This is a genomic window from Pseudonocardia nigra (genome assembly GCF_019396355.1).
Lineage (GTDB): Bacteria > Actinomycetota > Actinomycetes > Mycobacteriales > Pseudonocardiaceae > Pseudonocardia > Pseudonocardia nigra.
The window spans coordinates 1-57,671 of the sequence record NZ_JAHKRK010000023.1 but is presented as its reverse complement, the minus strand read 5'-3'; the positions used below and the strand labels follow the sequence as shown (position 1 = coordinate 57,671).

Below are 57,671 nucleotides of genomic sequence, written 5' to 3'. Positions count from 1 at the left end.
GTGATCGGGCTGCCGGACAGGTTGGCGAGCACGGTCGCCCCCGCCAGCGCGGCCTCGGCGCTGGGCGGCACGGGCACCCACATGTCCTCGCACACCTCGACGTGCAGCACGAAGCCGGGCACGTCGTCGGCGGCGAACAGCAGATCCGGTCCGAACGGGACGTCAGCCTCCCCGATGCGGATCGTCGCGCGCACGTCGTCGCCGGGGGCGAGCTGGCGGCGCTCGTAGAACTCCCGGTAGGTCGGCAGGTACGACTTCGGCGCCACGCCGAGCACGCGGCCGCGGTGGATCACCACCGCCGTGTTGTAGATGCGGTGCCGGTAGTGCAGCGGCGCACCGACCACCAGCACCGGCAGCAGGTCGGCCGAGGCGGCGACGACCTCGGCCAGCGCGTCCTGGACGGCGTCGAGCAACGTGTCCTGCAGGAGGATGTCCTCGATCGAGTAGCCCGTGAGCGTCAGCTCCGGGAACACCGCCAGTCCCACGTCGTCGTCGTGGCACTCGCGCGCCGCACTGACGACGGCGGCGGCGTTGGCGGCGGGCTCGGCGATCGTGGTTCGGATCGTGCACGCGGCGGCCCGCAGGAAGCCGTGGCGGTACGGGGAGCGGAAGTCCATGGGCGGGCTGCGGGGCCTTTCTCCTCGGGACGGGGTGACGGGCCGCAGTCTGCCCGATCACGCAGCCCTTGTCCTGCGGCGGCGGAAGGCGCGACGGCCTGCGTCAGGAAAGCCACGTTCCGGACGTTGAACGGCAGGAACGTGGCTTTCCTGAACGCCCTTGAGCATTGACAAGATGAGTCTTTACGTACAAAAATCTCCTCGCATGAAGGATGTGCTGTATCTCGACCGGATCGAGCAGGCGGAGGCGTTGCTCAAGCCGCAGCGGGTCGAGGTGTTGCGCCGGCTGGCGGATCCGCGGTCGTGCACGGAGGTCGCGGCCGATCTCGGCCAGACGCCGCAGTGGGTCTACTACCACGTGAAGCGCCTGGTCACGGCCGGTCTCGTCAGGCAGGTGGACGAGCGCCGGGTGCGTGGGATCCGGGAGGGCGTCTACCAGGCCACGGCCCACTCCTACTGGCTCTCCCCGGGCGTCGTCGGACGCATCGGCGCGCGCCGCACCCGCGACGACCTGAGCCTTGGCCACCTCCTGGACCTCATGGAGGAGGTCCAGGGCGACGTCGCCGCGCTCGACGCCACCGCGGGCACGGTGGCCGCCCCGGAGCTGCCCTCGATCGGCGTCTCCGGTGAGATCCGCGTCCGGCCGGAGCAGCGCCCGCAGTTCCTCGCCGACTTGCAGGGCGCGTTGCAGGACCTGTTCACCCGCTACGGGGGCGCCGAGGGCGACGCGTTCAAGCTCGCCGTCGCCTGCTACCCGACGTACCCGAAGGAGACGACGCCATGAGCGAGGTCGTGCGGCTCCGCGCCCGCGCAGGCGCCCCGGTCGCCGACGTCCACCGCGCCCTCACCGACGCCGCACAGCTGCGCGTGTGGCTGGCTGAGCACGCCGAGGTCGACCTGCCGGACCGGTACGCGTTCTGGGGCCGGTACACCCCCGAGGGCGATGTGCCGCGCCAGCGCCCGCTGCACGTCGACGACCGCACGGTGCGGTTCGCCTGGCGGATCGGCGGCGAGGACACGACCGCCGAGTTCCGGCTGGAGGAGGAGGGCGCGGCCGCGACGATCGTGTCGCTGGCACAGACCCACGTCCCGCCGTGGAGCGAGGCAGCGGCCGAGGCGGGTCCGCGCGCCGTGCTGTTCACGTTCTGGTCGCTGGCGATCGCGAACCTCGTCGACCACCTGGAGGGCCGCGAGCTCACCCCGAAGGTCGACTTCACCTCGCCGGTGATGCGCGAGCAGGTGGTCGTCGCCGCGCCGCCGGACGCGGTGTGGCGCTCGCTGGTCACGCCCGCCGAGCTCCGCCGGTGGTTCGGCGTGACCGTCGACATCGAGCCGCACGTCGGCGGCCGGCTGGCGATGGGTGGTTTCGACGCGGTGGCGGAGCCCGCCCGGATCGTCGACCTCGAGCCCGGTCGCAGCCTCACCGTCGACTGGGGCTCGATGGTGTCCACCTGGGAGCTGGAGGGCACCGAGGGCCGCACCCGCCTCACGTTCGTGCAGAGCGGCTTCGACGAGCAGCACCCGCCCTATGCCGGGTGGCTCGGCGGTGTGGCCGGGCTCGGCCGCTACCACGAGCTCGCCGACTGGCAGCCCATCTGGCTCGACCTGGAGCCGGGCGTCCCGTCCGGCGTCATCGCCACCGACTGACCCGGAGGTACCGCGATGTTGCTCGAAGGCAGGAACGCCGTCGTCTACGGAGGCGGCGGCTCGATCGGCGGCGCGGTCGCGCGGGCGTTCGCCCGCGAGGGCGCGACGGTCTTCCTGGCCGGCCGCACCCTCGCCACGCTCGAGGCGGTGGCCGCGGACATCCGCGCCGCGGGCGGGTCCGCCGAGACGGCGCAGGTCGACGCGCTCGACGAGGCTGCCGTCGACGCGCACGCCGACACCGTGGCGGTGCAGGCCGGGAGCCTCGACATCTCGCTCAACGTCATCCAGCACGGCGACGTGCAGGGCACGCCGATGGTGCAGATGCAGGTCGCGGACTACCTGCGGCCGGTCGCGACGGCCGTGACGACCACGTTCCTCACCGCGCGGGCCGCCGTGCGCCACATGGTCCGGCAGGGCTCCGGCGTGATCCTGATGTTCGGCGGCTCGGGCGACCCGATGCGCGGGTACCACCTCGGCGGCCTGCAGACCGCGTTCGAGGCGCTCGAGTCGATGCGCCGCCAGCTCGCGTCCGAGCTCGGCGCGTCCGGGGTGCGGGTGCTGACCCTGCGCACCGGCGGCGTGCCCGAGTCGATCTCCCCGGACGTCGACGGCCGGGACGCGATAGCCGCCGAGATCGAGAAGCAGACCATGCTCGGACGCGCCGCGACGCTCGCCGACGTGGGGAACGCCGCCGCCTTCGCCGCGTCCGACCGGGCGCGGTCGATGACGGCGGCGACGATGAACATCAGCTGCGGGGCGCTGATCGACCACTGCTAGGAAGGGGCGAATGGACCGGAACATCCGCACGGTGGACGACGTCCTGAGGCTCCTGGACGGCCTGTTCACGCCGGAGGCCGACCGCTGGACGAACGACGCCGCCTCCTGGTGGGACGGCTTCTACGCGGACCGGTCCAGACCGGTCCCGTTCTTCGCGGCCGAGCCGGACGAGAACCTCGTGTCGTACCTCGACCGCGGCCTGATCACCGCCGGTCGCGCACTCGACCTGGGGTGCGGGGCGGGACGCAACGCCCTCCACCTGGCTTCGCGCGGCGTCGAGGTGGACGCGGTCGACCTGTCTCCGGCGGCCATCGCCTGGGCCGAGGAGCGTGCCCGCGGGGCCGGCGTCGAGGTCCGGTTCCACTGCGGGGACGCCTTCGCCCTGGCCGGCACCGAGCTCGCCGGGCCGTACGACCTGATCTACGACTCCGGCTGCTTCCACCACCTGCCGCCGCACCGCCGCATCAGCTACCTCGCCCTGCTCGACCGGCTCCTCGCCCCGGGCGGCCTGTTCGCCCTCACCTGCTTCGCCGCGGGTGCGATGGGCTCCGAGATCCCCGACGCGGACCTCTACCGCCGGTCCCGCCTCGACGGCGGCCTCGCCTACACGCCGGAGTCCCTGCGCTGGATCTTCTCCGACCTCACGGAGGTCGAGCTGCGCCGCATGCACGACGAGCCGCCGGAAGCGGCGTCCTTCGGGGAACCGTTCCTCTGGACGGCGCTGTTCCGGCGGTAGCGGCTAGCCGCGGCGGAAGAACGCGTTCGCCCGCGGCCGGAACATCAGGACGAGCGCGGCGAGCACGGCCACGACGTGGAACAGCCGCAGCCCGGCGGCCAGCAGGGTCGGCCCGTCGGCCGCCCCGAGGAACGCCGGGACCGAACCGCCCGCCGTCCACCACGACAGGGGTTCCACGACCAGGGAGAGGGTGCCGACCCCGCCGAGCAGCACCGCCACGACCCAGCGGACGGCGTCGCGGCCGGTGCGCAGCGCCAGCACCAGTGCGGTGAGGGTCGCGTAGATCGTGAAACGGACGGCCAGGTCCGCCGGGGCCGGCGGATCGGGCATGGCGAACCGGACCAGGGTCTCGGCCACCCCGGCGCCGATGGCGGCGAGCCACAACAGGATCGAACGGCGGACCGGGACGGGAACGAGTTGCCCGCGGCTGGGCGCGGAGGACGTGGTCATGGTGCAGAGTGTTCGCCTGCGGATCGGCGGTTTCAGGCCGGTGAGCCCCCGGAGCGGACCGGAGGAGAACCCGAACCCGTCGCGGCACCGGCGAGCCGACTGCCGATCGGGAAGGGTCGACGCGAGGAGGCGCCGTGGACGTCGTCGTCGTGGGGGCCGGCCCGGCCGGTGCGACCCTGGCCCTGCTGCTGGCCCGGCACGGGGTCCGCGTGCGGCTGCTGGAGCGGGAGGCGTCCGTCGGCGGGGCATTCCGCGGCGAAGGGCTGATGCCGCTGGGACTGGATGCGCTGCAGCAGATGGGGCTGGGCCCGGTGCTGCGGGAAGTGCCCGGGCGGCCCGTCGAACGGTGGCGGATCGTCATCGACGGTGCCGAGGTGTTCACGATCCCGGAGCCCGTTGCCGAGCTGGGGGACCGGGCGTTCCGCATCGCGTCCCCCGGCGCGCTGCTGGAGGGGGTCCTCGCCGTGGCCGCGACCCATCCGGTCTTCGCCTTCCACCCGGACACCCGGTTCGCCGACGTCCTGCGCGCGTCGGACGGCCGCGTCGTCGGGGTCCGGGCGGTCACCGGAGGCAGCGAGCTGGAGTGGCCCGCCGACCTCGTCGTCGGCTGTGACGGCCGCGGTTCGTCCGTGCGCACCCGTTCCGGGCTGTCCCTGGAGCAGGCGCGGGAGAGCTACGACGTGCTCTGGTTCGCAGCACCGGCGCCCGCAGCGCTGCGCGACCGCTGCGAGTTCCTGATCATGGTGCGGGCGGGGTGTCATCCCCTCGTCGCCTACCCGTCCTGGGACGGCCGGCTGCGGTGCGGGCTGATCATGCCCAAGGGCGGGCTCGCGGAGTTCCGCCGCGACGACTGGCTGCCCGCCGCCCTCGCGTCCGCCCCGGGATGGCTGGCCGGCGACGTCCTCGCCCGCCGCGCTGACGTCTCGGCCCCGGTCCGGTTGAACGTGCTCGTCGGCCGAGCGCGAACCCGAGGTGCTGCGCGCACAGCAGCTGCAGCGCCGGGAGGCGCGGGGGCAGGGCGACGCGCGCGCATCGAGCCGCCGCTATGCGCTCGCGAAGCGTGGGGCGGGCCTGCTCGGCAGGTACCGGTGGGCGCAACGGGCGTGGCTGCGGCGCCAGCACGAGCTGCGCTTCGGCTCCACCCCGGTCGCCCTGCGGCTGCCGTCGCCCTGACCGGGCTCAGGCGCTCTCGCGCAGGACGAGCTCCGACCCGAACACGGTCGCCTCGGGGACGGGAGCGCTGTCGATCACGGCGGTGGCCGCGGCCGCGGCGATCTGCTCGACGGGGTGCGTGGCGGTGGTCAGGGCGGGCCCGCTCAGCGCAGCGACCGGGACGTCGTCGAAGCCCGCGACGGCGATGTCGCCCGGGACGTCCACGCCGCGGGCGCGCAGCGCGGCGATCGCGCCGAGCGCGGTGGCGTCGCACGCGGCGTAGATCGCATCGGTGTCGGGCCACCGGCTCAGCACTTCCAGGGCGCCCGCGTGGCCGCTCGCGGCGGTGAAGTCGCCGGCCACGATGCGCACCGGCAGCCCGGCGGCGAGGAGCGTGGCGCGGTAGGCCGCGGCGGGCCGTCGGGTGCAAGGCAGCCAGTCCGGGCCCGTGATCATCGCGATGCGCCTGCGGCCCGAGGTGTACAGGTGCCGCACGATGTGCCCGGCGCCGCCGCTGCCGTCGACGTCGAACATCGGGACGGCGGCAGAACCGGTGCCGACGGACACGATCCGCCCGTGCAGCGCGGTGGGGACCGCGTCGATGAGCGGCTCGGTCGGGTTGATCAGGACGACGCCGCGGACGCTGCGGTCGGCCGCGAGCCGGTCCAGCAGGCGGGCCCCGTCGAACGGCAGCCACTGCAGTGAGACACCGACGCCGTGCGGGTCCCCGACGAGCGCCGCCGAGCTGACGACGCGGGAGACGTACGCGTCGCGGAGCACCTCCGGGGTCGGCCCGGCGACGGCGACGACCAGCCGACTGCCCGCGCCGCCGGCCAGGGCGCGGGCGAGAGGGTCGGGCGAGTAGCCGAGCTGTTCGGCAACGGCGCGGACCCGCTGCCGGGCGGGGGTGACCGGCCCTGCCCCGATGAGTGCGCGGGACGCGGTCGCGCGCGAGACGCCGGCCGCGCGCGCGACGTCCTCGAGGGTGACCGCGGCACGGGATCGCCTGCCCATGCTCGGCACACTACCCAGGCAGCTCCCGTCCGCCGCCGGCCTCGTGCCGTGTCGGCGAATCAGCGGACGGCTGCCCGCAGCTCCGAGTACCGGGACTTGAGAGCGACGTCCTTGTTGAGCGGGTCGTGCGCCTCGTCCGGCTCTGGTTGCGCGGCGATCCCCACGGCGTTGAGCACGCCGAACATGCGCACCAGGTGGGCGATGCGGGCCTCGTCGCCGTCCATCGGGCGCTGTGCCCCGGTCGCCATCGCGAGGGTGCGGTCGACCCACAGCACCTCGCGGTGCAGGCCCGCCTCCTGCAACAGGTCGCGCAGCCGGTCACGCAGCTCGACGGGGGAGAGCTCGCGCCAGTCGGCGAGGGTCTGCGCGTCGATCGGGAACAGGACGTCCCGTTCGTGGAGGTGGACCAGCTCGAGGGCGTAGGCGTGACCGTAGGTGCAGTAGCGGCACCCGTTGTGCAGCGAGACGGTGACCGCGACGAGGTGGGTGCGCAGCGGGCCGAGCACCCGCAGCGTGCGCTCGTAGCGCGGCATGTTCGCGGCGAACCAGACGATCGCCCGGAACGGACCGAGCTGCTCGACCATGGGGGCCATCAACCGCGGCGGAAATCCCCAGAGGCTGCGGCCTAGCGACTCGAGCAGACCGACGGCGACACCGTCCCACCTGCCAGCCGCCATGGTCCGACCCCTCCGACTCACGGTGATCTCGGAATACCTCGCAGAACGCCCGGATAGAGGATGCCCACTGAGCGTGCTGTTGCACGTGCATTCGGTGATTTAGAGCTGATCGGACTCCAATATTAGGCCGAACGCCGCACCTATCGACGATTGGCGATCCGCCGTCCGTACTCACGGGTGCGGCGCGCGAGCGACGGCGCCAGGGGTGCGATGAGGGCGTCCAGCACCCTGCCCACCGGCGGGACACGCGTCAGTCGGGCAAGGCCGAGCAGGTGGGGCACGGCCGCACTGCGCGAGTGGTATGCGGTGAGGCACTTCTCGATCTGGACGGCCACCCACTCCGGCGGCACCCCGAACGAGAGCTTCCGCTCGCTGTCGTCCTCGTCGGGTCGTGCGCCGAAGGCGCGCGCCAGCCACTCGGTCCGCACCGGCCCGGGATTCACGCTGTGGATGCGGACATCGCGGGGAACCTCGCGGCGCAAGGCCGTGACGAGCCCGTCCACACCCGCCTTGGTCGCCGAGTACAGCGCCAGCGGCGGGATGGGCGCCCATGCCGCCGCCGAGGACAACATCACGATGTCGCCGCCCGCCCGCCGCAGGTGGGGCAGCGCGAGGCGGGTCAAGTCGGCGACTGCGGTCAGGTTGACCGTCACCATCTGCTCGATCGACGCGGCGTCGAGGTCCATGAGCGGGCCGACCCGGCCCACGCCGGCATTGTTGACCAGCGCGTCGAGGCGGCCGTGTCGGTCGATCACGGTCTGCACCAGCTGTTCCCGGTCGTCCGCGTCGACGAGGTCGCACGCCACGCCGTGCACCTCGCCGGGCAGCCCGGCGACCACCGTGCGCAGGCGCTCGGCGTCGCGGGCGCACGTCACCACGCACGCGCCCCGCCGGGCCAGCCGCGCCGTCGCCACGCGCCCGATCCCCGACGTACCGCCGGTCAGCAGAACGACGCGGCCGCGCAGCTCACGTGCCATGACCTCGCAGTACCCGGTTCCGCCACCCGCGAACGTGATCAGGCCGGTACGGGGCCGGTGGCCCCTGACAGGTGAAAGCCGGACGGTGCCTACTCCGATCGCGACCGCCGGGAGGTCGGTAGCGCCAGGAGGGCGTACACCACGAACCCGATCACCAACCCGACGGCCCAGCTGTAGTCGTAGAGCGGTTTGAGCACCGGGATCAGGCCGTCCGCGGGGAACGGGCCGCTGCCCTCCGCCGAATAGGCGCCACCGACGGCAGCCACCGCGCCGAGCACCGTGGCCACCAGTGCCCGCATGTTCCATCCACCGGTGAACCAGTACCGGCCGCCGGGACGGTAGAGGTCCACCAGGTCGAGGTGCGTGCGGGCCACCAGCCAGTACCCGGCGACGAGCACGCCGGCCACCGACGCGAGCACGCCGCCGTAGAACCCGAGCCAGGTGAAGATGTAGATCTGCGGGTCCGACACCAGCCGCCAGGGCTGGATGAGGATGCCGATCACGCCGGTGAGCAGCCCGGCCGTGCGGAAGTTCAGCAGGCGGGGCAGGGCGTTGGAGAAGTCGTAGGACGGGCTGACGACGTTGGCGGCGACGTTCGCCGAGATCGTGGCGAGCACCGCCATCAGCAGGCCGATGACCACCACGACGGGGCTGGAGAACCGGCTCGCGACCTCCACCGGGTCCCAGATCGCCTCGCCGTAGAGCACGACCGTGCCCGAGGTGACGACGATCGAGACCATCGAGATGAACGACATGGTGGTCGGCAGCCCGTACACCTGCCCGAGCATCTGCTTGCGCTGGCTCCCGCCGAAGCGGGTGAAGTCGGGCATGTTCAGCGAGAGGGTGGCCCAGAACGCGATCATGCCCATCAGCGCGGGTGCGAAGACCGCCCAGAACTCCGGGCCCCAGCCCAGCTCGGAGGGCTGCGCGAAGATCGGACCCAGCCCGCCGACCTCGACGACGACCCAGATCAGCAGCGCCAGGAACGCCACCGTGACCAGCGGCGCCGCCCAGTTCTCGAACCGCCGCAGCGCCTCGATGCCGCGCCAGATGATCGCCATCTGGATCAGCCAGAACACCGCGAAGGACAGCCAGACCGTCCACGGGTACCCGCCGAACCCGGGAGCGTCCGTCCACCCGGAGCCGATGAGCTGGCCGACGACCACGAAGATCGCCTGACCGCCCACCCAGGTCTGGACGCCGAACCAGCCACAGCCGATGAACGCCCGCAGCAACGCCGCGAGGTTGGCCCCGCGCAGCCCGTAGAAGGCGCGGGCGAACACCGGGAACGGGATGCCGTACTTCGTGCCGGCATGGCTGTTGAGCAGCAGCGGGACCAGCACGATCAGGTTGGCCAGCGTGATGGTGAGAAACGCCTGCAGCCAATTCATCCCGAGCGCGATCAGCCCGGACGCGAGCAGGTAGCTGGGGATGTTGTGCGCCATTCCCATCCACAGCGCGGCGTAGTTGTAGGTCGTCCAGGTCCGCTTCGGCAGTGGGGTGGGCAGCAGTTCCTCGTTGACGAACCGGCTCTCGCCGATCACCGAGCGGTCCGTCAGGTCGACTCTGCCGAGCGCGTCACTGTCCTGCGAGGCGCGGGGGGCTACGGTCGTCATGGTTCACCCTCAACTCATCGCCGGAACGACGTGCCGGCCGTAGGCCTCGATCGTGGCGTCCTGCGCGTCGTGCATGTCGTACACCGCGAACTGGTGCACCCCGAGCTCCCGCAGTTGCCGGAGCTTCTCCACATGTGCCTCGACGGGCCCGAGCAGGCAGAACCGGTCGACGATCGCGTCGGGTACGAAGTCCGTGCTGGGGTTCCCGCTCCGCCCGTGGTGGCGGTAGTCGTAGCCGTCGCGGCCCTTGATGTACTCGGTGAGCTCCAGCGGCACCATGTCCGAGCCCTCGCCGTAGCGGCTCACGAGGTCGGCCACGTGGTTGCCGACCATCCCGCCGAACCAGCGGCACTGGTTGCGGGCGTGCTCGACGTCGTCACCGACGTAGGCTGGCGCGGCCACGCAGATCGTGACGGAGTCGGGGTCGCGCCCGGCCCGGGAGGCGGCGTCGCGGACGTGCTTGACCATCCACTCCGTCAGGTAGAGGTCGGCGAGCTGCAGGATGAAGCCGTCCGCCTGCCGCCCGACCATCTCGAGCGCCTTCGGCCCGTACGCCGCCATCCACACCGGGAGGCGGCCGTCGCGCACCCACGGCAGCCGCACCGGCGTGCCGTCCACGTCCACCTCGCGGCCCTCGGCGAGCTCTTTGATCACGTGCATGGACCGGCCCAGGTTCGCGAGCGTGTTGGGCTTGCCCCCGGTCACGCGCACCGCCGAGTCGCCGCGGCCGATGCCGCACACCGTGCGGTTGCCGAACATCTCGTTCAGGGTGGCGAACGTGGACGCGGTGACCGTCCAGTCCCGGGTGGACGGGTTGGTCACCATCGGCCCGACCACCAGGTGCTCGGTGCGGGCCAGGATCTGCGAGTGGATGACGAACGGCTCCTGCCAGAGCACGCAGGAGTCGAACGTCCAGCCGTAGCGGAAGCCGGCCTGCTCCGCCCGGCGCATGCGCTCGACCACGGCGGAGGCGGGTGGGTCCGTCTGCAGTACGAGACCGAAGTCCATCCCGAGCGGAGCTTGCGGAGCGAGCATCGATGCAGCCCTCCTCAGGATCCGGAACTCGACGGAAAGGCGAGGTCGAGGCCGCGGACGGCCGGCGCGGGCCACCGGGTGGTGACGACCTTCCCGCGCGTGTGGAAGTGCACGCTGTCGGTGCCGTAGACGTGGCTGTCGCCGAACAGCGACGCCTTCCAGCCGCCGAAGGAGTGGTAGGCCACCGGCACCGGGATCGGCACGTTGATCCCCACCATCCCGGCCTGCACCTCCTGCTCGAACAGCCGCGCCGCGGCGCCGTCGGAGGTGAACACGGCCGCGCCGTTGCCCCACGGGCTCGCGTTGACCAGCCGCATCGCGTCGGCGAACGTGTCGGCGCGCACCACCGACAGCACCGGGCCGAAGATCTCGTCGCGGTAGGCGTCCATCTCCGGGGTCACGTGGTCGAGCAGGCTGACCCCGACGAAGTGCCCGTCGCCCGCAGTGCCCTCCACGACGACCTCGGCGCCCTGCGCACGGGCCTGCGGGACGTAGGCGGCCACGCGGTCGCGGTGCTCGGCCGTGATCAGCGGGCCCATCTCCGACGACGGGTCCTCGCCCGGCCCGACGCGCAGCGACCGCGCCCGCTCGGCGATCTTCGTGACCAGCTCGTCGCCGATCCCGCCCACCGCGACCACCACCGACACCGCCATGCAGCGCTCCCCGGCCGAGCCGTAGCCCGCCGAGACCGCGCTGTCGGCGGCGAGGTCGAGGTCGGCGTCGGGCAGCACCACCATGTGGTTCTTCGCGCCGCCGAGCGCCTGGACCCGCTTCCCGTTGCGGGTGCCGGTGTCGTAGACGTATCGCGCGATCGGCGTGGAGCCCACGAAGCTCACACCGGCGACGTCCGGGTGTTCGAGCAGCCGGTCGACGGCCACCTTGTCGCCGTGGACCACGTTGAGCACGCCCGGCGGCAGCCCCGCCTCGGCCATCAGCTCGGCCACCCGCAGCGCCGCGGACGGGTCCTTCTCGCTCGGCTTGAGGACGAACGTGTTGCCGCACGCGATCGCGATCGGGAACATCCACAGCGGCACCATCGCCGGGAAGTTGAACGGCGTGATGCCGGCGACCACGCCGAGCGGCTGCCGGATCTCCCGAACGTCCACGTCGGTCGACACCTCGTGCGACGCCCCGCCCTTGAGCAGCTGCGGGATCCCGCAGGCGAACTCGACGACCTCGATCCCGCGGGCCACCTCGCCCAGCGCGTCGGCGTGCACCTTGCCGTGCTCGGCCGTGACCAGCCGCGCGATCTCGTCGCGGTGGCGGTCGAGCAGTTCTCGGTAGGCGAAGAGCACCCGGGTGCGGGTGGCGAGCGACGAGCGCGACCACTCGACGGCGGCCTCGGTCGCGGCCGCCACGGCGAGGTCGACGTCCTCGCCGCCCGCGAGCAGCACGTCGGCGGTGTGCTCGCCGGTGGCGGGGTCGGTGACCGGTGCGGTCCGCCCGGACCTCGCGTCGACGATCTTCCCGCCGATCAGATGTCCAACGGTCTTCATGCGGAGCCCCTCAGAGGTAGTCGCAGGTGGAGCGGCGCAGGTAGTGCCCACGGCCGGGCCGGCCGAAGTACCGGCCGTCGTCGACGATCACCTCGCCGCGGGAGAGCACGGTGTGCACGCGGCCGGTGACGCGCTTGCCCTCGTAGGCGGAGTAGTCGACGTTCATGTGGTGGGTCTCGGCGGAGATCACCTGCTCGGCGTGCGGGTCGTAGACCACGATGTCGGCGTCCGCGCCGGGCGCGAGCGTGCCCTTCCGCGGGTGCAGCCCGAACATCCGGGCCGGCGCGGTGCTGGCCAGCTCCACCCAGCGGCGGCGGGTGATGTGCCCGTCCACCACGGCCTGGTGCAGCAGGTCCACCCGGTTCTCCACGCCCGGCATCCCGTTGGGGATCTTCGAGAAGTCGTCGCGGCCCATCTCCTTCTGCCCCTTGAAGCAGAACGGGCAGTGGTCGGTGGAGACCACCGACAGGTCGTCGGTGCGCAGTGCCCGCCACAGCGCGGCCTGGTTCTCCCGCGGGCGCAGCGGCGTGGAGCACACGTACTTGGCGCCCTCGAAGTCCGGCTTCGCGAGGTCGTCGGTGGACAGGAACAGGTACTGCGGGCAGGTCTCGGCGAACACCGGCAGCCCGGCGTCGCGGGCCGCGGCGAGCTCCGCCACCGCCTCCTGCGCCGAGACGTGCACGACGTAGAGCGGTGAACCCGCCACCCGCGCCAGCTGGATCGCGCGGTGGGTGGCCTCGGCCTCGAGCAGCGCGTGCCGGACGTCGCCGTGCACGCGCGGATCCGTCCGGCCGGCGGCGAGCGCCTGCTGCACCAGCAGGTCGATCGCGATGCCGTTCTCGGCGTGCATCATCGTGAGCGCGCCGTTGGCGGTGCCCTGCTGCATCGCGCGCAGGATCTTGCCGTCGTCGGAGTAGAACACCCCCGGATAGGCCATGAACATCTTGAAGCTGGTGACGCCCTCGCCGACGAGGATGTCCATCTCCTTCATGGACTGCTCGTGCACGTCGGAGAGGATCATGTGGAAGGCGTAGTCGACGGCGCACCTGCCCTCGGCCTTCGCGTGCCACGCGTCCAGCCCCTCGCGCAGCGAACTCCCGACCGTCTGGATCGCGAAGTCGACGATCGTGGTGGTGCCGCCCCAGGCCGCGGCCGCGGTGCCGGTCTCGAACGTGTCGCTCGCGTAGGTGCCGCCGAAGGGCATCTCCATGTGCGTGTGCGGGTCGACGCCGCCGGGGATCACGTACTTCCCGCTCGCGTCGATCACGCGGTCGGCGCTCCCGGCGAGCCCGGAGTCGGGGGCGAGCAGCCCGACCACCCGCTCGCCGTCGACGAGCACGTCGGCCGTGACCTCGTCGGTAGCGGAGATCACCAGGCCGTTCCGGATCAGCGTCGTACTCATGCGATCACCCGCCCCGCCTCCTGGAAGGCGGCGACCAGCACTGCCGCGCCTTCCGTCGCCTCGTCCTCGGTGATCGACAGCGGCGGCGCGATCCGCAGCACGTTCCCGTGCAGGCCCCCCTTGCCGATCAGCACGCCACCCCGCCGCGCGGCCTCCAGGGCCTCGGTGGCCGCGGCGGGCGACGGGCGGCCGTGCGCGTCGACCAGCTCGACGCCGAGCATCAGCCCGCGCCCGCGGACGTCGCCGACCACGGGCAACCGGGCGGCCGCGTCGTCCAGGCGGGCCCGCAGGACCGCTCCGACGCGGCGGGCGTTGCCCTGCAGGTCGTGGTCCAGCGCGTAGCGCAGGTTTGCGAGCGCGCCGGCGGTGGTGACCGGGCTGCCGCCGAAGGTGGAGATGGAGTTGGCCGGGACGCTGTCCATGATCTCGGCGCGAGCGACCACCCCGCCGATCGACAGCCCGTTGCCCAGCCCCTTCGCGAACGTGATCATGTCGGGCTTCGCGCCGTCCTGGGCGTGCGCCTGCCAGCCCCAGAAGTGGTCACCGGTGCGGCCCCACCCGGTCTGCACCTCGTCGGAGATCCAGAGGATGCCGTGCCGGTCGAGCACCTTCTTGAACTCGCCGAGCAGTCCGTCGGGCGGCATCGAGAAGCCGCCGACGCCCTGGATCGGCTCCGCGATCAGGCAGGCGACGTTGTCCCGTACCTGGCCCAGCACGTCCTCCAGGTCGGCCACGCACGCGGCGATCAGGTCCGCGTCGGACAGCTCGGCGAGCGGCTGGCCGGGGCGGCGGGTGCCGTGCACGTAGAACGTCTGCACCGGGGAGAGGCTGGTAGGGGACCAGCCGGAGTTGCCCGTGATCGCGACCGAGGAGAACGACCGGCCGTGGTAGCTGTTGCGCAGGGCCAGCACCTGGTTGGACGCGCGGTAGCCGGTGGCGAGCAGCAGCGCGGTGTCGGTGGCCTCGGTGCCGCTGGAGGTGAAGAAGACCTTCGGGTCGTCGATGCCCGACAGCTCCGCCACCTGCTCGGCCAGCTCGATCATCGGCCGGTTCAGGTAGAGCGTGGAGCTGTGCAGGATCTTGCCCGCCTGCTCCGACACTGCCGCCGTGACCTCCGGCAGCGCGTGCGCCGTCATCGTGGTGAGGATGCCGCCGAAGAAGTCCAGGTAGCGGTTGCCCTCGGCGTCCCAGACGTGGCGGCCCTCGCCGTGGTCGATCTCGATCGGCTCGGCGTAGTAGGTGGACAGCCAGGACGGCAGCACGGCCTGGCGGCGCTTGTGCAGGTCGGCGTGGGTCCCGTTCATCTCCTCGCTCCTCACGCCTCGGTCAGCGGGCCGTAGGCGTCGGGACGGCGGTCGCGGTAGAACGCCCACTGCTGGCGGACCTCGTCGATGAGGTCGAGGTCGAGGTCACGGACGACCAGTTCCTCCTCGTCACCGCTGGCGACGTCGCCGACGAACTGCCCGCGCGGGTCGACGAAGTAGCTGGTGCCGTAGAAGTCGTTGTCGCCGTACTCCTCCACCCCGACGCGGTTGATCGCCGCGACGAAGTACTCGTTGGCGACGGCGGCGGCCGGCTGCTCGAGCTTCCACAGATACGACGAGAGCGAGCGGCTCGTGGCGCTCGGGTTGAACACGATCTGTGCGCCCGCGAGCCCGAGTGCCCGCCAGCCCTCGGGGAAGTGCCGGTCGTAGCAGATGTAGACGCCGACCCTGCCCACCGCGGTGTCCCACACGGGCCAGCCGAGGTTGCCGGGACGGAAGTAGAACTTCTCCCAGAAGCCCTTCACCTGCGGGATGTGGTGCTTGCGGTACTTGCCGAGGTAGTTGCCGTCGGCGTCGATCACCGCTGCGGTGTTGTAGTAGAAGCCCGAGGCCTCGACCTCGTACACGGGCACCACCAGCACCATGCCCAGCTCCTTGGCGAGCGCGCACATCCGCTGCACGGTGGGCCCGTCGGGCACCGGCTCGGCCCAGCGGTAGTGCTCGGCCTCCTGCACCTGGCAGAAGTACGGGGCGTTGAACACCTCTTGGAAGCCCATGATCTTCGCGCCCTGGGCCGCGGCGGCGCGAGCGTGCTGCTCGTGCGCGTCGACCATCGAGGCGGTGTCGCCGGTCCACTTGGCTTGCACCAGTGCGGCGCGGACGAGGTTCGGCATGCCAACTCCCCAGCGAGTGTGCGACTGTGACCGGGACCATATTGTTCGGTCGAAGGTGTGGCAATATCCCTTTTGTTACCGAACAAAAGTGGAGGACGCGGGGATGGACGGGCAGACCTCGCCCGCCGCGCTCATCGCGGCGAGCGCGGAGAGCCGTTCGGCGGCGGGGATCGCGGCCGCCGTCAACCGGCTGATCAAGTCCGGGGAGCTGTCACCGGGCACCCGGCTGCCCACCGTGCGGGTGCTGGCCAAGGCCCTCGGCACCAGCCCCACCACCGTGAACGAGGCGTGGCGCTCGCTCGTCCGGGTCGGGTCGGTGCGCACCAACGGACGCAACGGCTCCTTCGTGGCCGACGGGCACCGCGGCGGCTGGCCGAGCCGGTTCTGGCGGATCGCGGGCGCGGCGGGCGACTTCCCGCTGGACCTCTCCGCGGGTGTGCCCGATCCCGCGCTGCTCCCGCCGTTGCACGAGGTGCTGCGCCGGACGCGCGGCGAGCCGCAGCTCTCGGGCTACCTCGACGCCCCGGTGCTCCCGGAGCTGGAGCGCGCGATCCGGGCCGGCTGGCGCGGTGTCGGGGAGCCGGAGATCGTCACGGTCGTCGACGGGTCGCTGGACGCCGCCGACCGGGTGCTCACCGGGCTGCTACGGCTCGGCGACCGCGTGCTGGTGGAGAACCCGACCTTCCCGCCGTTCCTGGATCTGCTGGAGCTGATCGGGGCGCAGCCGGTCCCGGTCGGGATCGACGGCGAGGGCATGCGCCCGGACGCGCTGCGGGCGGCGCTGGACCAGGGCGACGCCGCGGTGCTGCTGCTGCAGCCGCGGGCGCACAACCCGACGGGCGCGAGCATGAGCCGGGCGCGCGCGGCCGAGCTCGCCGCGGTGCTGAACGCGGCACCGTCCTGTGTGGTGGTGGAGGACGACCACGCCGGGGACGTCGCCGTCGCGGAGCCGGTGAGCCTGGCGACCCACCTGCCCGACCGGACCGTGCTGATCCGCAGCTTCTCGAAGTCCTACGGCCCGGACCTGCGGCTGGCGGCCGTGGGCGGTCCCGCCGAACTGCTCGAACCGATGATCGCCCGCCGCAACCTCGGCCCCGCATGGTCGTCGCGGCTGCTCCAGCAGCTGCTGGCCGACATGCTCGCCGACGCCCGGTGCGTCGCCGCCGTGGCCCGAGCCCGGGAGGTGTACGCGCAGCGGCGCCATGCGCTGGTCGATGCGCTCGCGCAGCGGGGTGTGCCGGTGCTCGCCCGCGACGGGTTCAACCTGTGGGTCCCCGTGGCGCACGAGCGGGACGCGCTGGTGCTGCTCGCCACGCAGGGGATCGGCGCCGCACCCGGCCAGCCGTTCCTGGTCGCGCCGGTGGGCGGGGACCACCTGCGGGTCACCGCGGCCGTGCTGGAGGTGGAGCACGCCGGCGAGGTGGCGGACGTGCTGGCCGACGCGGCCGTTCCGCGGAACGGGCCCTGGCGCCGGTAGCAGGCGCGATCATGGGCAGCGGGTCGTCAGTGGATCTTTGGAGCGAGCCTCAGGCCATGATCAGCGCTGATCCGTGCGGGCTTCCCCCGAGCGCTCGCAGAATGCGTTCCGAGTGGTGCGCAGGATTCTTCGGGCAGACCCAGCTCGCCCGGCCGTCGAGCCAGGTGGCGTGTGGAACGTGTCGGGAGGCACGAAGTGGCCGAACCGTTGTGCTGCTCGGCGCGGCGGTGTGTGTGCCGTGCCGGTCCTGGCGCCGCAGGACTCAGACGCCGGGGCCGAGGGCGTAGCCGAGTTTCCGCATGGCCGTTCGCACCTTGTCCTCGCCGCCCGGGGCGAGCAGCAGGTGCCGGTCGCCGATCCGGGTGCAGTGCGCCCGCAGCGCCCGGTCCTGCGCGAGCAGGGTGGCCACTGCGACGTCGGCGCACTCGATGATGCGGCGCATGCCCAGGTCGCGGACCTGGCGGGTGCGAGCCGCCACATCGTCGAGGAGGGTGCGGACGGTCGCGGGGACGTCGTGCACGGCGCGCTCGGTCAGGAACGACCGGAGGTCCTCGATGCTCCGGCCCGTGTCGGCCGCGGCGAGCAGGCTCACCGCCGACAGCGCCCAGACCCGGTCGGACGTGCGGCCGGCGTAGGCGTCGAGGACGATCGCGTCGGCGACGGGCAGGTCCGCCGTGGCGACGACGTCGAAGTTCGCGAGCACCTGGATCCCGCGCTCCGGTGTGGCCCGGGCGGGGGGCTCGTAGGAGGCCGCCAGCCCCGCGGCGTAGGCCCCGAGCGGGTTCAGCCGGACCGCCAGCAGCCCGTCGTAGCGGCTGAGCGCGTCGAGCCAGTCGGCGCCCCACAGGTGCCGGAAATCGTCGCGGGCGCGGGCCGCCGCGGTGTACTCGACGTCCACGAGGCCCAGGGTCGCCGCATACTCGAACAGCACCGCGAGGGTGTAGCGGCCCTCCACGATCGGCCAGTCCCCGAAACCTTCGTAGCCGAGGCTGCCGTACTGCGGGTCCTCGATGTAGAGCCGCCACAGCGCCCGCTCACTGCGCGCGATCGTGAGGGGCGGGCCCTCCTTGCGTATCGTCGCGAACAGCTCGTCGATGCTGACCCACTCTTCCGACGGGCAGCAGGCGAGGGCGGCGGCCACGGCTTGCCGGCGCGGTTTCGCCGCCGTCAGGACGTTCGTCGTCCGCTGCCCCTTGATCTGGTCGACGCGGCTGAACTCGTCGATCGGGGCGTGCTGCGGCCAGCGCGTCCAGATCTGGCGAATCGCCTTCTCGGGCGCGTCGGACAGGGCCTTGCGGCCCTTCGGGGTCAGCTGCAGCCGGCCGCCTTCGAGACGCGCGAGCCCTCCGGCCTGCACGAGCAACGGCCAGGCGAACGCGGCGATCGGCTCGTCCGGGTAGAAGTCGCCCTGCTGCAGCGCGCCGGCTACGGCCGTCACGGTGGCGGCCGACGGCCGGAAGGTCTTCTCGCTGCACCGGAGCCTCCCGGCGGCGCACAGCTGCAGGACGGCGTGGACGTTGGTCAGCGCCTCGGACTCGGTCGGCCGGAGCATCGGGTCATCCGTGGGCACGGGACGACCGTAGCGCTGCGGATTGCCGGCTGCGGTGCTTCATCAGCACCTTGCGGGCCGCCTTGGCCACGGCCTTCACCCGATGACCGCTGCCGAGCGCTTCGAGCACATCGGGCACCCGCGGGTGGTCGAGCCGCCAGACCTCCTCGAGGATCCCGATCGCGACGTCCGGTGTCCCGTCGCCGAAGTGGGCGGCGACCTCCGACGGTCCGGCGACGTCCAGGGCCGCGGCGAGGACGTCGACCAGGCCGGAGGTGTACCGGACGGGATCCACCGTGGCGGGGTCGATGGCCTGCTTGCCCATCAGGAAGTGCAGAACGACCCCGTCGTGGGGGCCGCCGAGGTGGGGACGCAGTGCGTCGACGGAGCGGTCGGGGGCGATGTCGTCGAGAGCTCCGATGCCGGCCAACGCAGTGAGTGTGTCGCGGTCCTCGCCGGTGAACTCGGCGGCCAGCGACCGGCCGGCGGTGGCGCCGTCGCGCTGCGCCGCGAACCACTCCGCCACGTCCCGCCGGAACTCGTCCTCGTCGAGGACACCGGCCAGGTCGGCGATCGCGGCGGCATCGGCCGTGGCCGGCTCCGGACGGACGATCACCTCGACGCCGACCTGCCGCAGCAGCTCGATCGTGACCGGCACCCCCGCCGCGGTGAGCGCGACACGGCCACCCCGCTGGTGCGGCCGGCCGCAGTCGTCGCACGCTTCCGCGGTGGCTCCCTCGACCGTGAGGACGCCCAGGTCCACGAACCGTTCGACGTGGCCGTCGGCGAGACCGATGAGCGGGGCCGCCATGAAGTCGGGAAGCCCGGGCAGCGCGCCACCCACGAGATCGGCCATCATCAGGCCGATCACGTCCCGCTCGAGGCCCGTGCCGCCCGCGCGGAGCAGCTGGGCGAGCAGACCGACCGCGGCCTCGTCGACGATGCCGTGGAGCTGGCCGAAGACCGGGAACAGGAACGTGCGCCGCGGCCCGCTCAGCCCGGCGCCGACGGCAGCCACCACCACCTTCTCGTGGGCTGCGCACTCGTCCAGCGCGGCGAAACGCGCCACCGCGACCAGCTTGCCCCGGTGCCGCCGCACCGCCCCGGCGTCGACGGCAAGGTCGACGAGCCTGCTCAGCTCGGGCAGGTCCTCGGCGGATCGCAGCTTCTCGACGCCGCTGGGCGCGTCACCGGTCCCGAGCGCGTCGACGAGGTGGCGTGCGTCGGCCAGCCGAAGGTTTCCCTTCGACGTCAGCGTCCGCCCCGGCGACGCGCAGTAGCCGGCGAGGTCCCGCAGTTGCCGCATCACCGGTGCGGCGCGGACCGCGGCGAGCCGGTCGGCGTCGGACGGCAGCCGGACCGGCCCGATCGGGGGCGGCTCGGTTTCGTCCCCGGCCAGGTGTGCGAGCGCCTCGCCGACCGCGCCGGGTGGCAGCTCGGGCAGCTGCCGCAGCAGCGTCGCCATGCCTTCCAGGGACTCGTCGGCGTCGGGCTCCAGCCCACCCATCGACCCGAACAGGCTCTTGGCCATCCCGAAGTTCGCCGGGTTGCCCATCTCCCGCACGAACGCCGCGACGTTGCTCTCGCAGTGCCGCCGGATCGCGGACGGCGCCGCGCTACCGGGCCCGAGCATCCCCGTGTGGGCGAGGAACTCCACGAACCCGGCCACCGACAGTGGGATATCGGCGCAGTCCGCAGGCGAGGCCGACAGCTTGCGCGGGCACCATTCGAACAGGAACTCGTGCACATCCGGGACCGTCCACCGATCGAGCCTCCCGTCGGCGTAGGACCACTTCCAGTCCATCAGCAGGCCCGCGTCGTTCGGGTCGCCGGGCACATCGTGCGTGTTCAGCCACTGCGCGAACTGCTCACCGAGCTGGTCGCGCCGGGCGAAGTAGGCGTCCTCGTCCTCGGCGTCGAACTGCATCCGCATCGGGCCAGTGTGGCGAACCCGGAAGCCGGCGATGAGCCGGGTCACCGGGTCGGCCGTGACCAGCAGGAAGCGCGCCGGTGCGCCCGATCGCGCGTCAGGGGAGGGCGGCGAGCGCGTCCGCCAACCCGGGGTAGGCGGCGTCCTCGGCGAGGATCTTCTCCAGGTCCGTGCGGGCCGCTGCCCTCCGATTCTGCGCGAGGTTCACCTGCCCGCGTTCCAGCAGGGCGCGGTGACGCACCGCCACAGCCCGGCTGCGCACCCGCATCGCTTCCTTGATCGCCTCGCGGGCGGCCTCGTGGTAACCCAGCTGCGCGAAGGCGCGACCGCGGAGGACGAGCAGCAGGGCGGTTGCGTCGTCGGCGTTGTCGATGCCGTTCGTCAGATCCACGACGTCCTGGTGCCGGTCGGCGTCGCTGTAGAGCTCGACCAGGGACAGCGCGGCCGGCGCCATCGGCTGCGCCTGCTCGACCGTCCAGATCGCGGTGTCCAGGTCGCCCCCCGCCTGGTGCAGTTCGGCGGCGGCGAGATGGACGACGTCGTGGTGGAGACCCAGGTGGGCGACGACCCCGGCGGCGATCTCGACGGGCCACGTCCGCTCCGCGAGGTACTTCGTGGCGAACGGGTGCCGGCCCAGCCCCACCGGTCCCTGCGCGACCACCCACGCCAGCAGCTCGCGGGCCCGCTCGGGGTCGCCCGTGCCGTCCGCAAGGTGCTCGACGTGCAACAGCCCGTCGAGTGCCGCGGCGAGGACCCGCACCACGGGCTCGCTGCGGCCGTGGGCCCTGGCGACCGCGGCGAGCCGCGCCGGCCGGCCGGCCTCGACGGCGTCGAACAGGTCCTTCTCCCAGGACGGTGCCAGCAGACCGGGCTTCGGTGGCCGCGGTGCCGGGCGTGCCGGAGGCGACGGTCGGCGGGGCGTGGCACGACTGCGCGGCGCGCGCACCGTGCTGCTGTGGCTGAGCCCGGTGCCGGGGATGCCGACCGTCCGGCTGACCCGCCCGTTCGCGTGCTTGGTGACGCGGAGTCCCCGGCCCCCGACGGAGTAGCCGACCCCGCTGCGGCTGATGTTCAGCCGAACCCCGGGCATGATCTTGATGCTGGTGCGCATCCGGAAACCCACTGCGTTCTCCTACAGTTCGTATCCGGCCGGAACGGGTGGGTTCCGCCATTCGACCGAGGGCGGCGGATCGGCCGGTACCGGCTCGGGTTCGGAGTCGCCGATGTCGACTCCGAAATCGCGGGCGAGCCCGGCGAGGCCGTCGTGGTGTCCCTGCCCCACCGCGCGGACCTTCCACACGGCGCCGCGGCGGTACAGCTCGACGGTGACGACCGCGGTCTCCGGGCCGAGACCGTCGACGCGGTAGCCGGCCAGCAGCCGCGCACCGCCGCGTTCGGACACCTGCACCTGCAGCGGCTGCAGGTCGGCGAACGACCTTCCGTGCGGGGCGTCGAGGCTCACCGCGAACGCCACAGCCTCCACACCCGGATCGAACCCGACCAGATCGACGGTCACGCGGTCCGTCGTCGAACCGTCCCGGTTCACCCGCTTGCCCTCGTGGACCACGCGCTGATCCCCCGAGGAGGGCTGGTTGTAGAAGACGAAGTCCGAGTCGTCGCGCACCCGGCCGCCGGCGAGCAGCAGCGCCGACAGGTCGGCCTCGACGCCCGGTCGGGGAACCCAGCTGCAGGCGACCGTCAGGCCGTCGACGGCGGGGAGGGTCACGTTCGCGCCCTTGGCGAGTTGCACGTCGCCATACTCCTCGATCAGCGGAGTGGCCGGGCGGATCAGCCGTCGAGCGCGACGGTCGCACCCGCGGACCACGGCGACTCGTGCAGCTCGATCGCCATCGGCACGAGTCCTTCCGGCACGTCGAACACGACGCTGCCGTTGACGCTGTTGCCCGGGTTGATGTTGTTCAGGAACGACTCGCTGTCGGGAAGGTTCATCACGGCGGCGCCACTGTCGGCGTCGAACGTCCGGCCCTGCGCGTCGAGAAGCTTCTGGCTGCTACCCGAGAACAGCTCCGCTTCGCTGCCGATGTTGGTGACGGTGACATGGACCAGCACGTAGCTGCCCTGCGCCTCGGACTGGAGGAAGCTCTCGCCGAGCCTCTCGATCCCGGTCTCGACGCTGGTGACCGTGAACGCGAACGACCCGTCGCGCACCTCCTCGCCGATCCGTGCCGCTGCCGTCTCCACGCCCGGGGCCTGGGGTGGGCTGTCGCCGCTCGGCGCGGAGATCGCAGGTGCATCGTCGACGGCACTCGAGGCCGCGGAAACGGCGGCGCCGAAGGCGGCGGCATACACGATGCAGACGAGCAGGCCGACGGCCGAGCACACCAGTCCGGCGACGGCGAGGCCGGTGTTCGTCGCCCGGCTCGCCCTCGCCTTGGCCAGCCCGACGCCGGAGAGCACCAGGCCGAGGAGGACCAACGGCCACGCGATGATCCCGATCACCGGGATGAACGAGAAGAGCAGCCCGAGCAGGCCGAGGACGAAGCCTGCGGTGCCGAGGCCGTTCTGCGGCGGCGGAGGCGGCGGGTAGTAGGCCGATCCCGGGTGACCGGACGGCGGGAACTGCGGGTTGTACTGGTTCACGTGCTGGGCCTTTCGCCGATCGCGGGTCGGGTGACCCGGACGGTGAAATCGGTGCTGTCGATCGCGCTGTTAGCCCGACGACCTTGCGGGGAGCTGACGATCTGGGCAGACCAACCCGCAGCCGATGAGGGAGCTGCCGCTGATACCGGGGCCGCATGAGCACGTTGCCCGCGGCGTTAGTCTCCGACCGGTGCTTCACCGGGAAGGGGGACACGGACACGTGGAGGCGAACTCCAGCCGCTGGCACGAGGTGACCCCGTCGTCGTTCGCGCACGAACGCGCAGCGCTGGAGTACGTGCGCTCCCTCCTCCCGGACCGCCACCCGTTCCAGGCGTGGTCGAACTTCACCTTCGTCTCCGACCAGGGGCACGTCCGCGAGGTCGACCTGCTGGTTGCCGCCCCGACCGGCTTCTACCTGATCGAGATCAAGAACTTTCGCGGGAAGCTGACCAACGACGGCTCGGCCTGGACCCTGACGGGCGAGCGGCGCCGCACGTTCGACAACCCGCTTCCGCTGGCCGATCAGAAGGCCAAGGAGCTCAAGGGGCTGCTCGGTCGCGCGGCGGCCAAGGACCGCGGCCTGCGGGTCCCGTTCCTGCGCGGCTGCGTGTTCCTCGCGGAGCCGGGCATGGTGTGCGAGTTGGCGCCCGAGCAGCGCCACCACCTGTATGTCCCCGAGCAGGGCCGCTCGGCGGGTGTCCTTCCCCGGATCGGGGCGGACCTGCTGCTCGGCCCGGTCACGCACGCGCCACCGCAGCAGGAGTTCCTGCGTGCCCTGCCCCGGTTGCTGAAAAGCGTCGGGATCCACCGCACGCGCCGCAGCGTGGCGGTGGGCCCGTGGCAGATCGACCCGCGGCCGTACGAGTCGGGGCCGACGTGGCAGGACCACCACGCCACCCGGGAGGACATCGAGGGCGCGTACCGGCGCATTCGCATCTACCTGTACGAGCGGCAGTCGGACCCGGAGCAGCGTGAGTCGGTTCGGCACGCCGCCCAGCGGGAGTTCGTGGCAGGCCAGGGGATCGACCATCCCGGCCTGCTGGTGCCGGGTGACCTCCTCGACCACGAGATGGGCCCGGCACTGGTCATCGACCAGCGGGCCGACGCGCTCCGGCTCGACCACTACCTCGTCGAGCACGGCGCCACCCTCGATCTCCCGGGCCGCCTCGACATGGTCCGCCAGCTCGCGGAGGCCGTCCGGTACGCGCACGACCGCCGGCTGGTACATCGGGCGCTCTCGCCGCGCGCGATCATCGCCGAGTCGGGGGAGGACGGCTGGGCGAAGCCGCGGCTGCGGATCGGGGAGTGGCAGGCGGCGGCGCGGGGGCTGTCGGCCACCCGTACCACGTACCGGGTGGCTCCGACGACGCACGCGCATCAGCACGTCGAGGCGGCGGCTGCGGCCTACCTCGCCCCGGAGTTCGCCGCCGAGGCCGACGGCACGGTGGCCATCGACGTCTTCGGGCTCGGCGCCACCGCCTACCTGATCCTCACCGGGCGCGCACCCGCCGCCGGGCGGCCCGAGCTGATGGAGCGGCTCGCGGCCGAGGGCGGACTGCATCCCTCGGCCGTCTCCGACGCGATCCCGCCCGACGTCGACACGTTGATCGAGCTGGCCACCGCGCCCCGCGTCGGCGACCGGCCCGCCGACGTCGAGGACTTCCTCGTCGAGCTGGACAAGGTCGTGCGCCCGGAGCGGCCGGTCGACGAGGAGCAGGACCCGTGGGAGGCGCAGCCGGGAACCGAACTGCCGGACGGCTGCACGGTCCTGCGCGTGCTGGGCACCGGCGCCACCGCGCGCGCGTTCCTCGTGCAGCGCGACGGGCTGGAGTCCGTGCTCAAGGTGGGGCGATCGGCACAGTCCGAGGAACGCCTCGGCGACGAGGCGGTGGTGCTGGAAGGGCTGCGCCACGAGCACCTCGTGCTCCTCAAGCGGGGCGCTTTTCCGCTCGGCATCCGGCACGCCATCGAGATCGACAATGCGGGGGAGCAGACGCTCGCCCACCTCCTGCGCACCGACGGCGCGCTCGTGCCGGACCAGCTGCAGCGGTTCGGCGACCAGCTGCTGGACGTCCTCGACTACCTGGCGCGCCGCGACACGTTCCATCGAGACATCAAGCCGGACAACCTCGGGGTCCGGCGCCACCCGAAACGTGGATCAGCCCTGGTGCTGTTCGACTTCTCCCTCGCAGGCGCCGCCGCATCGGACGTCCAGGCCGGAACGCGCGGGTACCGCGACCCCTTCCTCGGCAGCGCCCGCCGGCCGACCTACGACGGGGCCGCCGAGCTGTACGCGGCAGCGGTCACGCTGCACGAGATGGCCAGCCTCGAAGTGCCGGTGTGGGGTGACGACGGCACCGACGCGCAGTTTGTGGACGAGGTGACGTTGTCGGCCGAGCTCTTCGATGCGGCGCTGCGCGAGCCGCTCACGGCGTTCTTCCGCAAGGCGCTGCACCGCGACGCCGACCAGCGCTTTCCGACGCCGGCGGCGATGCGTCAGGCGTGGGGACGGGTCTTCACCACGGTCGACGAGGCGCGCCCGGCCACCACGTCCTTCACACCAACCGATGATCCCCAGGAGCTGCGCGACGAAGCGGCCGAGGCGGCCACCCCCGAGACCGCACTCGACGCGGCCGGTCTGTCCCTGCGGGCAGTGGCGGCGGCCCAGCGGCTCGGCGCCAATACGGTCGGCGAGCTCCTCGACGTCCCCACGCGCGAGCTGTGGAAGGCCCGTGGGCTGTCGAAGCTCACCCGCACCGAGCTCGTCAGCCGGACCAGCCAGTGGCGGCGTGCCTTCGCGGCGCCCGTCCCGGGCCCCGATCGGGGTGCGCCCGCCGACGACCGTGGTGCGCCCCCGAGCCTGGACCAGATCGCGCCCCGCCTGATTCCCCTGCCGGGGAAGCGCGGTGTCGACCAGGCCGACCTGACCCGCCGACTGCTCGGCCTGCCGAGCGACCAGGGCGAGCTGCCCGGAACGCGGTGGCCGACGCTCGCCCAGGTCGCCGCCGAACTGGGGCTGACCGGCGCGCGGATCGCCCAGATCATGGGCGCCCGCCGCAAGCAGTGGGTCGCCGATCCGTGGCTGATCGACGTCCGGACGGAGCTCGAGGAGATCCTGCGCGGGCTGCGCCGCGTGGCGGCGGCCTCCGAGCTGGTCGAACAACTCCTCGCGTCACGCGGCTGTGTGCGTGAGGAGATCGTGGAACGCCGCCGCGCCTACGGCTACGCGGTGCTGCGCGCCGCGGTCGAGGCGGACGCCCTCACCGACGCGCCCCGGTTCGCCACGCGTCGGCACAGCGACTGGCTGATCGTGGCCCTGCAGGTGTCGGATGACGAGTCGCTCGACACCCCGAGCGACGCGCAGCTGCTCGACATGGCCGTTGCGGTGGCCGACGAGGCCGTGACGCTGGCCGCGCGCGACCCGTTGCCGACGCCGATCACGGTGGTGCGGACCCTCGCCGAGGTCGCGCTCCGGTTCGAGCTCGTCCCCGACGAGCGACGCCTGGTGCAGCTCGCCGCGGCGACGTCGGCGACGGTGTGGGCCAACGCCCGGCTCGAGATCTATCCGCGCGACCTGGATCCGATCCGCGCGCTGCGCCTGTCCCAGGCCGGCGCCGGGGTGTCGACGGAAGGGCTGAGCCCGGCCGCGCTCAGCGCGCGGGTCGGCGCCCGATTCCCCGGCCTCGCGCCGCTGCCGGACGGCTTGGAGCTGTCGCGCCTGCTCCGCGAGGCCGGCTTCGACCTGCGGTGGGACGGCGAACGCCTGGTGCCGCCGACGTCGGTCACCGCCAGCAGCTCGCGGCAGCCGGAGACGTCGGTCGGCCCGGCAACGGGCGTCGCGGTCGCGGCGGTCGGCGGCGAGCCGGAGGCCCGGATCGCCTACGTCCTCGACCACGGCGGCGCCCGGCTCGTCACCTTCCGGCGGTCCCGCTGGGCAGCCGGCCGCCGCCGGGTGACGGAGGTGACGGGCGTCGAGCCGGTGGACGTCTCCGCGGCCTTCGTCGGCGCGCTGCGGCAGGTCGCGGCGCAGCGGCGGATCACCGACTTCGGGCTCGTCCTGCGCGCGGATGCGCCCGATGCGGATGCCCGCGCGCGCAGCAACCTGCACCGGGTGGTCGACGCCGCGTGGGAGCAGCTCGAGCGGGAGTGGTCGGAGCGCGACGTGCTCGTGCTCGACCAGCTCACGCCGCTCGGCCGGTATGCCGGCGGCCCGGCGCTGCTCAACCGGGTGCTCGACGCCGCACGGGTGGCGGGCCGCAATGGCGGGCCGCGCACGGTCGTGCTGCTGTGTCCCGCCGAGGACGGGCGGCAGCCCCCGCGCATCGACGGCCACGCGATCGGCATCGAGAGCGCGGAGGAGTGGATCGTGGCGCCGTCGAGCTGGACGTCGGCGAGTGCGGCGTAGAAGTTCGTGCTGGTGCCTCGATCAGCGCTTCTTGCGGGGAACCGCCTCGCCGGGGCCGTAGCGGACGGTCTGCCCGCGTTGCTGCTCCGAGGTGCGGACGAGGATCCCGCGTCCGACCAGCTCGCGCAGGATCGCGGAGGCACGGTAGACATCGACGTCGAACATGTTCTGCACGGTCCTGTTGTTGATCCCGCCGTACTCGGCGAGATGCTCGATGATCTTTCTCTCGCGCTCCGAGGACGGGGCGCGGTGGTAGGCCACGGCCGGGCCGAGCTCGGCCAGGACCGAGCCGCGGAGCCGGTAGTTGGGCAGCTTCCGGCCGACGGTGCCCTGGCTCGGTTCGAGTAGACCGCGATCGTCGTCCGCGAGTCGGCGCAACAGCTGCTGGGCGTCCTCCACGGAGCGTTGGATGTGGGGAAAGACGTCCCTCGCGGTCACACTGCGGCGTCGGCGAAGGAGGTCGATGATCAGGAGGACGTCGAGGTCGTCCTGCTCATTGGATGGGAGACCCGCCACGAAGCGCGCAATCCGGATGTTGGGGCGGTCCGCCGTGAACGTGACGGACACCTGATCGCGGTCGTCGGTGATCCGCGGCGGCACTCGGCCGAACCGGAGCATCTCGCGGTACATCCGGTCGATGCCCTGTCCGACCTGTTCCACGAGCCCCAGGTGACGGAATGCGTTGAACAGCGAGCGGAACCGCGCCCGGTGTGGGTGCCGGAGGATGTTGCCCGGCGTCACGCCGGCCACCAGTGGTCCTGGCGACGTGATGCTGAGCCAGTCGGGAGAGTGCTCCACCTGGATCGGCCGTCCGGTCCGATGGTCGCCGTGGACCACCGCGTTGAGCAGTGCTTCGCGGAGCGCGACCGGCGGGAAGTCCGCGACGGCGAGTTGCTGCCCGGCCGGCAGATTGACCGGGGTGTAGGTGAGGCGGGCCTCCACGATCTCGAACAGGCGCTCGACGACGAGCACGAGCGGCTCGCTCATCCGCAGCACGTGATCAGCTTCACCCCCTGCTGCCTGCCGGTGTTGGTAGACGACCCTCGGCAGGTCTCGCTCGCTGCGTGGGCCGAACATCAGCCAGCCGGCGTTCGTGAGGGCCTTCCTCGGCGTGAGCACCCCCAAGCCGGTCAGCAGGTCCTCCGGACTGCCGTCGGCCAGGGCTGCGGCACCGCGCTCCGGCACCGCGAGCAGCAGGGATCGGGCCCGCGCGAGAGCCGTCGGATCGGCGTGATCGGCTCCGCCACGCCCCGCCGAACGAGCCGACCAGTCCTCGCTCGCCCGCTCCTCACGCAAGCGGCCGACATCGTCGGCGGTCATCGGGAGGCAGTCGGTTTCCCGGCGCCAGGAGTAGCGGCCCGTCGCGGTGCCGTACACCTCGAGCCCTTCGGGAACCGTGATGACGAGAACGGTGCGCCCTTCGACGACCTCCTCGGCCACGATGACGTCGAGTCCCGGCGACGTGCGCTCGTAGATGGCGCGGCGGATCGCTGACGGCGTCAGGTCGGTGCCGGTGACGGCATCCGTGCCGGCCACATCGTCGGCCACGCCCAGGACGATCAGCCCGCCTGCCGCGTTCGCGAAGCACACTGCGGCGTCGGTGAGGTTGGCGAAGGTCTCCTTCGCGCTCCGAGACGGCGCCTTGAAGTCGAGCGTCTGGCTCTCCAGCTTGCGCGGCCTGGTGCCGCGTCGGAGCTGACGCAGTGCGGTGACAAGCTCGTCCTGCACTTTGGACCCACTTTTAAGGTAGTGACAGTTTGGAGGTCTGTTAAAAGTAGCAGCAAAGTCAGGATCGTTCCGACGGTCCGGGTTGGGCTCCTGCACCGAGGGCGGGCTGCGCGCGATGCGGCGGGCCGTCCGAGGGACGGGTGCCCGCGTGCGGGCCCCGACCACTGCGAGATCAGCAGCCCACGCCGTTGCGCTACCGGTGCGCGCCCGTGCATCGGTCAGATCACCAGGTGGGGGCGCGGTTTGCGGCGGGGTGTCTGCTGTGGATCGACCCATCGGGGCGGGAGGAACTCCGGGAGCCCGTCGCGGATCCGGACGGCCCACCCGCCGGTGCGCCCGGCACAACATCACCAGGTTCGCCAGGGTGGTCTCGCCCCCGTGCTCCCACGGTCGGAGGCGGCGATCGCGGTCTGTCACGGGTCCGTGGACGGCGCTCAGGGGTTGGTGAGTCGGGCTGCGCGCTGGGCGATGGTGGCGATGGCGCAGGGCCAGCGGCTGATGGTGCCGCAGGCGGCGCAGCGTCCGTCGGGGGCGTGGTGGTGTGTGGCGAGGGCGCGCTGGATGCTGCCGGGCTGAGTCGCGAGGAGGCGGGCGGCGGCCGTGAACGCCTGCTCGGCGCGGTCGCCGGGGCTTTCGTGCACGGCGTCGTCGGGGCGGTCCTCGCTCATGGCAGGTAGCGGGCGCGGACGAAGGCGAGGTGGTCCTGCCAGGTGAGGCGGCACCACCGCGCACAAGCGCGGCGCTCCCGGCGTTCGCGGGCGGCTTCCCGGGGTTGGCGTATCGCGGCGGCGGGTGCGCGGTGACGCCCTGGTCGTCGGGGCTGCGGGGTGGGATGCCGGTCGGCGCGGCGGGTCGGGGTCGCACCGCGCCGACCGGCGGTCTGGGGGCAGCTGCCGGGGTCGGCGTGCCTGGTGGGGGCCACGGGTTGATCGTGGGCCGCGGAGCGGCCGGGGCGGGATGATCGGGTGTGGAACTGTTGTCGCACCTGTGCCGACGGATGGTGTTCTGACCTGGGACGATCAGCGCTGGCGGCGGCCTGCCGTAGGTCGGGTGCGGGCCGCGGTACGGGGAGTTGGTGGGTCGTGACGGTGGTGCGGCGGTGGACGGGCGCGGAGGCGCGGGCGCTGCGGATGGCGCTGCGGTTCAGCGTGCGCGGGTTCGCCGAGCACCTGGGGGTCGCGGCGCGGACGGTGTCGAAGTGGGAGGCGGCGGGGGCCGCGACGTTCCCGCGTCCGGAGACCCAGGCGATGCTGGACACGGTGCTCTCGCGGGCGGACGGGGCGGCGCAGCAAGTATTCGAGATGTTGTGCCGCACGGATGCGAGCCCGTCAGCGGCGGCGGCGTGGCGGCCGCAGGGCTGGGAGTTCGAGACGTGGACCGACGATCTGGAACGGGCGTCGGTCGCGTTGAGCCGTCAGGACTTCGGGTCGGCGAGCGTGCTGTTGGAGCGGTGGTTGATGCGGTTTCCCGAGGCCGGGGTGGACGAGCGGGGCGGCTACTTGCGTGCCCGGTCGCTGATCCTGCAAGGCGGGATCCGCCGGGATCAGGGACGGTTGGTCGGGCCGGGCTCGGCACGCGCGTCGTTCCTGGCTGCGCGGGAGGGGTTCGCGCGTCTGGGCATCGACAGCCGGGTGGCGCAAACCGACCTCGGGTTGGTCGTGCTGGAGGAGATGGGCGGCGACCTGGAGTCGTCGGCGCGGGGTTACCGGGGCCTCTCGACGGATGAGCGGCTCAGCGAGCGGGACCGGGCCTTGGCGCTGCTGTGGGTGGGCACGGCGCTGAGCAAGGTGCCGCGTCCGGACGCGGCGCAGCACGCGTTGACGACGATGGCGGCGGCCAGCGAGGCGTTCGAGCGGCTGGACGAGGCGGCGGACTGGTCGGTGGCGCAGCAGAAGCTCGCGCTCGCGCACCGGGCGCGGGGCGACCTGGGGCAGGCGTTGGCGTTCATCGATCTCGCCGAGCGGAACCGGATCAACGACTCGCCCTTGCAGCTGGTGCGGCTAAACAGCGCTCGGGCACATATCCTGCTGACCGATCCGGCCACTCGGAACGAGGGCGCACAGGTGATCGACCGGGCCCGCGAGATGGCCGCGCTGCACGGACTGCGCCATCAACTCGACAGCATCAGGCGTATTCGTACGGCGATGTCAGTGGCTTGACCCATTCCGATTTGTGGAGGTTCTCGCAGGTGGGTTTACGTGAGTTGGGTGTGGTGTCGGATCAGGATCGGGAGGATGCCGAGCTGATCTGGGACTACCACCAGATGGGGCACCAGGTGCGCCCGTGCGAGGTGGCCATCGGGCTGGGCAGCCATGACCTCGGTGTGGCGGTGTACGCGGCCGAGCTGTTCCGGGCGGGTTTGTTCCCGACGGTGGTGTTCACCGGCGCCACGAGCCCGACCACCCGGGATCGCTTCCCCCGCGGAGAGGCCGAACACTACCGGGAGCAAGCGATCGAGCTGGGAGTTCCGCCGTCGGCGATCCTGGTCGAGCCGCAGGCCACGAACACCGGGGCGAACATCGCCCTGTCCCGCGAGGCCCTCGCCGGGGCAGGGGTGCATCCGGGGTCGGCGTTGCTGATCTCGAAGCCGTACATGCAGCGGCGCGCCTACGCCACCGCCGGGAAGGTGTGGCCCGAGCTGACGGTGGTGTGCGCGTCGGAGCCGCTGGCGTTGCCCGACTACGTGAAGAGCATCGGCGACGAGAAACTCGTCATCGACATGCTGGTCGGTGATCTGCAGCGGGTCATCGAGTACCCGAAGCAGGGCTTCGCGGTCGAACAGGACGTGCCGATCGGAGTCGAGCAGGCGTATACGCGGCTGGTCGGTCGCGGATTCATCAGCCGCCTGCTCGGATCGGTATGAACGACGGCCGCGTGTGCGCAATCCATCAACCGAATCTGTTTCCCCGATGGGTCACTCTGGCGAAACTGCTGGCCTCGACAACGTGGGTCGTACTTGACGACGTGCAGTTCTGCCGTCACGACTACCAGCACCGCGCGCGACTGGGCCAGCCCGATGCTGCGCAGCGCCAGTGGCTCGTCGTCCCGGTGCATCTACCGCACGGGCGCGGCACGGCGATCCGCGATGTCCGCGTCGCCGATCCCGAGACGGCGCGGCGGCGGGTCGCGAGGCTGACCCGGCAGTACTACCGGAGAGCGCCGGGCTGGGCTCGCATCGCCGCAGTCGTCGACGAGGTCGCCGACCTCATCGGGTCGACCGAGAGCCTGGCGACCGTCGCCGAGACCTCGACGACGCTGCTGCTGCGCGCGTGCGGCTGGACGGGCGAGATCGTCCGATCCAGCGTCCTCGCCCGGCAGGGCCCGATCAGCACCGAGCGGTCGGCGCGACTCGCCGACCTCACCCGCGCGGCCGGGTGCCCAACGTACCTGTGCGGGCGCAGCGGCCGCGCCTACCTGCATCCCCGGCCGTTCACGCGCACCGCGACGACGGTCGAGTTCTTCGCGCTCCCGGACGCGGACCAGGGGCCGCTCGTCGACCTGACCGCGCTGACCACCCTCGCCGCGCGGACCGTGCCGAGCGCGTAGGTCGGGGCCGGCCAGGGCGATCCCGCTGAACGCCCATTGGTGCATCGAAAGTTCCACACCAGGGCGACGCCCAGACCTCCCCGGGCCGCCCCTGGCGGCTGACGATGGGATCGCACCGCACGATCCCGGCGGGTTGGGCGGTGCGGACATCCGCGACGACAGGGGACCTTGATGCATGCGCTGATCGCCAGCCCGTTCCTCGGCGAGCACCTCGTGGTCCGGCCCGGACGTGAGCAGGGCATCCGCATCTCCGCGCGCCGCTTCCGCGTACTCGCCGATGACACCGCACACAATCGGCCCGTTCCCGAATGGCTGGTCGAGTCGGCCGGACGAGCCTGGGACATCGCGCTCGGGGACGCCGCGCTCGCGGACACGGTGCTGATCCGGAAACCCGCCGAACTCGGCTACGCCCGCGCGTCCTGGGAGATCAACAAAGGTTGTGACTACGACTGCGAGCACTGCTACCTCGGCTTGAAACGGTTCGAGGGGCTGTCGTGGGAAGGAAAGATGACGCTGCTGGAGGTCATGCGCGACGCCGGGGTGCTGTGGCTGCAGATCACCGGCGGCGAACCGCTGATCGACGCGCACTTCCCGGCATCGTACGAGTACGCGACCTCGCTCGGGATGATGATCGCCATCTCGTCGAATGGATCGCAGTTGTCGAAACCCCGGATCCTCGAATGCCTCACCCGGCACAAGCCGTACCGGCTGACCTTGAGCGTCTACGGGGCGACCGCGGAGACCTACGAGGGCCTGACCCGCAGCAGGGGCGCGTTCGGGCGGTTCACCCGCGGTCTCGACGCGGCTCGCGACGCCGAGCTGCCGGTCCGGCTCAACATCATCGTCGCCGACCGCAACGCCCATGAGCTGGACGAGATGCGTGCGCTCGCCGATCGGCACGGCTTCCCGCACCAGGTGTACACGAACATGTGGCCGACCATTTCCGGGGGCGGCGAACCGCTCCCGACCCAGGCTGCGGACTTCCTCCGCCGTCGGCGCGCATTCACCGGCTGCAACGCCGGACACACGTTCTTCCACTCCGACCCGTTCGGGAACGCCTCGATCTGCAAGGTCGGTCGCGACCCCCAGATCGACCTCATCGCCGAGGGCGCGAACGGTCTGCGTGCGCTCGGCGGAATCGCCGACGGGCTCATGTTGCGCACCGGCGGCTGCTCCGGCTGTGCGATCTCCGGAACGTGCTGGACCTGCCGCCCGCTGGCCAAGCTCTACCAGGAGGCGAAAGCCCCACTCGCGACCTACTGCCAACACCGAGAGGGGAGGTGAAACCATGACCGCCATGCCGATCACGCTCGACATCCGGCCACTCGACGACGACATCGTCGAGCACGTCGAGAATCTCGACACCCTCGTCGAGACCGTGATGTGTTCGTGCAGCGCCGGTGACGACCAGCCCTACTGAGCGCGCCGCAGTCAGCACGGAAAACGTCGTTCCCGGCCCCCACCTTTCGGCGGCCGGGAACGACGCGGTAACCCCGCTTGTCCTCTTCACACGCGCCGAGGGACGATCACCAACGTGGCCATGCCCCGCATCCACTGGCACGACCTGCCCGCCGCGACCCGCGCGGCGGTCGCCGTGCACACCGGCGTCGTGCACACCGCGCGCAGCGCGCGGACCGGCATCAACTCCGGGATCGCCGCGACGATCGACACCGACCGCGGCCGGTTCTTCGTCAAGGGCGTCCCCGCCGCGCATCCGCAGGCGCTCACCCAGCAGCGCGAGGCCGACATCAACCCACACCTGCCGCCCGGGTGCCCGCGGCTGCTGTGGCGGGCGCGGACCGCCGAATGGGACCTGCTCGGGTTCGAGCTGATCACCGGCCGCACGGCCGACTTCGCCCCCGGGTCACCGGACCTCCCCCGGGTCGTCGCCGCGCTCGACCAGCTCGCCCGCACACCGTGCCCCGACCTCCCGCTCAAGCGGGTCGCGCAGCGCTGGGCCCCCTACGCCGCGACGGGCGCGGTCGGACTGCTCGACGGCGATCAACTGCTGCACACCGACATGGCACCGCACAACGTCCTGATCGGCACCGACAGCGACCCGTCGGCGCACCTGATCGACTGGGCCTGGCCGTCCCGCGGCCCGGCCTGGGTCGACGCCGCGGTGTGGGTGCTGCGGCTGCTCGAGGCCGGTCACACCCCTGAGCAGGCCGACCGGTGGGCGCGCCAGCTCGCGCCGTGGCGCGCCGCGCCCACTGCGGGCGTACGGGCGTTCGCCGACGCCAACGCCGCATTGTGGGCCGAACTCGGCACCCAGGACCCCGAGCGCGGGTGGAAGACCGCGCTCGCCGGGCACGCCCGAGCGTGGGCGGCCTACATCCACGGAGAGCGATCTGCAGATGGGGTTCAAACGGGGGTTCGGCGGGGGGGATCAACGGAGGGGCCCTGCTCGGTGTAAACCCCGCAGCGCGCCTGAGTGTCCTGGTCGGAGCGGCTGACAGGGGATCAGCAGGTGTACCAGACTCGCTTGGCAAGCAGCGTGCTGATCGTTGCGGCGGCGCCCCGTGACAGCGGTCCGTGACCGCCCGTTCGGCCGGTCTCCTGGCCTGCCAACTACCCACCAGCTACCCGGCCAACTACCCGTCCACCCACGTCGGAGGGGCTCGGCGCTAATTGCGCCGCAGGTCAGCGCCGGTACACGGGGTCCGCGACTCCGCCCGGCTCTATAGGTACGTCGGGGTTCTCGCCGTCGGGGGGTGTCGGCGCCGCACCACTGGGCCTCGTCCATCCCGCTGCATGCCGTGCGAGTGTGGTTCCGCGGCGGGCGGGGCTCCCGGTCCTGTGTTGGTCCGGGTGGCCCCGCCCGTCGCTGCTGAGCAGGGCGTCAGCGGTGGCGGTGGTCTTCGCGGCGCCATCTCGCGCGCCGTGGTGATCACCTCGCAGACCGCGTCGACCTGCTTGTGGGTCATCGGCGGCAACTGCTGTCGACGATCGCCGCGTGCTGTGCCTGCGTCAACCCGCCGACCGCACCCCTACGGGCGGGTCGGTCTGGTGTGGTGGGCTCGGTGGGGGCGCTGGCGTCGCCGCTGCCCCGTGGAACCCGAAGCGGACGAGTTGCGCCCGCTCCCGCCCCTGGCCTGGCCGCTCCTCGTTCGGCCTGCACCCCGGGCGGGTTGATCATCATGTCGTGGCAGGCCCGTGGGTCCCGTTGCCGGGACCGGGACACCGCCCAGCACACCACCTCCTCGCTCTGTGAACCGGCACGGACAACCGGCGCGCGCACCCCGGCCCGCGAGGGCCCCGGACCGTGCGGCCGGGGTACCGCGGCGGCGAGCGCTGCCGGGCCGATCTCGCTGGTCACGAGGCCGACCCCGTCGTTGCGCCTCTACCGCGGCGCGCACGTCAAGAGATCGTTGCACTCGTGAACGCCCCGCACTTCCCCTCAGGTCGGCGGGCGCGGCCCTGGCGCGGTGTCACCGCCGAGTCACCAGGCCGTCACCGGGCCGCCGGTCGCGCCCGTCGGGGGCGACGCAGCCCGGTACCGAGCGGGCACCGGTCGCTTACCGGCTGCTCTCACGCTGCTTACAGCAGCGGAGAGCACCGAGTCCGCGCCGTCGGCTCGCGCCCCTCGCGGCGTCCGTCGTTGTCGGTTCCCGGGTCGCGCTGCGCCGGGTCGTACTGGGCCGGGTGGGGTTCAGCCGTCCCAGGCGAACCGTTCGGGGCTGTGGTCGCCGTAGCGGCGCGGCATGGCGAGGGTGAGGCGGGGGAAGGCGCGGCGGACCAGCGCCCGCTGCGCGATGGTGTCGCCGCGTTCGGTGGCTTGGGTCCAGGCGGCGACGGCGTCTGCGGTGGCGGCGCCGGTGGTGTCGGGTTCGTCGAGACGGGCGAGGTCGGCTTGTAGGGCGTCGATGGGCGCAGGATCGGGGCCATGGCGGTGTCGACGCGGGTGACGCCCCAGGTGGCGGTCTTGGTGACCAGTTCGTCGGCCTGTGCCTCCCAGCGGGCGATGTCGGCCTCAATCCCGGTCCGCTGCTCGCGCACGGCGGCGAGGTGCGCGGCGACCCGGTCGGCGCGGCGCGGGTCACCGAGGCGGGTGGTGATGTCGGTGGTGACGGCGTGGTCGGCGGTGCGGCCGTCGATGTGGTTGCGCCCGCACAGGGTCCTCGGGGTTTCGGCGTCGTCGGTGCGGCGGCGGCACCGGTACTCCCGCTTGAGCTCCCCGTCCGGGTACGGCGGCAGTGACCCGCGGGGCCAGCCGAGCAGCGGGGTGCCGCACGCCGCACAGGCCGCCGCATTCGGGGACGTCGCCGTGGTCGAGCACGTACCCGCAGATCTCGGCGAGGGCTTCGGCCTGCCGCTGCGGCATCATGCGGTGATCGTCGGTGCCCGACGGCTTGGCCTTCGCGTCGCGCAGAGCGGCGATGTTGTCGACAGCGCTGGGTCGTCGAACCGGCCTTTCACGGTGCCGCCGGGGCGCCCGGTGTGCCGGGTGATCGTGAGCTCGTTGGTCAGGGCCGGGGGGGTTGTCGTCGGGTTCGGGGCCGTCCTGGTCGAGCTTGTCGATGAGGTCGGCGCTCCAGGTGTGCAGCTGGGTGGGGGTGTACTCGGCGGCTCGCTCGGCGAGGATCGGTTCGGCGTGGGCGAGCCGGTCGGCGTCGATGCGTTCGGCGGCGGGCGATGCCATGAGTGTGGCGATGACCTCGACGTGCCGCAGTCCGATGGCGCCTGCGGCGAAGGCGGCCGCGGTGGCGGGCAGCCGGGCCGGCAGGGGGGTGCCGTCGAGGTTGGCCCGTGCGCTGACCTGGTCGGCGGCGGTAATCCGGCGGCGGGCTTCGAACCGCTCCCAGCCCAGCAGGTCGGCCAGTGCGGCGGCGGGGTTCTTGTAGCCGCGGTCGGCGAACGTGCGCGCCGCTGCATCACCGCCACCGTGTCGACGGTGACGCGGTCCAGCCCGCGCGCGGTGCCCTCGCACATCGTCAGCACCGACACCAGCTCGTCGTCGGTGGTGGCCGGGCTCTCCGCGACCGCGCGCACCGCATCCAGCGCCTCCGCCAGCAGGCGGTGTGCGTGGGTGAGCGGGCTGCCGGACATGAGCCCATTCTATTCGAACAAGCGTTCTATCGGGTCCTTTTGTCGCAGGTGAGAGGCCATCTGCCGCATGCCGAGCGAGCCCTGCACGCGCGTCTCCGCCGGCGCTGCAACGGGAGTCCGATCAGGCGCGCGCGGAGCGCGGAGGCGCCTACGCCGGGGCCGGGTGGCCGTCGCCGAAACGTCAGGCGCGCCGTGTGCCCCACCCGCCCGGCCCCTGCAACGATGGGCGGTCCGCGCGCGATCTACTCGCGGGGTGAGGGGAGTATCGTGATCGACTCGAAGGCGCTGCTGGCCGACCTGCAGGAACAGGTGCGGTTGCTGGAGGTCGACCTGGCCGACCAGCTCGACACGGTGCCCGGGTTGGTCGACGTGCTGCGCGACGAGCACGCCGCCGAACGCAAGGCCCGCCGCACGGCGGCCGAGTGGCGGAGTGGCGCACGGCCCAGCTCACCCAGATCGCGGTGGCGTGGGTGCTGGGCACGGTGTTCCTGCGCTGGACCGAGGACAACGGCCTGATCGACCGGGTGCTGTCCGGCCCGGGCGACCGGCTCGCGGCGGCCGAGGACGCCCAGTTGGAGTACTACCGCCGCCACCCCGAGCACAACGACGGCGACTGGCTGGCCGAGCAGTTCGAGGTGCTGCGCGCCACCGACGCCGGCAGGCTGCTGTTCGACGCCGAGCACAACCCGACGTACTGGGTGCCGATCTCCCACGACGCGGCCAAGGCGCTGGTGACGTTCTGGCGGCAGCGACGCCCCGACGGCGCGCTGCGCCACGCCTTCACCGACCCCGACTGGGACACCCGCTTCCTCGGCGACCTCTACCAGGACCTCTCCGACGACGCCAAGAAGCGCTACGCCCTCCTTCAGACCCCGCGGTTCGTCGAGCGCTTCATTCTGGATCGCACCCTCACGCCCGCGATCGAGGAGTTCGGCCTCGACGGGCTGCGGCTCATCGACCCCGCCTGCGGCAGCGGCCACTTCCTGCTCGGCGCGTTCGAGCGGCTGGTGGCGGCGTGGCGGGACCAGTCGCCGACCCTGGACGACTACGAGATCGCCCGCCGGGCACTGGACTCGGTGCACGGCGTGGACACCAACCCGTTCGCGGTCGCGATCGCCCGCTTCCGGCTCCTGGTCGCAGGGCTGAAGACGGCCGGGGTGACGACGCTGGCGGACGCGGCCCGGCAGCGGTGGTGCCCGATCGTCGGCTGCACCGACTCGCTGCGGACACCCGAGCGGCAGGGCTCGTTCGCCGTGGTGGACGAGGCCATCGGGTACCGGGCGCGCTGGGAGGACGTGGACGCCTTCGCCGACGAGCGGCTGCTCGCCTCGGGCTCGTACCACGCGGTGGTGGGGAACCCGCCGTACATCACGGTGAAGGACCCGGAGCAGAACGCGTACTACCGCGAGCGCTGGTCGGCGTGCCACCGGCAGTTCCAGCTGACGGTCCCGTTCGCGCAGCGGATCTTCGACCTGGCCCGGCGGCCCTCGGAGGACGGGCTCGGCGCGGGCTACACCGGCCAGATCACCTCCAACGCGTTCATGAAGCGTGAGTTCGGCACGAAGCTGATCGAGGAGTTCCTGCCGAGCATCGAGCTGAACTACGTGGTCGACACCTCCGGGGCCTACATCCCCGGCCATGGCACGCCGACCGTGATCCTCATCGGGCGGCGGGCTGCTCCCTCGCGTCGGAATGCGGTGCGGGCGGTGCTCGGGGTGCGGGGGGAGCCGGCGCAGCCGGACGACCCGGAGAAGGGACTCGTGTGGTCTGCGATCGAGGCGCAGGTCGAGCACCCGGGGAGCGAGTCGGAGTGGGTGAGCGTGGTCGACCTGCCGCGTTCGCGGCTGGCGAGCCATCCGTGGTCGCTGTCGGGGGGCGGAGCGGGCGCCGTTGTCGCCGAGATCGAGGCAACTGAGCGGCGCCTCTCACATGCCATCGAACCGCCGATCGGCCGCGCCATTCGGGCCGGAGCCGATGAGGCGTTCATGCGCCCGGCCAGGCTCACTGACTTCGGCGCCGGTTTGCTTCCGCTCATGCGCGGTGACGTTGTGCGCGATTGGGACGCAGCGCCCGAGGAATCGATCTGGTTCCCGTATGCGTCGACTCTGGATATCCGTCGGTTCCGCGGCGAGTTGTGGGCCTGGCGTTCGCTGCTGGCAGCGCGCCGGACCTTCCAGGGCGACATGGCGGCCGCAGGCCTGGCGTGGTGGGACTACATGCAGTACACCAAATCCGCGTACGCGATGGAGCTGTCGATCGCGTTCGCGTTCGTGGCGACGCACAACCACTTCGTACTGGACCGGGGCGGGAAGGTGTTCAACCGGTCCGCGCCGGTGATCAAGCTGCCGGCGGGGGCGAGCGAGGATGACCACCTGGCGCTTCTTGGGGTGCTGAACTCGTCGACGGCGTGCTTCTGGATGAAGCAGGTATGTCATGACAAGGGCAACCGCGGCGAAGGCGGCGGCATTACCAGCGCGGGGTGGGAGCGGTTCTACGAGTTCACCGGCACCAAGCTGGAGCAGTTCCCGCTCCCGGCCGACCTGCCTCTCGACCGCGCCTGCCGTCTCGATGCCCTTGCCCAGCAGCTCGCCGCCACCACCCCCGACGCGCTCGCGGCCGAGGCATCCCCGACCCGCGACCGCCTCGCCGTCGCCCGCTCCGAGTGGCAGCGCCTGCGCACCGACATGATCTCCGAGCAGGAGGAGCTCGACTGGGACGTCTACCGCCGCTACGGCCTGCTCTCCGACGCCGAGGCCGCGGAGGTGCTGGGCGACGGTTCCGCGGAACCGTTGCACCTCGGCGAGCGGGCGTTCGAGATCGTCCTCGCCCGGAAGATGGCGGCCGGGCAGGCCGAGACGCAGTGGTTCGCCCGCCACGGCTCCACCCCGGTCACCGAGCTGCCCGCGCACTGGCCCGCCGAGTACCGCCGCCGCGTCGAGGCTCGGATCGCGCTGATCGAGAAGCGCCGGGACCTCGCGCTGATCGAGCGCCCGGAGTGCAAGCGCCGGTGGTCCACGGAGCCGTGGGAGAAGCAGCAGGAGCGTGCGCTGCGGCACTGGCTGCTCGACCGGCTGGAGTCCCGCCACCTGTGGTTCGCCGCGGACGACAACGGCGACGACCAGCCCGTCCTGCACTCCGTGCAGACGCTGGCCGACCAGCTCCGCGGCGACGAGGACTTCGGCTCCGTCGCGGCGCTGTGGGCCGCCGGCACGCTCGGCGGCGCCGACGTCGACCTCGCCAAGATCGTCGGCGCCCTGATCGACGACGAGCACGTCCCGTTCCTCGCCGCCTACCGCTACAAGTCCAGTGGCCTGGCCAGGCGGGCCGAGTGGGAGCGCACCTGGACGTTGCAGCGGCAGGAGGACGCGATCGCCGCGCGCCTCGGGCACGACGACGTCACCCACCCCGAGGTCCGGCGCGCGATCAAGGACGAGATCGGGGACGTGCCGGTGCCGCCGAAGTACGGCTCGGGCGACTTCCTGCGCAGCAGCTACTGGAGCAACCGCGGCAAGCTCGACGTGCCGAAGGAGCGGTTCATCTCCTACCCCGACGCCAGCCGTGACGGCGACCGCAGCCTGCTGCTCGGCTGGGCCGGCTTCGACCACCGTGAGCAGGCGCAGGCGCTCGCCGTGCTGATCAGCCGGCGGCGCGGCGAGGACGGCTGGGGCGCCGAGCGGGTCACCCCGCTGCTGGCGGGGCTGGCCGAGGTGCTGCCCTGGGTGCAGCAGTGGCACGGCGAGATCGACGCGCGCTACGGCGCCTCGCCCGCCGACATCTACGCCGGGTTCCTCGACGGCCAGCTCGCCGAGCTCCAGCTGACCCGCGACGATCTCGCCACGTGGCGGCCCACCGGGCGCGTCACCGTCGCACCGCTGCCCGACTCCCGGCGCGGCCGGGGCACGGCGAGCGCGGGCGCGGCCAGTTCGCCCGCGCCGCGCACGCCGCGGTCGGCGCCCGACCCGGCGCACCTCGAGGCCGTGCTCACCGCGGCCGCGAGCGAGCCGCTGTCCAACGAGCGCATTCGGGACCTCACGGGCCTCGACGCCGCCGGCGCCCGCGCACTCGCGCAACACCTGGTCGCCGAAGGCCGGCTCGTGACGGCGGGGCAGCGCCGCGGGATGCGGTATCTGCTGCCGTAGGCGCCAGCGAACTGGATCAGCGTCTCGGGTTCCGGCGGCTTCGAGCCGGGGGTCCGCGGTAACCCTCGCGGTCCGCGGGTACTGGCGTTGCGATCGCGTTGGTGCTCCCGATGTGCGGGCGCGCCAACAGGGCGAGGCTCGCGATCGAGCACGGCCACCTCGTGACGGTGGTGAGGCAGGCAGCGCACAGGCCGTCCGCCAGCGGGCGGTGCAGGGCCAGCACGCGTTCCGCGCCGCCCGGCTGCTGGGCCATGAACTGCACGGCGATGTCGACGACCGAAGGTTCGTCGGGATCGTTGATGCCAGTCATCGCATGAGGCCCTTCGCAGCGGGAGGTGTAGCTCGGTCAGTTGATCTTGCTAGGTGCTCGCCGGCGCAGAGCGATGCGCCGGGCAGGTCGGCGTCGTCGCAGTGAAGTGGAAGGTGTTGCGCACTGCGCGCAGAGCCGCCCGGGCTGAGCCTCCAGCTCGGCGCTGAGCACCGTCGCGCCACAACGTGCGACGTAGCGCCCGTCGTGGGAGGTGGCGACGACGGTCTCGTCCACGAGATGGTCGTGCCGGTCAGACGCAGTGATCGTGACGAGCAGTGGGCTGGCTGGTGAGACCGGCGCGTCACGAATCGGAACAATCATGTAGGCACTCTACAACTCGCATATGCAAGTTAGGAAGTGGTCACCCGATACGCGCCCGATCGGACGACCGCGGCACACTGCCGGCATGGCCCAGAGTCCCACTGTCCGCCGCCTGCAGTTGGGTCGTGAGCTGCGCAGGCTCCGCGAGCGTGCCGGGATCCCACGGGAAGCTGCGGCGAACGAGTTGGAGTGCGACGTCTCCAAGATCAGCAAGCTGGAGACCGGCAAGCAGACGCTGCAAGCAGCGGAAGTCCGGGCGCTGCTCACGCTCTACGGCGCTGACGAGGGTGAGGCTGAGCAGATCCTGGCCATCGCCCGTGAGGCCAGGAAGCGGTCGTCGCACCGGGTGCCGGAGTGGGTGCGGGCGTATGTCGGTCTGGAGGCCGAAGCCACTGAGATCAAGTACTTCCACGTCGAGCTCGTCCCCGGCCTGCTCCAGACCGAGGCGTACACCCGGGCAGTGACCCGGGCGGCGGACCCCACTCGCAATCCGGCAGAGGTCGAGCGTCTGGTCGCCGCGCGGGGCGAGCGGCAGGCGCGGCTATTGGGCGGGAACCCGCCGCAGCTCTGGGTAGTGATCAACGAAGCGGTCATGCGGCGCGTGGTCGGTGGCCAGTCGGTGATGATCGAGCAGCTCGAGCGACTGCTCGAGCTGGCGCAGCTGCCCACCGTGTCGTTGCAGGTGCTGCCCTTCACCGCTGGCGCCCATGCAGCGATGGGCTCGTCGTTCACGATCCTTCGACTGGCCGAGCCGCCGGACGCTCAGGTGGTGTACCTGGAGGACTTGTGGAGCGCCGACTATCTGGATCGGGACCCCCAGGTGACGGCTTATACTCAGGTCTTCGATCGGCTCTGCGCGTCCGCCTGTGACGAGGCAGGGACCGTGACGATGATCGAGGAAGCTATGGGTGAGTTGCGATGATCGACCTGGCCGGCGTTGTCTGGCGCAAGTCCAGCCGCAGCAACGGCAACGGCGGCGAATGCGTCGAGATCGCGGACCTGCCCGACGGATCCCGAGCCGTCCGTGACAGCAAGGATCAGGGCGGTCCGGTTCTCCTGTTCACGCCGCCGGAGTGGCGGGCATTCGTCGAGGGTGTGAAGCTCGGCGAGTTCGACTAGGAGATCGTCGTTCTCAGCTCTCGACCAGCTCCCTTACTCCCCAACGAGGATCTCCGGCACCTCGCCGAACGCGCCGGCTGTGCAGCACCTCCGAGGTCCCCTCGTACGCTGCCCCGGCCCGCTGCGCGAGGAAGCAGGCGTTCCATCAGCCGTCGGCCGCGCTCCGGCCGTGAGCAGGAGCAACCGGTGCTGGACGTCCCCGTGGGGACGATCGGGCGAATCGCTGCCCTCCGCCCGGCGTAGCAGCACGCTGGACAGCTCCTCCAAGCGCTGCCGCACGATCAGCACCCGGATGCGGCGCTGGAACTCCGCGGTGGGTTCCTCCGGCCCGGTCATTCCGTCCACGCCGCGCGGTCGCGCCGAGGACGTCGGCGCTCGTCGTGGCGTCGTGCCCGGCGCGGAGCTCGTCGATGAGCTCCACCAGCTTGCGCCGATCCGCGATCGTGGGCTGGTACGAGCGTTCCAGCGAGACCAGTCGCAGTGCCTCGGCGTCGGCCACGTGTCTCCCCTCGCTGGCGACCCCTGGTAACCGTTTGTCCAGGCTTGCTCGCAGTCCGTGGTGCCGCAGTGCGGGTGGGGCGACGATCGCGCTGGTCGAACCCCCGCCTCGGAGGTATAGTTTTTATACCGGGAGGGGTGGATGGAGGAGTTCGAGTTCGACCCGAACAAGAGTGCGGCGAATCGGGACAAGCATGGGATCGACTTCATCGAGGCGCAGCGCCTGTGGGTGGATGGCCTGCGCGTCGAGGTTCCTGCGCGGACTGTCGACGAGGCCCGGTGGCTGGTGATCGGTCGGATCGATGGCAAGCATTGGTCGGCGGTGGTGACGTTCCGCCAGGGCAAGGTGAGAATCATTTCGGTTCGGCGGTCTCGCGAGGAGGAGGTAGCGATCTATGAAGGCTGAAGAGTTCGATGAAAAGTTTGATCGTGGGGAGGACGTCACCTCGGCTCTTGATCTGGCCAAGGCGCACCGCCCCGGCGAGGAGCAGCGCCGAGTCAACGTCGACTTTCCTGTATGGATGATTGCCGCACTCGATCGGGAGGCGAGGCGACTGGGCGTGACCCGGCAATCGATCATCAAGGTGTGGCTTGCCGAGCGCCTCGAACAGCGGTCGAGAAGCGCCGCTTGAGTAGAGCGACGCGTCTCCGCTGCACGAGTCGAGATGGCGCACCCTTGAGCGCGCCATGCTGCAGAGCAGCCTCCCCGCCCGAAATCTTCATCGAAGATCCACTGACGACGTCAACGCCTTGACCGGTGCCGCCGGCCGGCCGAGGGGCGCTGAACGGAGACGCCGGCGCGCGGTCCCGGCCGGAGTTCGCCGACGCGCTCGCCCGCACCGCTGGCTGTACCGGTACTTCGACGAGCACCGGTGCGCGGCCTCCCCGCTGAGTAGGTGCGTTACGTGATTCCCAGGTACTGGTCGAGCGCGTCCCGGGCGATCTCCGAGGCGGTGCGGCCCTCCGCGCGCGCCCGCTCTTCGAGCAGCGGCGGGTCTGCTCCGGCACCCGGAACGACAGCGGCGGCGTGGCACCCTCCCCCTCGGTCAGCGACGGGCGGCCCCGGCGGGTGCGCACGTCGGCGACCGCCTTCGTCGCGTAGTCGTCGTCCACGCGACGGCCGCGGCTGTCGCGGACCACTTCGCGATCCAGGTCGACCTCCTCGTCGAGGATGCGCGGCTCCTGCTCGGGCTCACCCATCGGTTCCTCCTGGGCCGGCCGATCCGGTGCTTCCCTGCGGGGCGAACTTGACCGGAAGTACGCAATTATGTCATACGAAAAGCTGGCGGGCCCGGGGCGCGCCCGCGCGCGTCGGCACGGAGGACGCTGCCGCTCCCGCCGACCGGGCCACTACTGTCACCCCCACACCGACACGAGGGGGACGCGGCCGTTGACCACGCCCGTGCAGACCGGGCAGCCGCTGCTGCGCGAGCTGATCCGTATCCCGGAGCAGATCCACCAGGGCGACTTCGTGCTGCGCCTGACCGAGGGTGTGGAGCGGATCCAGGCCACGCTGGACTCCTACGTGATCACCCCGCAGCTGCGGGTCGCGTTCGAAGAGGCCCTGGCGCTGATCGGGTCCGCACTGGCGGAGGGGCGGTCGAAGGCCAGCTACCTGCACGGGTCGTTCGGCTCCGGGAAGAGCCACTTCATGGCGGTGCTGCACGCGCTGCTGAACGGTGACGTCGGCGCGCGGTCCCGGCCGGAGCTGGCCGACGCGCTCGCCCGGCATCGCTGGCTCGACACGACGCGTTTCATGCTCGTGCCGTTCCACCTCATCGGCGCCGAGAGCCTGGAGGCGGCGATCCTCGGCGGCTACGTCAGCCATGTGCGACGGGAACACCCGGGCGCGCCGCTCCCGTCGGTCTACCGGGCCCAGGGCCTGCTCGACGACGCCCGCGCGATCCGCGACGGCATGGGCACCGAGGCCTTCCTCGCCCGGCTCCCGCAGACCGCCGACGAGGGCTGGGGGGACTACGGCGCCTCCTGGACCGCGGAAGAGCTGGACTCGGCCTTCGCGGCGCCGCCCGATTCCGAGCGCGCCCAACGCCTGATCAGCGACGTCATCCCGGTGTTCATGCCGAGCTACGTCGATTCCGTCGCGGGTGCCGCGAACGCGTTCGTCCCGCTCGACCAGGGGCTCTCCGCGCTCAGCGCACACGCCAAGGGCCTCGGCTACGGTGGGGTGATCCTCTTCCTCGACGAGCTGGTGCTGTGGCTGGCCGGGAAGATCGCCGACCCGGCGTTCGTCGCGCGGGAGACCGAGAAGGTCGCGAAGCTCGTCGAGTCGTCCGACGCGCGCCGCGCGGTGCCGATCGTCAGCTTCATCGCACGGCAGCGCGACCTGCGCGAGCTGATCGGCGTGGAGCGCACCGGCGCGGAGTCGCTGTCGTTCCAGGACCAGCTGTCCTACTGGGACGGGCGGTTCGCCACCGTCACCCTGGAGGACCGCAACCTCCAGATGATCGCCGAGAAGCGCATCCTGCGGCCGCAGGACGACGAGGCCGCCCAGCGGATCGCCGACGCCTTCCGGCGCACCGACAACCTTCCCGGCCTCACCCGGGACATCCTGCTCACCGACGGCGACGGCGACGCGTTCCGCCAGACCTATCCGTTCAGCCCGGCGTTCATGCAGACGCTCATCAAAGTGTCCTCCGCCTTGCAGCGCGAGCGCACCGCGCTCAAGTTGATGCAGCAGATCCTGGTCGACCGGCGCGACGACCTGCGGCTGGGCCAGCTCGTGCCCCTCGGCGACCTGTTCGACGCGATCGCCGACGGCAACGACCAGCCGTTCACCGAGAAGCTCAAGCACGAGTTCGAGCAGGCCCGCACGCTCTACGACCGCACGCTGCGGCCGCTGCTACTCGGCCAGCGCGGGCTCACCGAGGAACAGGCCACCGGCCTCGCCGAGGCGCCCGCCGGCCTGCTCACCGCGTTCCGCGCCGACGACCGCCTGATCAAGACGCTGCTGCTCGCCGCGCTGGTCCCGGAGGTGGCCGCACTGCGCGGGATGACGGCCCGCCGGCTCGCGGCGCTCAACCACGGCACCGTCACGTCGCTGATCCCCGGCCAGGAGGTCGGGGAGGTGGTGCGCAGGCTGCGTGGGTGGGCGAGCCAGGTCGCCGAGCTGAAGGTGGGGCTGGAGGACGACCCGAGCGTCCGGCTGCAGCTGGTGGGCGTCGACCTCGGTCAGATCCTCGACCGCGTCACGCACGTGGACAATCCCGCGAGTCGCCGGCGGCTATTCCGCGAGCTCCTGCTCGGCGAGCTGGGGATCCGCGACGACGGCGCGTTCGAGATCGAGCACACCGTGGTGTGGCGGGGGAGCCGGCGCACCGTCGAGATCGTCTACGGGAACGTCCGTGACCGTAGCGACCTGCGCGACGAGGCCTTCGAGCCGTCCCAGGACGGCCGCTGGCGGCTGGTGATCGACTACCCCTTCGACGCCGCGACCTACTCGGCGGCCGACGACCGGGCCCGGTTGACCGAGCTCCGCGACGCCGGCCCGCGCCGCTGCGTGGCCTGGCTGCCGGCGTTCGTGACCGGCACGGTGCTCGCCAAGGTGGCCACCCTGGTGCGCATCGACTACCTGCTGGGCGGCACCCGGCTCGACGAGGCCGCGACGCACCTCGGCCCCGACGACCGCCAGCGTGCCCGGGATCTGCTGCGCAACCAGGGCGACGCCCTGCGTACGGAGCTGCGCATGGTGCTCCGGCAGGCCTACGGGCTCGCCAAGCCCGACGAGAACCACGTGCTCGACTGGAGCGATCACCTGGTGTCCCTCGACCCCGCGCTCCGCCCGCGGCTGGACGTGGGGCGCCCGTTCGCCGACGCGCTCGCGCACCTGGTCGAGCAGTGCTTCGCCGCGACCTACCCGAACCACCCCGACCTGGACCCGCAGCGCAAGGGCGCGATCGTGACGACGGCCGAGCTGCGGATCGTGCTCGACGCCGTCCGGAAGTCGGCCGACGCCGAGGGCGGGCGGATCGAGACCGACAAGTCGGAGCGGTCGGCGCTGCAGAAGCTCGCCCATCCGCTGCAGCTCGGCGAGGAGCACGGCGGCCCCTTCGTGCTCTCCCGCCATTGGGAGTCGGAGTTCGAGCGTCGCGCCGCCCAGTCCGGGCCGGCCGAGGCGGACATCCCGGTGCGCCTGCTGCGGGAGTGGGTCGCCGACCGCGGCCTGGAGACGCGGGTGGCGAACCTGGTGATCGCCACCTACGCCGAGCTGTCCCGGCGGGCGTGGGTACGGGCCGGGCGGATCGTGGAGCCGCCCTCGACCGTCGACGAGGTTCGCGACGACATGCTGCTGCGCCGCCAGCGCCTCCCCGGCGAGGACGTGTGGGTCGTCGCGGTGGAGCGGGCGGCCGTGCTGTTCGGGGAGAAGCTCGACGCACGGGTGATCTCCCCGCGATCGGTGGCGCGCTTCGCCCGCATCGGCGCTCGCGTCGACCAGCTCCGGGCGCCGGCCGCCGACGTGCTCGCCGTGCTGGAGAGCTCGCTGCCTCGGCTCGGCGTGCCCGCGGACCCGGTGGCGCCCCGGTTGCAGACCGCCGAGACCGCCGTCCGGCTGCTCGACGCGCTGCGCCGCTCCGCTGAGCCGACCGACCTCGTCGAGGCGCTGGCGTCGGTGCCGGTCGACATGCCCATGATCACGCTGAGCCGGTCGCTGTCCAGCGCCGCGCAGGTCGCCGACGCGCTGCGGGGCGCGGACTGGCAGCTCCTCGACCAGCTCGCGGCGATGGAGACGCCTGACGCGCGGACCGCTCGCGACAGCCTGCAGAAAGGCGTGGCGGCGAACGAGGACGCCGCACCGCTGACGAAGGCGCTGACGGACGCCCGCAAGCGCGTGCTCGACCTGATCGTCGTCCCGCCGCATCCACCGCCACCGCCACCGCCGCCGCCACGACCCGACCCGGTGGGCCCGACCCCGCCGCCATCGCCGTCGTCCCGCGTGGTGCGGGGCCGTCGCGACCACGCCATCGCCGAGCTGCGGGCCCTCATTCCCGAGCACGCACAGGTCGAGGTCAGCTACCGGATTCTGGGCGATGGCGACGGCTGAGCTCGCGACCGCGGCACAGCGGGCGATCCTCGAACGGGTCCGCTCCCAGCTCGGCCGCGGTGAACCCGGGGCCATCGGCGTCATCGGCATCCGCAGTCCCACGACGCCGACGTGGAACGGCCCCACCACCGTCGAGATCGGCGGCCGCGACGTGCACCTCGCCGCGTGCCCGTCGCTGCTCGCGGTGCTCGACGCGCTCGCGACGCAGCCACCGGGAAGCGTCCTCGTGCTGCTCACCGACCGCCCCGAGAGCGAGCTCGGCGACGCCGTGCTCGCGCGGCTGCACCGGGGCAAGCTCCTCGACGCGGACCGGTACACCCTGCTCGGGGACCTGCTCGCCGCGCGTCAGCTCGACCCGCGGATCCAGACCGAGCACTGGCTCGTCGACGCGCTCGTCGAACTCGCCGGCGCCGACGCACTGCCGCCGACGGCCGGTGCCACCCTCAGCCGCGCACGGGTGCTGTCGCTGGTCGTGGCGGCGCGGCTCGGCATCGACCCCGAACACGTCGACCTGCCGCAGCTGGTCGGCGTGCTCGACGACGCGGCCACCCGTGGCCGCTGGCGGGAGCTGCCGGCCGACGAGCGCGACGGGCTCACCCACCACCTCGTGGCACTGCACGGCGGTGGCGCCGGCGTGCTCGCGGCGCTGGCCGCCGAGCGCGACGACGTCATCGCCGATCTCCTCGTGGCCCAGGCCATCCTGGTCGCACCGGTCGCGGACAACGCCGCCGCCGTGGCCTACGGCCGGTTCACCGAGTCGCGCTTCCGGGCGGGCGTGCCGTCCCGCGAGGACCTGGCGGCCGCGGCGACCGCGACGCTGCAGCACGTGAGCTCGGCCGGCTCCGCGCGGATCGACCAGCAGATCCGGCGGGCCGACGCCATGCTCGCGCACCTGCACGCCGCGCAGCTCGCGATACACAGCCCGGTGCTCCCGTCCGGGTACGGCGAACGGTTGGCCCGGGCGGCCGCACAGCTCACCGGGGAATCCCTGGCGCAGGTCGCCGAACACCGGGAGATGGCGACGCAACGCCACCGCCACGACCGGCTGCTCGCCGCGCTGCGACTCCGACGGTGGCTGGCAGGCGAACCGTCCACCGTCCTCGACACCGCGGCGGCGGGAGTCCGTCGCCACGCCGGGGAGCTGGCCTGGGTGGACCGGGCGTTGACGCAGGTGCGCCGCGGCGACTCGGACCCGCGGATCCAGGACGTCCTCGCCGCGGTCGCGAAGGACGCGGGCGCGGTGCGGACGCAGCTGGACCTCGCCTTCGCGGCGCGTCTCGCGGCGGCCCCGGAGACACCGGCCGACCTGCTCGCCGTCGAGACCGTCCTGCCCGACCTCGTGGCACCGCTGGCTCGCGAGCAGCGGGTGCTGCTCGTCGTCGTCGACGGTATGTCCGGGGCGGTCGCGGCCGAGGTCACCGACGAGCTGGTCGACCATCGGCGGGGGTGGCACGAGGTCGTCCGGGCAAGCGACGGCACCCGTGACGCGGTACTGGCCGCACTGCCGACGGAGACGTTCTACAGCCGGGCCGGCCTCTTCGCCGCCGCGCTGCGCACCGGAACGGCGCCGGCCGAACGCGCGGCCTTCGCGGCACACCCGTTCTGGCCACCCGGGGGAGCGGTGCTCGTGCACAAGGCGGGCCTCGCCGGGGTCGACGGCAACGACCTCGGGGCTGAACTCGAGGACGCGCTGGGACCGGACGGGCCACCGGTGGTGGGCGTCGTGCTCAACGGCGTCGACGACGCATTGGCCCACGGCCGACAGTCGGTGGATCCGGCGTGGCGACCCGAGGACATCAGCGGGCTCCCCCAGCTGCTCGAGCGCGCGGCGTCCTTCGGCCGCGTCGTGGTGCTGACCAGCGACCACGGGCACGTCCTCGAGCACGGATCGCAGCTGCGGTCCGACCCCAGCGGAGGGGCTCGCTGGCGGGTGGCGGACGCGCCGGCCGGCCCGGACGAGGTGCTCGTCACCGGGCCCCGCGTGCTCACCCCGGAGGGGCGCGCGATCCTCGCGGCCACCGAGGAGCTGCGGTACGGCCGGGAGTCGCACGGCTACCACGGCGGGGCCACGCTGGCCGAGGTCGCGATCCCGCTGGTGGTGCTGCTTCCTCCGGGAACGGAGACCCCGGCCGGCTGGACGTGGCGGGCGCCAGGGGGCCCGGCGTGGTGGACCGGGGGCGCCGCAGTCGCACCGCTGCCACCCCCACCCCTGTCGCCGTCGCAGAAGCGGCGGCGCAAGCCCGTCGCGCCGCAGGCGGAGGCCCTGTTCGACGCTCCCGCACCGCAGCCGGCTCCGCAGAGCGCCGGGCGCGGTGCCCTGCTCGTCGCGTCGGAGGCGTTCCGGGCCGCCCACGCCGAGCTACCGGCCAACCGGGTGCCGGCTCCGGAGGTCTTCGCCGCGGTGGTCGATGCCCTGGACGCGGCGGGCGGCCGGTTGCCGGTGGCAGTGGTGCTGACCGCGGCGGGCAGCGCCGGACGCAACGTCCGCGGCGTCGTCGCCGCGCTCGGCCGCGTCCTCAACCGCGACAGCTTCCCGGTCCTCACCCTCGTCGACGGTGACCGCGCGGTCGCCCTCGACCGTGCACTGCTGGACGAGCAGTTCCCGGCGTCGCGGTGATCGAGAACATCAGCCCGGCCCGTCGGCGTACGGTGCTCGCCGCGCTGCGGCGCGGCACCGTCCCGGAGAGCGGGTTGGACCTGCTCGCCGTCGGGCTCGACCGGCTGGCCCCCGCGTTCGACGCCGAGCTCGCCGCGTGCCGGGCAGGCGCGGCGGCCTTCACCGCCATCCGCGGCGAGTACGGCTCGGGCAAGACGTTCGTGTCACGGTGGCTGGGGGAGCGGGCCAAGGCGGCGGGCATGGCCACCGCAGAAGTGCAGATCTCGGAGACGGAGACACCGCTGCACCGCCTGGAGACCGTCTACCGGCGGTTGTGCGAGCGGCTGGCCACGGCGACGGACGCGCCCAGCGCGTTCCGGCCCGTCCTCGACTCGTGGCTGTACGCGCTGGAGGAGGACGTGCTCGCCGACGGGGCCGCCTCACCGGAGGACGCCGACGGGCTCGGCCAGGCCGTCGATCGGCTGTTGGAGCAGCGGCTCGCCGCTCTCGCGCGCACCACGCCCGGCTTCGCCGCCGGACTGCGCGGGTACCGCCGCGCCCTCGCCGACGGCGACACCGACACCGCCGAAGGGCTCGCCGCGTGGCTCGCGGGCCAGCCGCACGTCGCCGCTGCGGCGCGTCAGTCGGCGGGCGTGCGCGGGGACATCGACCATTTCCTCGCCCTCGGTTTCCTGCAGGGCCTGCTCACCGTGCTGCGGGACGCGGGCCATCCCGGGCTCGTGCTGGTGCTCGACGAGGTGGAGACGCTGCAGCGGGTGCGCAGCGACGCCCGGGCCAAGGCGCTGAACGCGTTGCGGCAGCTGCTCGACGAGGTCGACGGCGGGCGCTTCCCCGGGTTGTACCTGGTGATCACCGGGACGCCGGCGTTCTTCGACGGACGCCAAGGTGTCGCCCTGCTGCCACCGCTGGCCCAGCGCCTGCACACCGACTTCTCCACCGATTCGCGGTTCGACAACCCGCGAGCACCGCAGGTGCGCCTGCTCGGCTTCGACCAGCCGCGGCTCGTCGAGCTCGGCGCCCGCGTCCGGGACCTCTACGCCGCGGGTGCCGACGCACCGGAGCGCGTCAGGGCCCTGGCCGACGACGACTACGTGGCGACCCTCGCCCGCGCCGTCACCGGCGGACTCGGCGGGAAGGTGGGCGTCGCGCCCCGGCTGTTCCTGCGCAAGCTCGTCGGCGACGTCCTCGACCGCGTCGACCAGTACGCCGACTTCGACCCGCGGCGTGACTACGCCCTCACCGTGTCCTCCGGGGAGCTCACCGACGTCGAGCGGCAGGCTGCCGTCGGGCTCGACGACATCGACGTCGGCCTGTAGGGCCGGTCCGTGTCCGCGTTCGCCCGGCTCCACCCGGTGATCCAGCACCACGTGGTCAACACCCTCCAGTGGCCGGGCCTGCGTCCGCTCCAGGAGGCCGCGGTGGCACCGGTACTGGACGGGGTGGACTGCCTCCTGCTGGCACCCACGGCGGGCGGGAAGACCGAGGCGGCGGTGTTTCCGCTGCTCAGCCACATGGCCGGGGACGGGTGGACGGGCACCTCGGTGCTCTACGTCTGTCCGCTGCGGGCCCTGCTCAACAACCTGCAGCCGCGCCTGCACGACTACGCCGCATGGGTGGGCCGGTCGGCGGCGCTGTGGCACGGCGACACCGGGCAGGGCGTGCGCCGTCGCATCCTGCGGGAGCGTCCGGACATCCTGCTCACCACCCCCGAGTCGCTGGAGTCGATGCTCGTCTCGGCGAGCATCGACAGCAGGCTCGCGTTTGCCGATGTGCGCGCGGTCGTCGTCGACGAGGTGCACGCGTTCGCAGGCGACGACCGCGGATGGCACCTCCTCCACGTGCTGGAGCGGCTCGCCGAGCTCGCCGGACGCCCCCTGCAGCGCGTCGGCCTCTCGGCGACGGTCGGGAACCCGGAGGAACTGCTCGGGTGGCTCCAGGGCGCGGCCCCCGACCGGCGGCGCGCCGTCGTGGCGCCGCCCGCGGCCGCTCCGGCCGGCGACGTCCAGCTCGATCACGTCGGTTCGGTGGACGGGGCGGCGACCGTCATCAGCCGCCTGCACCGCGGTGAGAAACGCCTGGTGTTCGTCGACAGCAGGCGGCGCGCCGAGGAGCTGGGCACGGCGCTGCGGCTGCGCGACGTCGACACCTACCTCTCGCACTCGTCGCTGTCGCCCGCGGAGCGACGCCGCTCGGAAGAGGCGTTCGCCGAGGCGCGGGACTGCGTGATCGTCGCGACGTCGACGCTCGAACTCGGCATCGACGTCGGCGACCTCGATCGCGTGATCCAGATCGGTGCGCCGCGGACGGTGGCGTCGTTCCTGCAACGGATCGGCCGGACGGGCAGGCGTCCCGGCAGCTCGCGCAACTGCCTCTTCCTCGCGCTGGACCACGATCAGCTGCTGCACGCCGCCGGCCTGCTGGTGCGGTGGTCGGAGGGCTGGGTCGAACCGGTGGTCCCCCCGCCGTCGCCGCGACACATCGTCGCCCAGCAGCTGCTGGCTCTCGCCCTGCAGGAACACACGCTCGGCCGGCGGACCTGGCCCGAGTGGTGGCACGAGCTGGCACCGATGACGACGGCCGGCGCCGAGATCCTGGAGCACCTCGTCGCCGAGGGATTCCTCGAGACGGACGGCGACCTGGCGTTCATCGGACCGGAGGCCGAACGACGGTTCGGACGGCGGCACTTCTCCGATCTGATGGCGGTGTTCACGGCCGCACCCGAGTTCGTCGTGCTCGCCGGCCGCGACGAGATCGGTTCCGTCGGGGACGACGTACTGCTCGCGGACACCGGAGGCGCACCCCGCGTGCTCCTGCTGGCGGGCCGCGCATGGCTCGTGACCTACGTCGACTGGAAGCGGCGGCGGTGTTTCGTGGAAGCCACCGATCTCCCCGGCCGCGCGAAGTGGAGCGGCGACGGCGGCGGTCTCTCGTTCGCGGTGACGCGGGGGATGCGCGACGTGCTTCTCGGCGCCGGCCTGCCCGACGTGCGCCTGTCCCGGCGGGCGGCCGAGGGACTTGCGGACCTGAGGCAGCACCACAGCGGCGATGTCGTCGAGGCGGCAACAGTGGTGCGCCGCAGCCCGGAGGGCGACGTGCACTGGTGGACCTGGGCCGGGGTCGCGGCCAACAGGTCCCTCCAGGCGACGCTCGGCGACCTCGTCGACCCGCGGCAGCGGCTCGGCGACCAGGTCGTGCGCCTTCGGCGCGGCGCGGACCTCCAGTACGTCCGGGCAGCTCTTGCCGGCGTCGAGACCATCGCCCAGCCGGCGGTCGACGCGCGGGCGGTCGCGGGCCTCAAGTTCTCCGCAGCGCTGCCGGATCAGCTGGCCCGCGCAACCGTCGGACAACGGCTGGGCGACAGCGATGGCGCGCGGACCGTGCTGGGGGAGCCGCGGCGGCTGGCAGTGGACGCGTCGTAGGGCAGGCGGAAACGGGATAGCGGGGCATCGATCCGGAGGCGCGGCCCGCGTTGATCTCTACCCCCCGCCCAGGAACGCGAGCGAGATCGCCGGCACGTAGGTCACCAGGAACAGCGCGGCCAGCAGCACCAGCGCGGTGGGGACCGCCGCCCTGGCCACCTGCAGGACGCTCATCCCCGACATGCCGCTGGCCACGAACAGGTTCAGGCCCAGCGGCGGGGTGATCATGCCGATCTCCAGGTTCATCACCATGATGATGCCGAGGTGGATCGGGTCGACCCCGAGCTCGAGGCCGATCGGCAGCAGGATCGGGGCGATGATGAGGATGGCGCTGGAGGTCTCCATGAAGCAGCCCGCCACCAGCAGGATGATGTTGACGAGCAGCAGGAACGTCCATTTGTTCAACTCGTAGCCCAGCAGCATCTCGGTGATCTCGCCCGGGATGCGTTCGGAGGTGAGCACGAAGGAGAACAGGATGCCGTTGGCGATGATGAACATGATCATCGCCGAGGTGCGCGACGACGAGAGCAGGATGCCACCGAGCGCCTTGAGGTCCAGCTCCTTGTAGACGAAGACGGACACGACGACCGCGTAGAGCACGGCCATCGCGGCCGCCTCGGTGGGGGTGAAGATGCCGCCGTAGATGCCCCCCAGGACGAGCCCGGGCAGAGCGAGGCTCAGCAGCGCGTCGCGGAGGGCGCGGATCCGCTCGGCGCTCGTCATGACGATGGTGTGCTCCCCGGTGCCGTATCCGCGCCTGCGGGAGACCACCAGCACCAGGCCGAGGAGCATGAGACCGGCGACGAGGCCGGGCAGCAGGCCGGCGATGAACAGGTCGCCGATCGACTCCTCGGTCGCGATCCCGTACACGATCAGCGGGATCGACGGGGGGATGAGGATGCCGAGCGAACCGGACGTCGCGATCAGGCCGGTGGAGAAGCGCTTGCCGTAGCCAGCGGCGATCATGGCCGGGATGATCAGCGTGCCGACGGCGACGACGGTGGCCGGGCTCGACCCGGAGATGGCGGCGAAGAACATGCACGACAGCACCGCGGTCATCGCCAGCCCGCCGCGGAACTGTCCCACCAGTGCGTTGCTCGCGGCGATCAACCGCCTGCTGATCCCGCCGCGGCTCATGATGCTCGCCGCGAGCACGAAGAACGGGATCGCCATCAGCGGGAACGAGTTGAGGGAGTTGAACAGCCGCTCCGGCACCTGGGTCAGCGGGATCGTCGTGAAGTAGAAGAAGTAGACGAACGAAGTGAGTCCCAGCGCCACCGCGATGGGGGCGGACGAGAACAACAGGGCGAAGAGGATGACGACCAGCGCGATCGAGGCCTCGGTCACCGGTCGTCCTCCTTCGGGGCGTCCGGCCGCAGGTCCGGCGGGTCCGGTGGGTCGCCGGGATCCCGCCGGGTGGGGTCGACCTCGCGCGCGTCGAGGCCGGCGGCGTCCGCCTCGACCTCGAGGAGCGAGCGGTGCCCCTCCGGGAAGGTGTCGATCCCGCGCGCGGTCCGCACGAGGATCTCCAGCGCGCGCAGGAACATCAGCGTGAAGCCGACGGGGACCGCGGCCTCCACGATCCACAGCGGCAGCTTGAGCGACGGGGTGGTCGTCGAGGTGGAGAACGGTTCGAACAGCAGCAGCCACGCGTAGCCGCCGACGGCGGCGAGGTACACGGCGGTGATGGCCGCGCCGAGGACGGCGACCATGCGCTTGCCGCGGTCGGCGAGGAATACCGCGAGGATGTCGACGTTGACGTGCTCGTTGTGGCGCAACGTGATGACGGCGCCGAGGAAGGTCGAGTAGATGATCAGATAGATGATCGCTTCCTCGGACCAGAAGAGGAAGATCCCGAAGGCGTAGCGGAGGACCACCGCGACGATGGCGATGACCGTCGCCAGGCCCAGGGCCGACGCCGCCAGGACGTTCTCGATCCGAGTCAGCACCCGATCGAAGCGCTGCACCGCGTCCTCCATGCTGGGGACGGGGACGGCCATGGCCGTCCCCGTCCGGTGGCGGCTAGAGCGTGTCCCGTGGATCATGCGGGTCGGCTGCGGTAGATCTCTTCTGTGCTTGATCGCCACGACTTGACCGACGCGGAGTGGGCACGGCTGGAGCCGTTGCTGCCCGACCGGACACCGCGACGA

At 72.2% G+C, this 57,671-nt stretch carries 45 protein-coding genes and 1 pseudogene (1 of these 46 running past the window's edge); 24 read left to right on the top strand and 22 right to left on the bottom strand.

Annotation, left to right across the window (positions count from 1 at the left end; translation table 11 throughout):
• On the bottom strand, positions 1–617 hold the 5' end (the start) of the coding sequence (locus KME75_RS08885) for an NAD(+) synthase (RefSeq protein WP_219414091.1). The gene continues 1,426 nt to the left of window position 1, outside the view; only the first 617 of its 2,043 coding nucleotides appear in the window; its start codon is at positions 615–617; its stop codon lies beyond the left edge, outside the window.
• Between the two features lie 205 nt (positions 618–822).
• Between KME75_RS08885 and KME75_RS08880 the strand changes: the two genes are divergently transcribed.
• The 4 genes from KME75_RS08880 to KME75_RS08865 are packed head-to-tail and all read left to right on the top strand — an operon-like array spanning position 823 to position 3,777.
• On the top strand, positions 823–1,401 hold the full coding sequence (locus tag KME75_RS08880) for an ArsR/SmtB family transcription factor (RefSeq protein ID WP_219414090.1): 579 nt from the start codon (positions 823–825) through the stop codon (positions 1,399–1,401).
• Positions 1,398–2,264 carry an SRPBCC family protein gene (locus KME75_RS08875; RefSeq protein ID WP_219414089.1) on the top strand — a complete coding sequence of 289 codons (867 nt, stop codon included), beginning with the start codon at positions 1,398–1,400 and terminating at the stop codon, positions 2,262–2,264. Before KME75_RS08880 ends, KME75_RS08875 begins: the two co-directional genes overlap by 4 nt.
• Before the next feature lie 15 nt (positions 2,265–2,279).
• Positions 2,280–3,041, top strand: a complete 762-nt coding sequence (locus KME75_RS08870; RefSeq protein WP_219414088.1) for an SDR family NAD(P)-dependent oxidoreductase — start codon at positions 2,280–2,282, stop codon at positions 3,039–3,041.
• A 31-nt stretch (positions 3,042–3,072) separates the two neighbouring features.
• Entirely contained in the window at positions 3,073–3,777 is a 705-nt protein-coding gene (locus KME75_RS08865) for a class I SAM-dependent methyltransferase (RefSeq protein ID WP_308282653.1), read from the top strand.
• A 3-nt stretch (positions 3,778–3,780) separates the two neighbouring features.
• Here KME75_RS08865 and KME75_RS08860 read toward each other — a convergent pair whose 3' ends face one another.
• Entirely contained in the window at positions 3,781–4,227 is a 447-nt protein-coding gene (locus KME75_RS08860; protein ID WP_219414086.1) for a hypothetical protein, read from the bottom strand.
• A gap of 134 nt (positions 4,228–4,361) precedes the next feature.
• Here KME75_RS08860 and KME75_RS46655 point away from each other — a divergent pair.
• A pseudogene (locus KME75_RS46655) lies at positions 4,362–4,877 on the top strand (FAD-dependent oxidoreductase); the annotation flags it as partial.
• A 322-nt stretch (positions 4,878–5,199) separates the two neighbouring features.
• Positions 5,200–5,400 (top strand): hypothetical protein, encoded by a 201-nt coding sequence (locus tag KME75_RS08850; protein ID WP_219414095.1) that lies wholly within the window; start codon positions 5,200–5,202, stop codon positions 5,398–5,400.
• 6 nt (positions 5,401–5,406) lie between these two features.
• On the opposite strand, the gene KME75_RS08845 is transcribed toward KME75_RS08850, so the two are convergent.
• The 9 genes from KME75_RS08845 to KME75_RS08805 form a co-directional block, all read right to left on the bottom strand.
• Positions 5,407–6,393, bottom strand: a complete 987-nt coding sequence (locus tag KME75_RS08845; RefSeq protein ID WP_219414085.1) for a LacI family DNA-binding transcriptional regulator — start codon at positions 6,391–6,393, stop codon at positions 5,407–5,409.
• Positions 6,394–6,452: 59 nt separating this feature from the next.
• On the bottom strand, positions 6,453–6,986 hold the full coding sequence (locus KME75_RS08840; RefSeq protein WP_219414084.1) for a carboxymuconolactone decarboxylase family protein: 534 nt from the start codon (positions 6,984–6,986) through the stop codon (positions 6,453–6,455).
• Positions 6,987–7,210: 224 nt separating this feature from the next.
• Positions 7,211–8,047, bottom strand: coding sequence for an SDR family oxidoreductase (locus KME75_RS08835; protein WP_219414083.1), 837 nt, complete (start codon positions 8,045–8,047; stop codon positions 7,211–7,213).
• 89 nt (positions 8,048–8,136) lie between these two features.
• Positions 8,137–9,663, bottom strand: a complete 1,527-nt coding sequence (locus tag KME75_RS08830) for an NCS1 family nucleobase:cation symporter-1 (protein ID WP_219414082.1) — start codon at positions 9,661–9,663, stop codon at positions 8,137–8,139.
• 9 nt (positions 9,664–9,672) lie between these two features.
• Positions 9,673–10,671: a TIGR03842 family LLM class F420-dependent oxidoreductase gene (locus KME75_RS08825; RefSeq protein ID WP_219414094.1), complete on the bottom strand. Its 999-nt coding sequence runs from the start codon at positions 10,669–10,671 to the stop codon at positions 9,673–9,675.
• A gap of 41 nt (positions 10,672–10,712) precedes the next feature.
• A complete protein-coding gene (locus KME75_RS08820; RefSeq protein ID WP_219414081.1) occupies positions 10,713–12,194 on the bottom strand; it encodes a CoA-acylating methylmalonate-semialdehyde dehydrogenase in 1,482 nt (493 codons plus the stop codon).
• Between the two features lie 10 nt (positions 12,195–12,204).
• Positions 12,205–13,596 (bottom strand): dihydropyrimidinase, encoded by a 1,392-nt coding sequence (gene hydA, locus KME75_RS08815; protein ID WP_219414079.1) that lies wholly within the window; start codon positions 13,594–13,596, stop codon positions 12,205–12,207.
• On the bottom strand, positions 13,593–14,900 hold the full coding sequence (locus KME75_RS08810; RefSeq protein WP_219414077.1) for an aspartate aminotransferase family protein: 1,308 nt from the start codon (positions 14,898–14,900) through the stop codon (positions 13,593–13,595). The genes hydA and KME75_RS08810 overlap by 4 nt, the downstream gene beginning before the upstream one ends.
• Positions 14,901–14,911: 11 nt before the next feature.
• Positions 14,912–15,754, bottom strand: a complete 843-nt coding sequence (locus tag KME75_RS08805) for a nitrilase-related carbon-nitrogen hydrolase (RefSeq protein WP_219414076.1) — start codon at positions 15,752–15,754, stop codon at positions 14,912–14,914.
• A gap of 88 nt (positions 15,755–15,842) precedes the next feature.
• Between KME75_RS08805 and KME75_RS08800 the strand changes: the two genes are divergently transcribed.
• Positions 15,843–17,231: an aminotransferase class I/II-fold pyridoxal phosphate-dependent enzyme gene (locus KME75_RS08800; protein ID WP_219414074.1), complete on the top strand. Its 1,389-nt coding sequence runs from the start codon at positions 15,843–15,845 to the stop codon at positions 17,229–17,231.
• A 262-nt stretch (positions 17,232–17,493) separates the two neighbouring features.
• On the opposite strand, the gene KME75_RS08795 is transcribed toward KME75_RS08800, so the two are convergent.
• From KME75_RS08795 to KME75_RS08775, 5 genes are all read right to left on the bottom strand, one after another.
• On the bottom strand, positions 17,494–18,801 hold the full coding sequence (locus tag KME75_RS08795; RefSeq protein ID WP_308282652.1) for a helicase-associated domain-containing protein: 1,308 nt from the start codon (positions 18,799–18,801) through the stop codon (positions 17,494–17,496).
• Entirely contained in the window at positions 18,788–20,713 is a 1,926-nt protein-coding gene (locus KME75_RS08790; protein WP_219414072.1) for a hypothetical protein, read from the bottom strand. Before KME75_RS08790 ends, KME75_RS08795 begins: the two co-directional genes overlap by 14 nt.
• A gap of 94 nt (positions 20,714–20,807) precedes the next feature.
• On the bottom strand, positions 20,808–21,821 hold the full coding sequence (locus KME75_RS08785; RefSeq protein WP_219414071.1) for a DUF4236 domain-containing protein: 1,014 nt from the start codon (positions 21,819–21,821) through the stop codon (positions 20,808–20,810).
• A gap of 21 nt (positions 21,822–21,842) precedes the next feature.
• Positions 21,843–22,460 (bottom strand): TerD family protein, encoded by a 618-nt coding sequence (locus KME75_RS08780; protein ID WP_219414069.1) that lies wholly within the window; start codon positions 22,458–22,460, stop codon positions 21,843–21,845.
• A 38-nt stretch (positions 22,461–22,498) separates the two neighbouring features.
• Positions 22,499–23,311 carry a DUF4352 domain-containing protein gene (locus KME75_RS08775; RefSeq protein ID WP_219414068.1) on the bottom strand — a complete coding sequence of 271 codons (813 nt, stop codon included), beginning with the start codon at positions 23,309–23,311 and terminating at the stop codon, positions 22,499–22,501.
• Between the two features lie 220 nt (positions 23,312–23,531).
• On the opposite strand from KME75_RS08775, the gene pglW reads away from it, so the two are divergent.
• Positions 23,532–27,716, top strand: coding sequence for a BREX system serine/threonine kinase PglW (gene pglW / locus KME75_RS08770; RefSeq protein ID WP_219414066.1), 4,185 nt, complete (start codon positions 23,532–23,534; stop codon positions 27,714–27,716).
• A 21-nt stretch (positions 27,717–27,737) separates the two neighbouring features.
• Here the strand turns inward: pglW and KME75_RS08765 are convergent, their stop codons facing one another.
• Positions 27,738–29,540 (bottom strand): ATP-binding protein, encoded by a 1,803-nt coding sequence (locus KME75_RS08765; RefSeq protein ID WP_219414065.1) that lies wholly within the window; start codon positions 29,538–29,540, stop codon positions 27,738–27,740.
• A 338-nt stretch (positions 29,541–29,878) separates the two neighbouring features.
• Positions 29,879–30,112: a hypothetical protein gene (locus KME75_RS08760; protein ID WP_219414063.1), complete on the bottom strand. Its 234-nt coding sequence runs from the start codon at positions 30,110–30,112 to the stop codon at positions 29,879–29,881.
• A 462-nt stretch (positions 30,113–30,574) separates the two neighbouring features.
• On the opposite strand from KME75_RS08760, the gene KME75_RS08755 reads away from it, so the two are divergent.
• From KME75_RS08755 to KME75_RS08735, 6 genes are all read left to right on the top strand, one after another.
• A complete protein-coding gene (locus tag KME75_RS08755; RefSeq protein WP_246631744.1) occupies positions 30,575–31,603 on the top strand; it encodes a hypothetical protein in 1,029 nt (342 codons plus the stop codon).
• A 104-nt stretch (positions 31,604–31,707) separates the two neighbouring features.
• Positions 31,708–32,307: a YdcF family protein gene (locus KME75_RS08750; protein WP_219414092.1), complete on the top strand. Its 600-nt coding sequence runs from the start codon at positions 31,708–31,710 to the stop codon at positions 32,305–32,307.
• A complete protein-coding gene (locus tag KME75_RS08745; protein WP_219414061.1) occupies positions 32,304–32,990 on the top strand; it encodes a WbqC family protein in 687 nt (228 codons plus the stop codon). Before KME75_RS08750 ends, KME75_RS08745 begins: the two co-directional genes overlap by 4 nt.
• A 171-nt stretch (positions 32,991–33,161) precedes the next feature.
• Complete coding sequence (locus KME75_RS08740) at positions 33,162–34,274, top strand: radical SAM protein (RefSeq protein ID WP_219414059.1); 1,113 nt, start codon at positions 33,162–33,164, stop codon at positions 34,272–34,274.
• Between the two features lie 4 nt (positions 34,275–34,278).
• Positions 34,279–34,410, top strand: a complete 132-nt coding sequence (locus tag KME75_RS44825) for a hypothetical protein (protein ID WP_281424467.1) — start codon at positions 34,279–34,281, stop codon at positions 34,408–34,410.
• A gap of 114 nt (positions 34,411–34,524) precedes the next feature.
• A complete protein-coding gene (locus tag KME75_RS08735) occupies positions 34,525–35,406 on the top strand; it encodes a phosphotransferase family protein (RefSeq protein ID WP_219414057.1) in 882 nt (293 codons plus the stop codon).
• A gap of 1,623 nt (positions 35,407–37,029) precedes the next feature.
• On the opposite strand, the gene KME75_RS46650 is transcribed toward KME75_RS08735, so the two are convergent.
• Positions 37,030–37,920 carry a DUF222 domain-containing protein gene (locus KME75_RS46650; RefSeq protein WP_219414055.1) on the bottom strand — a complete coding sequence of 297 codons (891 nt, stop codon included), beginning with the start codon at positions 37,918–37,920 and terminating at the stop codon, positions 37,030–37,032.
• A 386-nt stretch (positions 37,921–38,306) separates the two neighbouring features.
• Between KME75_RS46650 and KME75_RS08725 the strand changes: the two genes are divergently transcribed.
• Positions 38,307–38,555 (top strand): hypothetical protein, encoded by a 249-nt coding sequence (locus KME75_RS08725; RefSeq protein ID WP_219414054.1) that lies wholly within the window; start codon positions 38,307–38,309, stop codon positions 38,553–38,555.
• The gene (gene pglX / locus KME75_RS08720) at positions 38,462–42,178 is read left to right on the top strand and encodes a BREX-2 system adenine-specific DNA-methyltransferase PglX (protein ID WP_219414052.1); all 3,717 of its coding nucleotides are present in this window, start codon (positions 38,462–38,464) and stop codon (positions 42,176–42,178) included. The genes KME75_RS08725 and pglX overlap by 94 nt, the downstream gene beginning before the upstream one ends.
• Before the next feature lie 16 nt (positions 42,179–42,194).
• On the opposite strand, the gene KME75_RS08715 is transcribed toward pglX, so the two are convergent.
• The gene (locus KME75_RS08715) at positions 42,195–42,488 is read right to left on the bottom strand and encodes a hypothetical protein (protein WP_219414050.1); all 294 of its coding nucleotides are present in this window, start codon (positions 42,486–42,488) and stop codon (positions 42,195–42,197) included.
• Positions 42,489–42,894: 406 nt separating this feature from the next.
• Between KME75_RS08715 and KME75_RS08710 the strand changes: the two genes are divergently transcribed.
• The 8 genes from KME75_RS08710 (at position 42,895) to KME75_RS08675 (ending at position 55,521) form a co-directional block, all read left to right on the top strand.
• On the top strand, positions 42,895–43,731 hold the full coding sequence (locus KME75_RS08710; RefSeq protein WP_219414048.1) for a helix-turn-helix domain-containing protein: 837 nt from the start codon (positions 42,895–42,897) through the stop codon (positions 43,729–43,731).
• A complete protein-coding gene (locus tag KME75_RS08705; RefSeq protein WP_219414047.1) occupies positions 43,728–43,928 on the top strand; it encodes a DUF397 domain-containing protein in 201 nt (66 codons plus the stop codon). The genes KME75_RS08710 and KME75_RS08705 overlap by 4 nt, the downstream gene beginning before the upstream one ends.
• Before the next feature lie 640 nt (positions 43,929–44,568).
• Entirely contained in the window at positions 44,569–44,832 is a 264-nt protein-coding gene (locus KME75_RS08700; RefSeq protein WP_219414046.1) for a BrnT family toxin, read from the top strand.
• Positions 44,822–45,058 (top strand): type II toxin-antitoxin system BrnA family antitoxin, encoded by a 237-nt coding sequence (brnA, locus tag KME75_RS08695; RefSeq protein WP_219414044.1) that lies wholly within the window; start codon positions 44,822–44,824, stop codon positions 45,056–45,058. The genes KME75_RS08700 and brnA overlap by 11 nt, the downstream gene beginning before the upstream one ends.
• Positions 45,059–45,816: 758 nt before the next feature.
• On the top strand, positions 45,817–49,485 hold the full coding sequence (locus KME75_RS08690; RefSeq protein WP_219414043.1) for a DUF6079 family protein: 3,669 nt from the start codon (positions 45,817–45,819) through the stop codon (positions 49,483–49,485).
• Positions 49,472–52,102: a BREX-2 system phosphatase PglZ gene (pglZ, locus tag KME75_RS08685; RefSeq protein WP_219414042.1), complete on the top strand. Its 2,631-nt coding sequence runs from the start codon at positions 49,472–49,474 to the stop codon at positions 52,100–52,102. The genes KME75_RS08690 and pglZ overlap by 14 nt, the downstream gene beginning before the upstream one ends.
• Positions 52,102–53,418, top strand: coding sequence for a BREX system ATP-binding protein BrxD (gene brxD, locus KME75_RS08680; RefSeq protein ID WP_372452575.1), 1,317 nt, complete (start codon positions 52,102–52,104; stop codon positions 53,416–53,418). Before pglZ ends, brxD begins: the two co-directional genes overlap by 1 nt.
• Positions 53,419–53,427: 9 nt before the next feature.
• Positions 53,428–55,521 carry a DEAD/DEAH box helicase gene (locus tag KME75_RS08675; protein WP_219414039.1) on the top strand — a complete coding sequence of 698 codons (2,094 nt, stop codon included), beginning with the start codon at positions 53,428–53,430 and terminating at the stop codon, positions 55,519–55,521.
• A gap of 57 nt (positions 55,522–55,578) precedes the next feature.
• Here KME75_RS08675 and KME75_RS08670 read toward each other — a convergent pair whose 3' ends face one another.
• The gene (locus tag KME75_RS08670; RefSeq protein WP_219414037.1) at positions 55,579–56,868 is read right to left on the bottom strand and encodes a TRAP transporter large permease; all 1,290 of its coding nucleotides are present in this window, start codon (positions 56,866–56,868) and stop codon (positions 55,579–55,581) included.
• Positions 56,865–57,521: a TRAP transporter small permease gene (locus tag KME75_RS08665; RefSeq protein WP_219414036.1), complete on the bottom strand. Its 657-nt coding sequence runs from the start codon at positions 57,519–57,521 to the stop codon at positions 56,865–56,867. The genes KME75_RS08670 and KME75_RS08665 overlap by 4 nt, the downstream gene beginning before the upstream one ends.
• Between the last annotated feature and the right edge of the window lie 150 nt (positions 57,522–57,671).

What these genes read in the sequence shown, in the direction of transcription:
- KME75_RS08810 (WP_219414077.1), bottom strand. Translation starts at nt 14,900, where the DNA reads ATGAACGGGACCCACGCCGACCTGCACAAGCGCCGCCAGGCCGTGCTG.
- KME75_RS08820 (WP_219414081.1), bottom strand. Translation starts at nt 12,194, where the DNA reads ATGAAGACCGTTGGACATCTGATCGGCGGGAAGATCGTCGACGCGAGG.
- KME75_RS08710 (WP_219414048.1), top strand. Translation starts at nt 42,895, where the DNA reads ATGGCCCAGAGTCCCACTGTCCGCCGCCTGCAGTTGGGTCGTGAGCTG.
- KME75_RS08760 (WP_219414063.1), bottom strand. Translation starts at nt 30,112, where the DNA reads ATGAGCGAGGACCGCCCCGACGACGCCGTGCACGAAAGCCCCGGCGAC.
- brnA (WP_219414044.1), top strand. Translation starts at nt 44,822, where the DNA reads ATGAAGGCTGAAGAGTTCGATGAAAAGTTTGATCGTGGGGAGGACGTC.
- KME75_RS08825 (WP_219414094.1), bottom strand. Translation starts at nt 10,671, where the DNA reads ATGGACTTCGGTCTCGTACTGCAGACGGACCCACCCGCCTCCGCCGTG.
- KME75_RS08700 (WP_219414046.1), top strand. Translation starts at nt 44,569, where the DNA reads ATGGAGGAGTTCGAGTTCGACCCGAACAAGAGTGCGGCGAATCGGGAC.
- KME75_RS08755 (WP_246631744.1), top strand. Translation starts at nt 30,575, where the DNA reads ATGGCGCTGCGGTTCAGCGTGCGCGGGTTCGCCGAGCACCTGGGGGTC.
- KME75_RS08750 (WP_219414092.1), top strand. Translation starts at nt 31,708, where the DNA reads ATGGGGCACCAGGTGCGCCCGTGCGAGGTGGCCATCGGGCTGGGCAGC.
- hydA (WP_219414079.1), bottom strand. Translation starts at nt 13,596, where the DNA reads ATGAGTACGACGCTGATCCGGAACGGCCTGGTGATCTCCGCTACCGAC.
- KME75_RS08875 (WP_219414089.1), top strand. Translation starts at nt 1,398, where the DNA reads ATGAGCGAGGTCGTGCGGCTCCGCGCCCGCGCAGGCGCCCCGGTCGCC.
- KME75_RS08715 (WP_219414050.1), bottom strand. Translation starts at nt 42,488, where the DNA reads ATGACTGGCATCAACGATCCCGACGAACCTTCGGTCGTCGACATCGCC.
- KME75_RS08805 (WP_219414076.1), bottom strand. Translation starts at nt 15,754, where the DNA reads ATGCCGAACCTCGTCCGCGCCGCACTGGTGCAAGCCAAGTGGACCGGC.
- KME75_RS08740 (WP_219414059.1), top strand. Translation starts at nt 33,162, where the DNA reads ATGCATGCGCTGATCGCCAGCCCGTTCCTCGGCGAGCACCTCGTGGTC.
- pglZ (WP_219414042.1), top strand. Translation starts at nt 49,472, where the DNA reads ATGGCGACGGCTGAGCTCGCGACCGCGGCACAGCGGGCGATCCTCGAA.
- KME75_RS08840 (WP_219414084.1), bottom strand. Translation starts at nt 6,986, where the DNA reads ATGGCCCCCATGGTCGAGCAGCTCGGTCCGTTCCGGGCGATCGTCTGG.
- KME75_RS08835 (WP_219414083.1), bottom strand. Translation starts at nt 8,047, where the DNA reads ATGGCACGTGAGCTGCGCGGCCGCGTCGTTCTGCTGACCGGCGGTACG.
- KME75_RS08845 (WP_219414085.1), bottom strand. Translation starts at nt 6,393, where the DNA reads ATGGGCAGGCGATCCCGTGCCGCGGTCACCCTCGAGGACGTCGCGCGC.
- KME75_RS08830 (WP_219414082.1), bottom strand. Translation starts at nt 9,663, where the DNA reads ATGACGACCGTAGCCCCCCGCGCCTCGCAGGACAGTGACGCGCTCGGC.
- KME75_RS44825 (WP_281424467.1), top strand. Translation starts at nt 34,279, where the DNA reads ATGACCGCCATGCCGATCACGCTCGACATCCGGCCACTCGACGACGAC.
- KME75_RS08880 (WP_219414090.1), top strand. Translation starts at nt 823, where the DNA reads ATGAAGGATGTGCTGTATCTCGACCGGATCGAGCAGGCGGAGGCGTTG.
- KME75_RS08790 (WP_219414072.1), bottom strand. Translation starts at nt 20,713, where the DNA reads ATGCGGATGCAGTTCGACGCCGAGGACGAGGACGCCTACTTCGCCCGG.
- KME75_RS08870 (WP_219414088.1), top strand. Translation starts at nt 2,280, where the DNA reads ATGTTGCTCGAAGGCAGGAACGCCGTCGTCTACGGAGGCGGCGGCTCG.
- KME75_RS08785 (WP_219414071.1), bottom strand. Translation starts at nt 21,821, where the DNA reads ATGCGCACCAGCATCAAGATCATGCCCGGGGTTCGGCTGAACATCAGC.
- KME75_RS08665 (WP_219414036.1), bottom strand. Translation starts at nt 57,521, where the DNA reads ATGGCCGTCCCCGTCCCCAGCATGGAGGACGCGGTGCAGCGCTTCGAT.
- KME75_RS08860 (WP_219414086.1), bottom strand. Translation starts at nt 4,227, where the DNA reads ATGACCACGTCCTCCGCGCCCAGCCGCGGGCAACTCGTTCCCGTCCCG.
- KME75_RS08705 (WP_219414047.1), top strand. Translation starts at nt 43,728, where the DNA reads ATGATCGACCTGGCCGGCGTTGTCTGGCGCAAGTCCAGCCGCAGCAAC.
- KME75_RS08745 (WP_219414061.1), top strand. Translation starts at nt 32,304, where the DNA reads ATGAACGACGGCCGCGTGTGCGCAATCCATCAACCGAATCTGTTTCCC.